The organism is Bacillus sp. lyk4-R2A-2, from assembly GCF_030209735.1.
Taxonomy (GTDB): Bacteria; Bacillota; Bacilli; order Bacillales; family Bacillaceae; genus Bacillus; species Bacillus pumilus.
Window position 1 is genome coordinate 1 of sequence record NZ_JARVRK010000007.1, and the last position, 57671, is coordinate 57671.

The 57671-nt window shown below is 39.9% G+C and carries 61 protein-coding genes and 1 pseudogene (1 of these 62 running past the window's edge); 41 read left to right on the forward strand and 21 right to left on the reverse strand.

What is annotated here, in order from left to right:
• The 3 genes from QRN39_RS15360 to QRN39_RS15370 all read left to right on the forward strand — a co-directional run.
• A partial coding sequence (locus QRN39_RS15360) for a BclA C-terminal domain-containing protein (protein WP_481748868.1) occupies positions 1-614 on the forward strand: 614 nt, incomplete at its 5' end.
• 256 nt (positions 615-870) lie between these two features.
• On the forward strand, positions 871-1983 hold the full coding sequence (locus tag QRN39_RS15365; RefSeq protein ID WP_050944915.1) for a response regulator aspartate phosphatase: 1113 nt from the start codon (positions 871-873) through the stop codon (positions 1981-1983).
• A 458-nt stretch (positions 1984-2441) separates the two neighbouring features.
• A complete protein-coding gene (locus QRN39_RS15370) occupies positions 2442-2660 on the forward strand; it encodes a hypothetical protein (protein WP_003212476.1) in 219 nt (72 codons plus the stop codon).
• 41 nt (positions 2661-2701) lie between these two features.
• On the opposite strand, the gene QRN39_RS15375 is transcribed toward QRN39_RS15370, so the two are convergent.
• Positions 2702-3397, reverse strand: coding sequence for a YoaK family protein (locus QRN39_RS15375; RefSeq protein WP_268458595.1), 696 nt, complete (start codon positions 3395-3397; stop codon positions 2702-2704).
• A gap of 34 nt (positions 3398-3431) precedes the next feature.
• Complete coding sequence (locus QRN39_RS15380; RefSeq protein ID WP_284907590.1) at positions 3432-5297, reverse strand: DNA ligase D; 1866 nt, start codon at positions 5295-5297, stop codon at positions 3432-3434.
• 116 nt (positions 5298-5413) lie between these two features.
• Here QRN39_RS15380 and ku point away from each other — a divergent pair, with 116 nt between their 5' ends.
• Positions 5414-6262 carry a non-homologous end joining protein Ku gene (gene ku / locus QRN39_RS15385; protein ID WP_058015683.1) on the forward strand — a complete coding sequence of 283 codons (849 nt, stop codon included), beginning with the start codon at positions 5414-5416 and terminating at the stop codon, positions 6260-6262.
• 23 nt (positions 6263-6285) lie between these two features.
• Here ku and QRN39_RS15390 read toward each other — a convergent pair whose 3' ends face one another.
• Positions 6286-6729, reverse strand: coding sequence for a DUF2188 domain-containing protein (locus QRN39_RS15390; protein WP_106028908.1), 444 nt, complete (start codon positions 6727-6729; stop codon positions 6286-6288).
• 160 nt (positions 6730-6889) lie between these two features.
• On the opposite strand from QRN39_RS15390, the gene QRN39_RS15395 reads away from it, so the two are divergent.
• From QRN39_RS15395 to QRN39_RS15430, 8 genes are all read left to right on the forward strand, one after another.
• Complete coding sequence (locus tag QRN39_RS15395) at positions 6890-7363, forward strand: VOC family protein (RefSeq protein WP_106028907.1); 474 nt, start codon at positions 6890-6892, stop codon at positions 7361-7363.
• Between the two features lie 48 nt (positions 7364-7411).
• The gene (locus QRN39_RS15400; protein ID WP_251190495.1) at positions 7412-7825 is read left to right on the forward strand and encodes an Rrf2 family transcriptional regulator; all 414 of its coding nucleotides are present in this window, start codon (positions 7412-7414) and stop codon (positions 7823-7825) included.
• Between the two features lie 102 nt (positions 7826-7927).
• Entirely contained in the window at positions 7928-8779 is an 852-nt protein-coding gene (locus QRN39_RS15405) for an SDR family oxidoreductase (RefSeq protein WP_284907591.1), read from the forward strand.
• A gap of 274 nt (positions 8780-9053) precedes the next feature.
• Positions 9054-10649, forward strand: coding sequence for a M48 family metalloprotease (locus QRN39_RS15410; protein ID WP_284907592.1), 1596 nt, complete (start codon positions 9054-9056; stop codon positions 10647-10649).
• A gap of 242 nt (positions 10650-10891) precedes the next feature.
• Positions 10892-11608 carry a (Fe-S)-binding protein gene (locus QRN39_RS15415; RefSeq protein ID WP_113387071.1) on the forward strand — a complete coding sequence of 239 codons (717 nt, stop codon included), beginning with the start codon at positions 10892-10894 and terminating at the stop codon, positions 11606-11608.
• A 21-nt stretch (positions 11609-11629) separates the two neighbouring features.
• Positions 11630-13051 carry a LutB/LldF family L-lactate oxidation iron-sulfur protein gene (locus QRN39_RS15420; protein ID WP_137054587.1) on the forward strand — a complete coding sequence of 474 codons (1422 nt, stop codon included), beginning with the start codon at positions 11630-11632 and terminating at the stop codon, positions 13049-13051.
• A complete protein-coding gene (locus tag QRN39_RS15425) occupies positions 13051-13773 on the forward strand; it encodes a LutC/YkgG family protein (RefSeq protein ID WP_137054586.1) in 723 nt (240 codons plus the stop codon). Before QRN39_RS15420 ends, QRN39_RS15425 begins: the two co-directional genes overlap by 1 nt.
• 143 nt (positions 13774-13916) lie before the next feature.
• A complete protein-coding gene (locus QRN39_RS15430) occupies positions 13917-14825 on the forward strand; it encodes a DMT family transporter (protein ID WP_284907593.1) in 909 nt (302 codons plus the stop codon).
• A gap of 12 nt (positions 14826-14837) precedes the next feature.
• On the opposite strand, the gene QRN39_RS15435 is transcribed toward QRN39_RS15430, so the two are convergent.
• A complete protein-coding gene (locus QRN39_RS15435; protein WP_137054585.1) occupies positions 14838-15029 on the reverse strand; it encodes a TIGR00366 family protein in 192 nt (63 codons plus the stop codon).
• A gap of 110 nt (positions 15030-15139) precedes the next feature.
• Between QRN39_RS15435 and QRN39_RS15440 the strand changes: the two genes are divergently transcribed.
• From QRN39_RS15440 to QRN39_RS15470, 7 genes are all read left to right on the forward strand, one after another.
• Positions 15140-17356 carry an RNA ligase gene (locus QRN39_RS15440; protein WP_284907594.1) on the forward strand — a complete coding sequence of 739 codons (2217 nt, stop codon included), beginning with the start codon at positions 15140-15142 and terminating at the stop codon, positions 17354-17356.
• Between the two features lie 64 nt (positions 17357-17420).
• Positions 17421-18131 carry a DUF421 domain-containing protein gene (locus tag QRN39_RS15445; RefSeq protein WP_113387033.1) on the forward strand — a complete coding sequence of 237 codons (711 nt, stop codon included), beginning with the start codon at positions 17421-17423 and terminating at the stop codon, positions 18129-18131.
• Positions 18132-18387: 256 nt separating this feature from the next.
• Positions 18388-18933 carry a TetR/AcrR family transcriptional regulator gene (locus QRN39_RS15450; protein ID WP_327841048.1) on the forward strand — a complete coding sequence of 182 codons (546 nt, stop codon included), beginning with the start codon at positions 18388-18390 and terminating at the stop codon, positions 18931-18933.
• 21 nt (positions 18934-18954) lie between these two features.
• Positions 18955-22098 carry a bifunctional cytochrome P450/NADPH--P450 reductase gene (locus tag QRN39_RS15455; RefSeq protein WP_284907596.1) on the forward strand — a complete coding sequence of 1048 codons (3144 nt, stop codon included), beginning with the start codon at positions 18955-18957 and terminating at the stop codon, positions 22096-22098.
• 196 nt (positions 22099-22294) lie between these two features.
• Positions 22295-23203: a trypsin-like serine peptidase gene (locus QRN39_RS15460; protein ID WP_113387034.1), complete on the forward strand. Its 909-nt coding sequence runs from the start codon at positions 22295-22297 to the stop codon at positions 23201-23203.
• A 262-nt stretch (positions 23204-23465) separates the two neighbouring features.
• Positions 23466-23846 (forward strand): NucA/NucB deoxyribonuclease domain-containing protein, encoded by a 381-nt coding sequence (locus tag QRN39_RS15465; RefSeq protein ID WP_223251181.1) that lies wholly within the window; start codon positions 23466-23468, stop codon positions 23844-23846.
• A gap of 148 nt (positions 23847-23994) precedes the next feature.
• Positions 23995-24843, forward strand: coding sequence for an STAS domain-containing protein (locus QRN39_RS15470; protein ID WP_137054581.1), 849 nt, complete (start codon positions 23995-23997; stop codon positions 24841-24843).
• Positions 24844-24876: 33 nt separating this feature from the next.
• Here the strand turns inward: QRN39_RS15470 and QRN39_RS15475 are convergent, their stop codons facing one another.
• Positions 24877-25419: an IseA DL-endopeptidase inhibitor family protein gene (locus QRN39_RS15475; protein ID WP_284907597.1), complete on the reverse strand. Its 543-nt coding sequence runs from the start codon at positions 25417-25419 to the stop codon at positions 24877-24879.
• Between the two features lie 294 nt (positions 25420-25713).
• Between QRN39_RS15475 and QRN39_RS15480 the strand changes: the two genes are divergently transcribed.
• Positions 25714-26148, forward strand: a complete 435-nt coding sequence (locus tag QRN39_RS15480) for a hypothetical protein (RefSeq protein ID WP_003212431.1) — start codon at positions 25714-25716, stop codon at positions 26146-26148.
• 45 nt (positions 26149-26193) lie between these two features.
• Here the strand turns inward: QRN39_RS15480 and lexA are convergent, their stop codons facing one another.
• Positions 26194-26814 (reverse strand): transcriptional repressor LexA, encoded by a 621-nt coding sequence (lexA, locus tag QRN39_RS15485; RefSeq protein ID WP_003212311.1) that lies wholly within the window; start codon positions 26812-26814, stop codon positions 26194-26196.
• 159 nt (positions 26815-26973) lie between these two features.
• Between lexA and yneA the strand changes: the two genes are divergently transcribed.
• From yneA to QRN39_RS15515, 6 genes are all read left to right on the forward strand, one after another.
• Positions 26974-27285: a cell division suppressor protein YneA gene (gene yneA, locus QRN39_RS15490; RefSeq protein WP_003211955.1), complete on the forward strand. Its 312-nt coding sequence runs from the start codon at positions 26974-26976 to the stop codon at positions 27283-27285.
• Between the two features lie 17 nt (positions 27286-27302).
• Positions 27303-27950, forward strand: coding sequence for a YneB family resolvase-like protein (locus QRN39_RS15495; RefSeq protein WP_003211322.1), 648 nt, complete (start codon positions 27303-27305; stop codon positions 27948-27950).
• Positions 27951-28019: 69 nt separating this feature from the next.
• A complete protein-coding gene (locus QRN39_RS15500) occupies positions 28020-28250 on the forward strand; it encodes a DUF896 domain-containing protein (protein WP_003211509.1) in 231 nt (76 codons plus the stop codon).
• Between the two features lie 187 nt (positions 28251-28437).
• Positions 28438-30441 carry a transketolase gene (tkt, locus tag QRN39_RS15505; protein ID WP_050944901.1) on the forward strand — a complete coding sequence of 668 codons (2004 nt, stop codon included), beginning with the start codon at positions 28438-28440 and terminating at the stop codon, positions 30439-30441.
• A gap of 198 nt (positions 30442-30639) precedes the next feature.
• Positions 30640-31086, forward strand: coding sequence for a sporulation inhibitor of replication protein SirA (gene sirA, locus QRN39_RS15510; RefSeq protein ID WP_050944900.1), 447 nt, complete (start codon positions 30640-30642; stop codon positions 31084-31086).
• An 84-nt stretch (positions 31087-31170) separates the two neighbouring features.
• Positions 31171-31389, forward strand: coding sequence for a YneF family protein (locus tag QRN39_RS15515; RefSeq protein WP_003212379.1), 219 nt, complete (start codon positions 31171-31173; stop codon positions 31387-31389).
• A gap of 263 nt (positions 31390-31652) precedes the next feature.
• Here QRN39_RS15515 and QRN39_RS15520 read toward each other — a convergent pair whose 3' ends face one another.
• Positions 31653-31826, reverse strand: a complete 174-nt coding sequence (locus tag QRN39_RS15520) for an aspartyl-phosphate phosphatase Spo0E family protein (protein WP_371475009.1) — start codon at positions 31824-31826, stop codon at positions 31653-31655.
• 208 nt (positions 31827-32034) lie between these two features.
• Here QRN39_RS15520 and QRN39_RS15525 point away from each other — a divergent pair, with 208 nt between their 5' ends.
• Together QRN39_RS15525 and QRN39_RS15530 are read left to right on the forward strand one after the other, a co-directional pair.
• The gene (locus QRN39_RS15525; protein ID WP_113387035.1) at positions 32035-32742 is read left to right on the forward strand and encodes a cytochrome c biogenesis CcdA family protein; all 708 of its coding nucleotides are present in this window, start codon (positions 32035-32037) and stop codon (positions 32740-32742) included.
• 94 nt (positions 32743-32836) lie between these two features.
• A complete protein-coding gene (locus QRN39_RS15530) occupies positions 32837-33319 on the forward strand; it encodes a CcdC family protein (protein ID WP_050944898.1) in 483 nt (160 codons plus the stop codon).
• Between the two features lie 171 nt (positions 33320-33490).
• Here QRN39_RS15530 and QRN39_RS15535 read toward each other — a convergent pair whose 3' ends face one another.
• The 4 genes from QRN39_RS15535 to sspO all read right to left on the reverse strand — a co-directional run bounded on the left by QRN39_RS15535 (position 33491) and on the right by sspO (position 34993).
• Positions 33491-33919: a DUF2621 domain-containing protein gene (locus QRN39_RS15535; protein WP_044141405.1), complete on the reverse strand. Its 429-nt coding sequence runs from the start codon at positions 33917-33919 to the stop codon at positions 33491-33493.
• Between the two features lie 260 nt (positions 33920-34179).
• On the reverse strand, positions 34180-34581 hold the full coding sequence (locus tag QRN39_RS15540; RefSeq protein ID WP_106028895.1) for an Hsp20/alpha crystallin family protein: 402 nt from the start codon (positions 34579-34581) through the stop codon (positions 34180-34182).
• A gap of 102 nt (positions 34582-34683) precedes the next feature.
• Positions 34684-34830 carry a small acid-soluble spore protein P gene (locus QRN39_RS15545; RefSeq protein WP_113387036.1) on the reverse strand — a complete coding sequence of 49 codons (147 nt, stop codon included), beginning with the start codon at positions 34828-34830 and terminating at the stop codon, positions 34684-34686.
• A gap of 16 nt (positions 34831-34846) precedes the next feature.
• A complete protein-coding gene (gene sspO, locus QRN39_RS15550) occupies positions 34847-34993 on the reverse strand; it encodes a small acid-soluble spore protein O (RefSeq protein WP_003210995.1) in 147 nt (48 codons plus the stop codon).
• A gap of 220 nt (positions 34994-35213) precedes the next feature.
• On the opposite strand from sspO, the gene acnA reads away from it, so the two are divergent.
• From acnA to QRN39_RS15585, 7 genes are all read left to right on the forward strand, one after another.
• Positions 35214-37943, forward strand: a complete 2730-nt coding sequence (gene acnA, locus QRN39_RS15555; protein ID WP_003212077.1) for an aconitate hydratase AcnA — start codon at positions 35214-35216, stop codon at positions 37941-37943.
• A gap of 72 nt (positions 37944-38015) precedes the next feature.
• Positions 38016-38519 carry a TlpA family protein disulfide reductase gene (locus tag QRN39_RS15560; RefSeq protein WP_268458561.1) on the forward strand — a complete coding sequence of 168 codons (504 nt, stop codon included), beginning with the start codon at positions 38016-38018 and terminating at the stop codon, positions 38517-38519.
• A 71-nt stretch (positions 38520-38590) separates the two neighbouring features.
• On the forward strand, positions 38591-38716 hold the full coding sequence (locus tag QRN39_RS15565; RefSeq protein ID WP_003211002.1) for an FbpB family small basic protein: 126 nt from the start codon (positions 38591-38593) through the stop codon (positions 38714-38716).
• 51 nt (positions 38717-38767) lie between these two features.
• Positions 38768-38911, forward strand: coding sequence for an acid-soluble spore protein N (locus QRN39_RS15570; protein WP_008357830.1), 144 nt, complete (start codon positions 38768-38770; stop codon positions 38909-38911).
• 13 nt (positions 38912-38924) lie between these two features.
• Positions 38925-39167 carry a small acid-soluble spore protein Tlp gene (gene tlp / locus QRN39_RS15575; RefSeq protein ID WP_003211760.1) on the forward strand — a complete coding sequence of 81 codons (243 nt, stop codon included), beginning with the start codon at positions 38925-38927 and terminating at the stop codon, positions 39165-39167.
• A gap of 103 nt (positions 39168-39270) precedes the next feature.
• Positions 39271-39693: an acyl-CoA thioesterase gene (locus tag QRN39_RS15580; RefSeq protein ID WP_003211985.1), complete on the forward strand. Its 423-nt coding sequence runs from the start codon at positions 39271-39273 to the stop codon at positions 39691-39693.
• Between the two features lie 3 nt (positions 39694-39696).
• Positions 39697-40008, forward strand: a complete 312-nt coding sequence (locus QRN39_RS15585) for a hypothetical protein (RefSeq protein WP_050944893.1) — start codon at positions 39697-39699, stop codon at positions 40006-40008.
• 39 nt (positions 40009-40047) lie between these two features.
• Here the strand turns inward: QRN39_RS15585 and QRN39_RS15590 are convergent, their stop codons facing one another.
• Positions 40048-40335, reverse strand: a complete 288-nt coding sequence (locus QRN39_RS15590; RefSeq protein ID WP_003210876.1) for a HesB/YadR/YfhF family protein — start codon at positions 40333-40335, stop codon at positions 40048-40050.
• Between the two features lie 99 nt (positions 40336-40434).
• Complete coding sequence (gene plsY, locus QRN39_RS15595; RefSeq protein ID WP_003212462.1) at positions 40435-41016, reverse strand: glycerol-3-phosphate 1-O-acyltransferase PlsY; 582 nt, start codon at positions 41014-41016, stop codon at positions 40435-40437.
• Positions 41017-41170: 154 nt separating this feature from the next.
• On the opposite strand from plsY, the gene QRN39_RS15600 reads away from it, so the two are divergent.
• The 3 genes from QRN39_RS15600 to parC all read left to right on the forward strand — a co-directional run bounded on the left by QRN39_RS15600 (position 41171) and on the right by parC (position 46409).
• Entirely contained in the window at positions 41171-41584 is a 414-nt protein-coding gene (locus tag QRN39_RS15600; protein ID WP_050944892.1) for a CoA-binding protein, read from the forward strand.
• 416 nt (positions 41585-42000) lie between these two features.
• Positions 42001-43968, forward strand: a complete 1968-nt coding sequence (gene parE, locus QRN39_RS15605; protein ID WP_095117801.1) for a DNA topoisomerase IV subunit B — start codon at positions 42001-42003, stop codon at positions 43966-43968.
• Between the two features lie 2 nt (positions 43969-43970).
• Positions 43971-46409 (forward strand): DNA topoisomerase IV subunit A, encoded by a 2439-nt coding sequence (gene parC / locus QRN39_RS15610; RefSeq protein WP_284907599.1) that lies wholly within the window; start codon positions 43971-43973, stop codon positions 46407-46409.
• 53 nt (positions 46410-46462) lie between these two features.
• Here the strand turns inward: parC and QRN39_RS15615 are convergent, their stop codons facing one another.
• From QRN39_RS15615 to QRN39_RS15625, 3 genes are all read right to left on the reverse strand, one after another.
• On the reverse strand, positions 46463-46588 hold the full coding sequence (locus QRN39_RS15615; RefSeq protein ID WP_003210976.1) for a hypothetical protein: 126 nt from the start codon (positions 46586-46588) through the stop codon (positions 46463-46465).
• A gap of 43 nt (positions 46589-46631) precedes the next feature.
• On the reverse strand, positions 46632-46967 hold the full coding sequence (locus QRN39_RS15620; protein ID WP_003210975.1) for a hypothetical protein: 336 nt from the start codon (positions 46965-46967) through the stop codon (positions 46632-46634).
• Positions 46968-47160: 193 nt separating this feature from the next.
• On the reverse strand, positions 47161-48339 hold the full coding sequence (locus QRN39_RS15625; protein ID WP_284907600.1) for an MFS transporter: 1179 nt from the start codon (positions 48337-48339) through the stop codon (positions 47161-47163).
• Between the two features lie 184 nt (positions 48340-48523).
• Between QRN39_RS15625 and QRN39_RS15630 the strand changes: the two genes are divergently transcribed.
• Positions 48524-48649 carry a maltose acetyltransferase domain-containing protein gene (locus QRN39_RS15630; RefSeq protein WP_284907601.1) on the forward strand — a complete coding sequence of 42 codons (126 nt, stop codon included), beginning with the start codon at positions 48524-48526 and terminating at the stop codon, positions 48647-48649.
• An 899-nt stretch (positions 48650-49548) separates the two neighbouring features.
• Positions 49549-50209 (forward strand): annotated as a pseudogene (locus QRN39_RS15635) (IS3 family transposase); the annotation flags it as partial.
• A gap of 22 nt (positions 50210-50231) precedes the next feature.
• On the opposite strand, the gene QRN39_RS15640 reads toward QRN39_RS15635, so the two are convergent.
• Positions 50232-51149 carry a class I SAM-dependent methyltransferase gene (locus tag QRN39_RS15640; protein ID WP_050944886.1) on the reverse strand — a complete coding sequence of 306 codons (918 nt, stop codon included), beginning with the start codon at positions 51147-51149 and terminating at the stop codon, positions 50232-50234.
• A gap of 169 nt (positions 51150-51318) precedes the next feature.
• The gene (locus tag QRN39_RS15645; RefSeq protein ID WP_050944885.1) at positions 51319-51960 is read right to left on the reverse strand and encodes a TetR/AcrR family transcriptional regulator; all 642 of its coding nucleotides are present in this window, start codon (positions 51958-51960) and stop codon (positions 51319-51321) included.
• A 112-nt stretch (positions 51961-52072) separates the two neighbouring features.
• Here QRN39_RS15645 and helD point away from each other — a divergent pair, with 112 nt between their 5' ends.
• On the forward strand, positions 52073-54418 hold the full coding sequence (helD, locus tag QRN39_RS15650) for an RNA polymerase recycling motor HelD (protein ID WP_284907602.1): 2346 nt from the start codon (positions 52073-52075) through the stop codon (positions 54416-54418).
• Positions 54419-55460: 1042 nt separating this feature from the next.
• Here helD and QRN39_RS15655 read toward each other — a convergent pair.
• The 3 genes from QRN39_RS15655 to QRN39_RS15665 all read right to left on the reverse strand — a co-directional run.
• Positions 55461-56564, reverse strand: a complete 1104-nt coding sequence (locus QRN39_RS15655) for a threonine synthase (protein WP_050944883.1) — start codon at positions 56562-56564, stop codon at positions 55461-55463.
• A gap of 72 nt (positions 56565-56636) precedes the next feature.
• Positions 56637-57011, reverse strand: coding sequence for a RidA family protein (locus QRN39_RS15660; protein ID WP_284907603.1), 375 nt, complete (start codon positions 57009-57011; stop codon positions 56637-56639).
• 11 nt (positions 57012-57022) lie between these two features.
• A protein-coding gene (locus QRN39_RS15665; RefSeq protein WP_284907605.1) for a helix-turn-helix transcriptional regulator crosses the window boundary here: on the reverse strand, positions 57023-57671 show its 3' portion. It continues 2 nt past the right edge of the window; 649 of the gene's 651 nt are visible here — the last part of the coding sequence; the start codon is cut by the window's right edge — 1 of its three bases falls inside, at position 57671; its stop codon occupies positions 57023-57025.

Consider the following 57671-nt stretch of genomic DNA (forward strand, 5'->3'; position numbering starts at 1 on the left):
GAGCAACGGGTTCAACGGGAGTAACTGGCCCGACGGGAGCAACGGGTTCAACGGGTTCAACGGGATCAACTGGTCCAACCGGATCAACGGGTTCAACGGGATCAACTGGTCCAACCGGAACAACGGGTTCAACGGGAGTAACTGGTCCAACCGGATCAACAGGATTAACCGGAGTAACAGGAGCAACAGGTCCAACCGGTACAATTGTAACCGCTAACTCAATGTACGCGTCTAATACGTCGGGAAGTACAGTGCTTGTTGTCCTAGGCGGGACAGCGGTTTCTTTGCCTAATAATCAGAGTTTAGATGGTTTTACGGCAAGTGGTGGAAATACGATTTTTACAGTGCCAGTCTCGGGTCGCTATTTCATCACTTATCAAGTGAACACAAATGCAGCGCTACTTGCTGGAACAAGGCTGGTTAACAGCGGATCTGCCATTCCCGGTTCTATATTAACACCCGTTTTATCGGCATCTACCTACAACGTATCACTCATTACAACACTTGCAGCAGGTAACCAAATTTCTCTCCAAATTTTCGGTTTAGTCGCAACAGTGGTGTTACTTGGGGGAGGTTCTGTTGGAGCGGCACTTACCATCATACGATTGGAATAAGTACAAAAAGCCCCCAAAAAGGGCTTTTTTCATTTCATCCCGAGATGATTGTTTATTTTAAAACCGAAAAAAGGCGGAATTTTTACGCAAACATCATTGGTTAGAAAAAAGAAAAGCTTTTTCAAAGGAAACGGTTATTGAAGATTTAAGTGATTCATATTAAAATGATCTCGAATGGACTAATTAGCAATTGCTAATAGAAGTTCCATATTTAGTGAAATCATGTGATGCAGCTGAAGGTGATTGGGGGTGTAGAATGAGCAAGATTCCTGTTGCGGAATTGGCATCATTATTAAATGACTGGAACATGGAAATTAAAAAAGATCATGCAGATGAGGCAGAACGGCTATTTGCTAAAGCGAAACAAGCAGTAGAGGAAATTGATGATGCGGACATCCTTATGTACTATTCTCTTCTTGAGAAGAGGCATCACATTCTCATGTACAATTTAAGAGGTCAAAAGGGCAGTGTTTCAACGAAAAGTATGGAAGGTCTCCACGGGAAAAAAGAGGATGACTTATCTAACCGCCTTGCCTACTATTTTGATTTTTATGAGGGTGTGTATGAGCAGCATCAAGGGAATTACGAGGTTGCATTGCAAATGTATCAAAGTGCTGAAAAGCTCTTAGATAAAATTCCAAGTGAGATCGAACGTGCTGATTTTGATTTTAAGGTGGCCTGGCTTTACTACCGGCTTAGTCATATCATGCTCTCACTAAGCTATATCAGGAGAGCCCTTCACGTTTATAAACGGCACAAGCATTATGAAAGAAGAACGGCACTTTCATATTCCCTCATAGCGGCGAATCAAACAGAGATCGGCCGGTATGAAGAGGCGCTTGAAAATTATCGTTTGGCGGAAGAGGTTTTGACAAGCGAGCAGGATGATTTTATGCTGGCTCAGCTTCATCACAATGTGGCCATTTTATATTCATTTTGGAATAAACCGAAAGAATCAATACGTCATCTTGAAAAAGCATTGTCCCATCAAGAATATTACGAGTCGGATTTCTTTTTCCATTCTACGTATCTGATGAGCCGGGAACTCTGTGTGATTGGTGAAAAGCAGCGTGCAAGCCACTATATAGAGGCTGCGTATGCGAGAATAAAAGATGCTTCTCATGAAGTGTTTCAGCTGAAAATAGGCATCGTCCATGACCTTTACTTAACGAATGCACCACAAAGATTTCAACAAATTGATGAGAAATTAAGAAAGTTAGAAGAGAAGAATGAATATCATGAAGTAAAAGAGCTTTCACATTTTGCGGCTAAGTATTGTGAAAAGCAAGCACTTTATGAGCAGTCTGTTTTTTATTTGAACAAAAGTTTAGAAGCGGATTTACATATGAAAAGAATGGGGTTGATTTAAGATGAAAACAGGTTTAAAAGTATTATTCGTTGTAGGTTTAGCGATCGCTGCGTCAGTTCTGACTCAAAACGTTGCGGGTTCTTTCGAAGTAGCAGAAAAAATCATTGGTGGTTAATCCACCATTTATCTCTTGCCCTTGTTGATTATCGTCAGCAAGGGTTTTTTGTCTTTTAATAGGCTCTTCTTATTAAACGCTACAAGAACGTTTAATAAGAAGAATTCGCAACAAAGGGGGTGTGCAAATTTGTTACCTGCCTCATTATTCTAAATAAACATAGGGCAGAGCAACAAGTTAAAAAGGTCACCTTTCTTTGCTTAATTTAATTTTTTGCAGGACTTTTCATTCAAATTTTCTCAAATTGGTCTATTGTACATAGAAGTAAAAGAAAAAGCGGGAACACCGCTCCATTTGTCATGCATATGATGAGATGAAGTGTATCTAGAAGGTAGGTGATTGTATGGACCCACGGGTGTATGGAGGATTTCACGGAGGCGGTTTTAGCGGAGGAGCAGTGGGCCCTCATATCGGCTTTGGCGGGTATTATGTGAGCCCAGGTGTGTACTCTGGTCTAGGCGGTTTCCCTGGATACGGAGGATTTGGGACATTTTCTGGATACCCGTACGGCTCCACGTTCATTATGGGGCGTCCTCCTGGTTTTTATGTAAGAAGTTATTAGTGGTTTCATTACAGAGATTGAAATAGCCATCTTTCGATTGGCTATTTCAATTGATGAAAGTGCTTGAATGCAGCAGTGATCACAATGACCCCTAGGATAGAGATAGGCAGCCAAATGATGATAAACGGATCGAATGCATCTGTGTATGCCGCTAATGCAGCACCTAGGCAGTAAAAGACAATAGAGCCTATTCGCATGAAACTGACATGCTGAATGGGAGCTGTTCTTTTTTCCCGATGTGAAATGCGCTGAGCCAAATCCTCAAATAGGTTGGCGAGTGTATTCGTTAGAACCGTTGTGGAAATGCCAGCCACATTTAATTTGCGGGCGGCCGCTGTCTGCAGGCCCATGGCCATGCTTAAAAGGATAATGAGCATAAAATAAGCACCTTGTGTATAAGGGAAAATGGTCATGAGAACAAATAGAAGCAGTATCAGGACTTCTATGATAAAGATACGTGTAACGGCTTTCGGCCAAAATGTTTTCTCATGCTTTCCGCCTATCACAACAGCAAGTAAAATCCCTAATACAAATCCACTCAGTGCGGTGATGGAATGAAGGGCCGTAAGCTGCAAGGAGCTTCCTGCTGCAATGCCAAGTAGCACAATATTACCTGTCATATTGGCTGTAAATACATGCCCTAAGCTCAAATAGCCAATCACATCCACAATACCTGCTGCAAGGCACAAGAAAATAAGTGCTATATTTCGAAATGAATGTGCGGTCAAAATGGTCATCCCTTTCTTACTCTCTAATGAGTAAGTGTAACGCTTAATGACCGCGTATGTCCATCTTATGTGCCGGGATAATGTCCTCAAGCCGGTGCAAAACTTGTCTGAAAGTGTCATCATTTGCAAGGTGCCTCATGCGTCGGAATGGATCGCCTTTTTCCTTTAGACGCTCTATCACAGCTGGCATGGTAAACAAAGAAGGATGAAGTCCATCTTGATGGAGTTCGTCCCATTCAAGCGGTGTTGCTACAAGTCCAAGCTCATTTCCTCTTGGTGAATAGGGCGCAATGATTGTTTTTCCAGCATCGTGCTGAATATAGTCTAAATACAAGCGCTTGCCGCGTTTTTTCTTAAGACGTTCCAAAGTAAATAGCTCAGGGGCTTGTTCACATAAAAATTGGCATATAAACGCGGTAAATGTCCTCGTTTCTTCATATGTGAAGGCATTTTTCTTTAATGGAATATAAACTTGCAGTCCTTTACCACCGCTTGTTTTAATAAAGGCTGTGAGAAAGAGACCGTCTAAAAGCGTTTTGATTCGCTTGGCAGCTTCTATGGCTAGATGAAACTCGTTAACAGACGGCGGGTCTAAATCAAAGACGATTTCGACCGGCCGGTTCGTATCCCTTGTTTCAAAAGGAATATGAAATTCCATTGCAAGCTGGTTGCCGAGCCAAAGAAGCGTCTGAGGGTCATTACAGACCGTGTAAGCAATATCATCAGCTTGATCGGTCAACACATAATCTGGCGCATAATCAGGTGTCGACTTTTGATAAAAGAATTCATCCCCGGCACCATGAGGAAACCGAATTAAAGTCAGCCGTCTTTCACGTAAAAAGGGCAAGAGATAGGGAGCGGCTTGTCTTAAATAAAGTAAGTAATCTGCCTTGTTCAGATGAAGAGCTGGCACAATCGGTTTTTCGGGATGAGTGATGTCAATCACAGCAGGGAGCGGATATAGCTGTTTGAGCATTTGCTGAAACGTACACGTCGTTGGATCAGTATCTAGTAAAAAGGAAGAAAAACGCGGCTCTCTTAAGGCGGATCCATCAAAGGAGATACAAGCAATGCTCGCGACGATAGAAGGTGGGATTTCATATCCTGATGCCCCTGCCTGCTTGCCTTTTGTTTGAAAGAGCGTACGAAGCGTTTGTTCTTCTTCTTTAGAAAATCCATGCTTGAATTGGACAACCTCAGTGAGTTGATGATCTTGATAAATACAGCCTTGAAAGTAGCCATTTTCTTTATCAAAATGAGTCACTATGACAGAGACATATCGCCAGTTTTTGACTTTCAACCATTCTTTTGACCGGGTATTGTCGTGCCATTTACTCGTTCCTTTTTTCGCAACGAGTCCTTCTGCTAAATACGTCGTCATCAGCTTTTTCATATGTTCAGGATTTGTGTCTGTATGAATGAGTTGAAGAAGGGAAGGGTGTTCAAGCTGTACAGATGGCGGAAGTTTTGCTGCTTGGAAAACTTGCTGTAACTGTTTTTTCCTTTCTATCAACGGTAAATCAATTAGAGATTGCCCTTTGCATCTTAATAGATCAAATGCGATCAAATGACATGGAAACCGCTCAGCCTGTTGCTTAATCGCCTCTTTGTTTTTCAGCCTGCCTCTTTGCTGAACCCTCGCAAAATCGCTTTGCTGTTCATCCAGTAAAAAGACCAATTCCCCGTCAAACGTCAGAGGTAAAAAAAGAGCAAACTGATCCCTTAATTGTTCGCACTGTTCAATCACCTCAGGAAACTGTTCATTTAATCGTTTTCCGGCTCTGCTTTCTAAATGAATTTTGTTTTGCTCCCACGTCAGAATGGCTCGAAAGCCGTCATATTTTAATTCATACACCCAGTCTGCACCGGTAGGAACCTCATGTGCAGTCGTTAATCGCATAGGTTTCATTTGTGCATGTCACTTCCTCGTATAATGTGTTCTTAGAGTGGGATGAAATTTTCATTCACATACATAAGTCTAACGAAAACATTGCATAGTAAGGAGAAAAGAACGGAGGCGACGCGATGCATACAGTTTGGAAAGGCGGCATTAGCTTTGGACTAGTCAATATTCCAGTGAAGCTGTTTACCGCTACAGAGAACAAAGACATTAAATTAAGGCAGCTGCATAAAGAGTGTCACACGCCCATTAACTACAAGAAAGTATGTGCCAATTGCGGTGAAGAGGTAGCGCCAGAACAAATTGTGAAGGCGTATGAATATGCGAAAAATAAATTTATTGAATTGGACGAGGAAGAGCTTGAAAAACTGCGAAAAGAAAATGAAGAAAAAGCCGTTGAAATCATTGATTTTGTGAAGATAGAAGAGATTGATCCAATCTATTATGAAAGAAGTTACTTTTTATCACCAGATACCGGCGGAGCGAAGGCTTATTCATTATTAAGAAAAGCTTTAGAGGAATCGGGGAAAATTGGTGTGGCAAAGATTATGATCCGCTCAAAGGAGCAATTAGCAATCGTTAGATGCTATGAACATATTTTACTGATGGAAACCATTCATTTCCCTGATGAAATTAGACAGGTATCAGATGTACCGAATATCCCCCAAGAAGAAAACATTGTAAAAAAGGAGTTAGATACAGCGCTTCTTTTAATCGAGCAATTAACCACAACTTTCGATCCAGCTGCCTATCAGGATGAATACAGAGAACAGCTGATGAATTTAATTGGAGATAAAATATCTGGAGAACATACAGTTCAGCCAGAAACGACAGGCAAAAAAGATCCTGCATCCAATGTGACCGATTTAATGGCAGCTCTACAGGCTTCAATCGACCGATCAAAACCAGCCAAAGCGAAAAAGACAGCACCTAAAAAAAGAAAAGCACCAGCGAAAAAAGAAAAGAATGCATAAAATAAGACCGCTTTTGAGCGGTCTTACTGCGGTTTTAACACATCCTGAATGTTCCCATCTTTTCTATGGATAACAACAGAAGTCCCTTTATTAGATGCAATCTCACTTGCCCGGTCGATGGCTTCTTGTTTCGTTTCTTTGACCTCACTTGCTCGTTTTGCTTTCTCTGTTTGAACCGCCCAGCCTTCTTCGTGTTTGACGACATGCTGCGCATGATCCATAAGCTCTGGTCTTGCGGAACTGCTGTCTTTAGATGGCGTGACAGAACCATGAGCTGAGACATTCTCGATCTCTTTCTCCGTTGCGTTCTTTTTCCATTCTTTCGCTTGACTGATTGCAATTGGGATGGCTCTACTTTCGTCATAGCCTTCCTGCATCATTTTGTTCGCAATCTCAAGCGCTTTTTTTCGAATGACGTTGTCTAATGATTTAAATGAAGCAGGATAATCATTCATCGTCCAAGGCATATAAAGCGCTCCTTTCTTTTATTTGAACAACTTCCCCCATATGTAATCGATCAAACATATCATTCTTCTCAAACCAATGAAGGGGATAAAATACATCGTTTTGCTGAGGCAGAATCTCATCAATTCCCGCAGAATAGAAGGTAGAAAAGGAGTGATTTTGATGATGATAAAAGGTTTGTATGAAGCCCATTTACCTGTGAGTGACTTAAAGACATCTATTGCGTTTTATGAAAAATTGGAATTGACACTTGCTCACGCAAATGAACGAGTTGCTTTTTTATGGATTGAGAAAGGGAAGAGCTGGCTTGGCTTGTGGAAAGTAGATATCAATGACTTCCCATATCATCCCTCGACACGGCACGTTGCTTTTCAAATTACAACCTCTAGTATCGAACAAATCAAGGCTTGGCTGGTTGAAAAAGGCATCAGCATTCACCCAATGTTTGGCTTTTCAGAAGAGAAGCAGCCTTTAGTTCTCGATAATCCGCCGCAATTTCATGCAGCGATCTATTTTCTTGACCCAGATGGAAATCTGCTTGAATGCATTGCCCCGCTTGAGCTTGATACAGAAGAAGACTACGATATCATGACATATGAGGACTGGGATCGAAAGAAAAATCCGTTTATTGATTGACAAAATCACTCGTTGTAACTATATTGATTACAACGGTGGTGAAAGATTGTGAAACAAATTAGCAACAGGTATCCGATTGCTGTTCATATTGTGTCATTTATTGCAGGTGTTCCAAAAGAGTGTACAGGTGATTTTATTGCAGAGAGCGTGAATTCAAATCCAGCCATTGTTCGAAAAATGATGGCAATGCTCAAACGGGCAGGTCTCATTGAGATACGCCGCGGAGTAGGTGGTGCTTACTTAAAAAGGCCGGCAGAGGAAATCACGCTGTTAGATGTGTACCGTGCTGTCGATGTAAGCGAGGATGAAGAATTGTTTAACTTCCATCAGCCAGTCATCGCATGTCCGATTGGTCAAGCGATGGATACAAGACTGCGGCATGAACTAAAAGAAGCACAAGCTGCACTTGAGAATCACCTAAAGCAAGTGACAATTCAGCAATTATTGACAGAGGCGGAATAAAAAAGCTCATACATTGGAGCTTTTTTTACACTTTTGTTGTAACCATTTTGATTATAACGTATGCACATCACCGTGAATCACAAAATGAGGAGGTCAAACATTATGAAGTTATTAGTAACAGGCGCAACAGGACAGCTTGGATCGCTCGTCGTCCAGCATTTACTTAAAAAGGTACCAGCTGAACAAATTGCGGTGAGTGTTCGAGATCCGCAAAAAGCAGCACATTTAAAGGAAGCCGGGGTGGATGTACGCCGCGGAGACTTTACTCAGCCAGACACCCTTAAGGCAGCCTTTCAAGGCATTGACCGCCTTTTGATCATTTCAACTGCGGATGGTGACCGCGTGCAGCAGCATACGGCTGCCATCCAAGCGGCCAAAGCAGCCAGTGTATCCTTTATTGCTTATACAAGCGTTGTGAATGCAAGAGAGAGTCAGCTTGTCCTTGCACACGACCACGCAAAAACTGAAGAAGCCATTGTGGCCTCTGGCATTCCTCATGTGTTTCTAAGAAACAACTGGTATGTAGAAAATGAAAAAGATACGATACTAGCAGCCGTTAGCGGCGCACCATTTTTAAGTCCAATTGGTGATGGCAAGGTTGGCTGGGCAACAAGAAATGACTACGCAGAAGCGGCCGCAAATGCGTTAACACTTTCTAAACATGACAAGGAGATATATGAACTGTCAGGCCCTCTTCGGACACACACTGAACTTGCTCACATTGTCAGTGAGGTGAGCGGAAAAGAGATCAAAGTGGAGCAAATTGATGTCGACACATTTGGGGAATTTTTAGCTTCTAATGGTGTACCAAAAGAAGCTGTGCCATTTGTCAAAGCCATTCAAAGCGGAATTCGCGATGGTGCCTTAGCCGTTGAAAGCCATGATTTCGAAACCTTATTAGGACGGCCGTTAACACCTATCGACGAAAAAATTCGTGAAATGATTACAAAATAAATTTTCTCAAACGTCCTATCAAAAGGGCGTTTTTTTCATTCAAGCTACACGAGCACTTCATTGAAATTGCAGGAAGTTGGGACTAAAATGGAATTTAGGCTTATTATTTGTTTATTCTTCCTGTTTAATTGAGTAGGTGTACCCTAGCATAGGGAAGCTAATAATAAGGTTAGATTTTCAATTAGTTCTTCTGAATAATGGACGTATATAATGGTTATTACTCTTTCTTAACATATGCAACCTTTTAAAATCTACATAAGCAGGATGTGACGAAATGTTACGAAAAGCCTCCCTTTCTTATCTTATTGCAAGCATTATAACAATAATAGTCATTTTGATTGAAGTTGGTATCCGTTCAGCAGTTGTTTCTCCTTTTGTTCTACTTGATTCGAACAAAGCTAACAATCCAAAAGTATTAATCTCCCATTCTCTTTATCAGGGTGATTTTTTATTAACCTATCAAGATGATGACTCCAAAGATCGTTCAGAAGCAGCCTTTCAATTGGGGGGAAAGCAAGTAAATTTCACGGAGATTTCATCTAGGAATAGAGTTAGCACGATTGAAACTAACAAATTAATGAAAGAAAAAGCAATGGTTTTTCTAAGAAGTGGTTTTGTACTTATTCATGATGATAAAATTAAGATGGAGCAGGTAGCGCAAAATCCTTTTTTCTCTAAATACAATCTAACGAATCTAACAGAAAGTACTAAGGTCAAAACAAGTTTTAAGCATAATACCACATATATTATATTAATTACTTTAATAGGAATTGTTTTTCCAGCTATGTTATTTTTATTTTTTAATCTTCATGAATCTATGAAAAACCTATTCACATTATTTATTCCCTTTGTTCTAGCCATTTTTCTTCCCTTGGGATTAAATTATTTTTTCTTAATGGGATATGCGCTATCAATAACAGGCTCTTATGTATTAAGCATCATTCTCTCTATACTTGTACCTAGTTTCCTGTCAGTCTTATTGACAGCTTATTCATTTGAGTATACTACAAAAGATACGCCTGAAGGTTTAGAAGAGAATGAAGGTGCGTCAGGAAATTCGTTTTTAATGAATGTTAGGGAGCAAGTCGTTTTGTTTGGTGCTGCCACATTATCCTTGTTATATTTCGGATCTTATTTATTACTTCCTTTGTCATTTCAAGCGAAGATCATGGATAACCTTTTTCTATTCTGTGGTTGGTACTTCGCCCTAATCATATTATTTATTTTTGGTTACTCAATCATTCAAAAAATAATAAACAAATATGAAGTTTTGAATACAGAAGCATTCATGTATATTCGCAAGGATATTGAGTATAAGACAAACCAAAAGGTGAATATTTGGGTGAAAAAAGACTCAAAACAGGATGTGAATGCCTGGATATATTCATTTAAACTTCCATTTAAAAGAAGAGTTGATGTGTATGTGACAGAAGGGTTGTTAGATAAGTTTGAAAAAGATGAAATTCGTGCCATCTTATACCATGAAATGGGGCATGCGAAGTTAAAACATGCGCATTATACCATGTTTCTAACTTTGATCGTAACATTATTTATGGGCATCAGTATGTATTATGCCAGACAGGTTATGCTTGCTAACGGATGGTGGCAATATGTTCTTATTTTCCCAGTAGGAGTAATTCTCATGATCTTCATTACGGAATGGCTGCCAAAGAAAATCAGCCGGTTATTTGAGATTCAGGCTGATAACTTTGCTGTTTTCCACCTTGGGAATAAAACACTGTATCTCAATACTTTGATTAAATTAAGCAGCCTTATTGAAGAAGAAGATGGAGATTATGGAAAAAAGTCTGAATGGCGTGAAAGTCATCCCTCTTTCGAAAAAAGAATTGAGAACATAAAGAAAAATTAGGCCATCTCACTCCTATCGACGAAAAAATTCGTGAAATGATTACAAAATAAATTTTCTCAAACGTCCTATCAAAAGGGCGTTTTTTTTTCATTCAAGCTACACGAGCCATATGTCCAAATTTAGACAAATCACCTCGTTGAAATTTCAGAAATTTGGGATTAAAATGAAAATAAGGCCTGTTATTTCGTCATCAGATGACCAAATTGATGAATCAAATTGCAGCAAAGAAGGGAAGTTCGCCGATGAAAGTCCATTTATTCGTTACTTGTTTAATTGACACCATGCAGCCAAATGTAGGAAAGGCCACAGTGGAAGTATTAGAAAGGCTCGGTGTAGAAGTGGAATTTCCAGAGGCACAAGTGTGCTGCGGGCAGCCAGCCTTTAACAGCGGCTATACAAAAGAAACCATTAAAGCAGCAAAAAACATGATCAAAGCCTTTGAATCAGCTGAATATGTCGTGACGCCGTCAGGTTCTTGTAAGGCGATGTTTTTAGAATATCCTCATCTTTTAAAAGAAGACCCAGTGTGGTCAGCAAAAGCTAAGGCACTTGCTGAGAAAACATATGAATTAACCGAGTTTATTGTTGATATATTACACGTCACAGATGTCGGAGCGAGCCTGAAAGGAAACGCAACCTATCACACATCCTGTCATATGACGAGACTGCTGCGAATTAAGGAAGCCCCTTTCACACTGTTGTCAAATGTCAAAGATTTGACGATGACACCATTGTCGCGCGCCGAAAATTGCTGCGGATTTGGAGGAACCTTTTCAGTAAAAATGACTCCTATTTCTGAGCAAATGGTCGATGAGAAAGTCCAAAGCATAGAGGAGACACAAGCTGAATACATCATTGGTGCTGACTGCGGCTGCCTGCTGAATATTGGCGGGAGGCTGAATCGTCTTGATAAGCCCATTCAAGTGATGCATATCGCAGAGGTATTAAATAGCCGCTGACTTTAAGAGGGGGAACGGCACATGAGTATGAAAATTGGAGAGAAGGCCTTTAAAGAACGAATCGGGGAAGGGTTAGAAGATAAAGTCATGAGAGGTGCTGTTTCCTCAGCACAGGAACGCCTGTATGAAAGGCGGCTAGCTGCGAGCGAAGAGCTTGGCAATTGGGAAAAGTGGCGTGAGCTTGGCGAGGAAATCCGCCAGCATACGCTGACGCATCTTGATGACTACTTATACCAGTTAAGTGAAAGTGTTAGTGCACGCGGAGGACATGTCTTTTTTGCAAAAACAAAGGAAGAGGCATCGGCGTATATTCAACATGTGGCACAGAAAAAGGCGGCCCAAAAGATCGTTAAATCAAAATCAATGGTCACAGAAGAAATTGAAATGAATCAAGCCCTTGAAGAGATCGGCTGTGAGGTGGTGGAAAGCGATCTTGGCGAGTATATTCTGCAAGTAGATGATCATGAACCTCCTTCACATATTGTGGCACCTGCTCTTCATATGACGAAAGAACAAATACGAGAAGTCTTTCACGAAAAGCTCGGATATGAGATGTCAGAGACACCTGAAGATATGACGAGTTTTGTGAGAGCCATCTTACGTGAAAAGTTCCTCGAAGCAGATATTGGTGTCACCGGCTGTAATTTTGCTGTCGCCAATACAGGTTCCATTTGCCTTGTGACAAATGAAGGGAATGCGGATCTTGTCACGGCTATCCCGAAGACACATATCGCCGTTATGGGCATGGAACGGATTGTTCCAACGATGGAGGAGCTGGATGTCCTCGTTGGTCTTTTGTGCAGAAGTGCAGTCGGTCAGAAATTAACGAGTTACATTTCTGTCGTTGGACCAAAAGGAGAAGAAGAAGTGGATGGACCAGAAGAATTTCACTTGGTCATTGTGGACAATGGGCGGTCCAATATATTAGGTACTGCCTTTCAGCCTGTTCTCCAATGTATCAGGTGCGCAGCCTGCATCAATGTGTGCCCAGTTTACCGGCATGTGGGCGGACATTCATACGGATCGATTTATCCGGGGCCAATTGGTGCTGTTTTATCGCCGCTTCTTGGCGGCTATGATGACTACCAAGAGCTCCCCTTTGCATCCAGCCTTTGCGCGGCCTGCACAGATGCTTGTCCAGTAAAGATCCCGCTTCACGAGTTATTAATAAAACATCGTCAAGTCATCGTGGAAAAAGAGGGGAGAGCGTCTAAAGCTGAAATGATGGCGATGAAAATGTTCGGAATGGGCGCTTCGACTCCCGGGATGTATCAATTCGGAACAAAAGCAGCTCCTGTATTGATGAATCGTATGGCTTCAAACGGACAGATTTCAAAAGGAATAGGTCCTTTAAAGAATTGGACAGATATTCGTGACCTGCCAGCTCCAAGTAAAGAAAGATTCAGGGATTGGTTTAAAAAGAGACAGAAGGAGGAACAGTGATGAAGGGAACCATTTCTCACCGAGAATCGTTTTTAGCTCATATCCGTAAGCAATTAGGGAAAGATTCCTCCTCGTCTGCATCTATTCAGCGTCCAGTTTGGAAGCATCAAGTTCAGTGGGAAACAAACGGACTTTTGTCTAAAGAAGAGCTAGTCGAGCAATTGAAGGTGCAATGTCAACGAATTCATACAAGAGTGGTCGAAACAACACCAGAGGAAGCGCCCTCTGTATTACGATCATTGATGACAGAGTATGGAGAGGGTTCTGTGATGACATCGGGCGATCATCGTTTTGAACAATATGGATTTTATCCGATGTTTGACACCTTGCAGCACGAAGGATTCGCAGTCACCAGTTGGAATGCTGAGGCTTCAAGGGAAGAAAATATCAGGCTGGCAGAGCAAGCGGCGTATTCGGTTGTATTCAGTGATTACACCTTAGCAGAATCAGGTACAGTCGTCCTTTCATCCCATCAGGGCCAAGGAAGAGCGCTCCATTTTTTACCGATGATGTATATCGTGTGTATCGAAAAAAGCACGGTGGTTCCGCGGATGATTCAAGCTGTTTCGGCTCTTAATCGCTCAGTAGAGGAGGGAGAGCAGGCGAAAGGTGCTATTCATTTCATATCAGGTCCGAGTAACTCTGCGGATATCGAGATGAATTTAGTAGTAGGGGTTCATGGTCCAGTTCGGGCGGTTTATCTATTGATAGATGATGAATAGGGCTTTCGAGAAGAAAGCCTTTTTTCATGCAAAAAAGCGTACATAAGTTTTAAAATCATCTTGCCTCTAGCGGATTGGACATAGTAAGATGACGACATACAAGATGAACTTCTCATCTACTGCTGATGTAAAGGAAGCTGCTTATGGACATGAAGTCAACTGCTCAAAAGAAATCAATTGCACTACCGCTTGTGATTTCAATTATTGCCATTTCGTTTTCTGCTATCATTGTGAAATGGTCAAATGCACCTGCTGCTATTTTAAGCATGTATCGAATGATCTTTGCCGCGATTTTTATGCTGCCGTTTATTCTGCCACGAAAAAAAGAATTTCTCTCGATTCAGCGAAGAGATTGGTTTTTCTTATGTATGTCAGGCTTCTTTTTAGGACTCCATTTTGTGTTGTGGTTTGGCTCACTGAAGCTGACGACTGTGGCAAGCTCTACTATTATCATCGCCCTTCAGCCGATGGTCTCCTTATTAGGCGGCTTTCTCTTTTTCCGTGAACGAACCACGCTTCCTGCACTCTTGACGATGTGTGCCGCAATTGTTGGTGCACTTATGATTGGGTGGGGAGACATAGGTCATAGCCAGGAAGCCATCCTAGGAGACTTTTTATCCTTTTTAAGTGTGATCGCGGTTGTTTGTTATTTATTAATAGGTCAACAGGCTGTCAGAAAGATATCTCATTGGATTTATAGTTTTTGTGTGTTTGGTTTTGCCGGTCTTTTTTTAATTTTATTCAATTTGATTCAGCAAACGCCTTTTACAGGCTATCCGGGTAAAGAGTGGGGAATCTTTTTATTGCTTGCGATCATTCCCACCATGTCTCATGTCATTAATAATTGGCTTTTAACCTATGTCAATGCCACAACCATTTCAATGAGTATCCTTGGCGAACCTGTTGGAGCCACGATTCTTGCTGTATGGCTGCTTGGAGAGAAAGTCACGCTGCTCCAAATGTGTGGCGGTTTTCTTGTCCTTTTAGGCGTCTTTTTCTTTTTGATGCAGCAGCGGCAAGGGATTGTGATGAAACAAAAAAAATCCGGTTAAATTCCGGATTTTTTACTCTTTTAAATCGTTTTTTTCAATCACTTTGTTCAATCTTTCCTCAACCTTCTTCAATTCCATTCGTTTTCTTCTGATCATTCGAAAAGCGATGACAATGATCGTCACGATAGCAGCAATGAATAGAAGAGAGAACACTTGAAATAGAAGATCACCAATATTAAATGCCATATTCTCCCCATTAGACATACGTAAAACCTCCCTTTCTATCTATATATTACCATAATCGATAAAAGATTGAGATTTATCCATCATTTATCTATAATAGGTAAAATATCACTTGTTAAAGGAGAACCAATATGAGAACTTTAGTCCTTTTACGAGGTCTCCCAGGCGTAGGGAAATCAACTTGGATCAAAGCCCAAGGCTTAGAGCCTTACACATTATCAGCGGATCAGATTCGTCTTTTGACCCAGCCTCCGCAGTTATCTGTCAATGGGAAACCAGAAATTTCAAGCAAGCATGACCACAAAGTCTGGTCTTTATTATTTGAATTGCTTACAGCACGTATGGAACGCGGAGACTTTACTGTGATTGATGCCACGCATATTTCAAGCAAATCGATATCTCAATATAAATCGCTGACCACATCGTATCGTTACAGGGTGTATGTCGTCGATTTCACGCAGGTGCCGCTTGAAACAGCTCTATTGCAAAATCGCTCACGGGAAGCTCACAAAGTTGTGCGGGAGTCTGTTTTATATCAAATGAATGAGCGGTTAAAAACAGAAAAGGTCCCATCATGGGTGACTGTCTTGCAGCCTGAGGAATATCCGCAAGTGATGACCTATCAGCCTCGATCCTTCGATCAATATGAGGCCATTCATGTTTTTGGAGATATTCACGGCTGTCATACCGCTCTGACCACCTATTTGCAAGGAGATATTAAAGAAAATGAACTTTATATCTTTGCAGGTGATTTGCTTGATAGAGGTATAGAAAACAAGGAAGTATTAGAATGGATGCTCGCACATAGAGAATGCCGGAATGTCATCGTGATTGAGGGAAATCATGATCAGCATTTATACCGGTTTGCACATGGTGAAAAAGTAAGAAGTAATATGTTTAACCGGCATACTGCACCTGAGATTGAAGCAGCAGACTTTGATTTAAAAGAAGTACGAAAGTTTGTTAGGACATTTCATCAGCTTACTTATTTTACGTACCATGGCAAGACATTTCTTGTTACCCACGGGGGGCTTGCTCATTTGCCAGAAGAGCTATTGCATGTCTCAACACAGCAACTCATCCACGGTGTAGGTGAATATTCAGATGACATTGATCATTTGTTTGTTCAAAATACTGCTGGATTAGATGTCATTCAAATTCACGGGCATCGCAATTTATACAGGCTGCCTATTCAAGCAGCGGAAAGGTCTTATAATCTAGAAGGCCAGGTTGAATTCGGGGGACAGCTGAGAGTGTTGAAAATCACAGCTGACGGGATTGAGACTCATGAAATTGACAACCCAATCTATAGAGCTTCTGAGAAAAAACCATCAGCCACTATTCAACCAGATATCTCACTAGATGACTTTTTAGCTCACTTAGATCAGCATGAGTATGTACAGGAATTAAAGCTTCCGCACCATATTTCATCTTTTAATTTTACGAAAAAAGCGTTTAGTGAACGGCAGTGGGATGATGTGAATGTGAAGGCAAGAGGTTTGTTTGTCAATATGGTGTCAAAGCAGATTGTTTCAAGAAGCTACAACAAATTTTTTAACATTGATGAGCGTCCGGAGACAAAAATGCATCATCTAGTGAACCACCTTCAATTTCCTGTCACCGTCTACGATAAAGCAAATGGATATTTAGGGACGGTTGGGTATAACGAAATGGAAGATGAATTGGTGTTTACGTCCAAATCGTATACATCTCATGTGAAACAAAATCAGCATGCTTCCTGGGTCGAGGAGTTATTCTATCAGACCTTCGGAGACGTGCAGGTCGACTACATCAAATCATACGTACGTGACCACAATGCATCTCTTGTGTTTGAAGTCATTTTGCCAGAGAAAGACCCACATATTATCACATATGATCATGATCAACTCATTTTGCTTGATATAGTGAAGCGTCAGCTAAGCTATGAAAAGGCACCATTTACTGAAGTGAAAAGAGTAAGCGAACAGCTTGGAATATCCAGCAAGCAGGAAGTGGCTGTGTTCCATGATTGGACGTCTTTTTATAAATGGTATCAGGCCGTTTCTCATGACGACTCGATCAAAGAAGAGGGATATGTCATTGAGGATGATCGCGGCTTGATGACCAAGCTCAAGCTTCCTTATTATCAATTCTGGAAGCAGATGCGCGCGATCAAACAGCGCGTTGCAGAGAAGCGTTCCACGCATAAATATATGCAGGCATTGCAAACAGCGGAGCAAGCTAGATTTTATACGTGGCTTCTTGAGCAAGATGCCAATGCTGTCAGAAATAGCTCCATTATTGAGCTGCGCTCACATTTTGAGCAAAGCGATGCAGCCCAATTGAATAATGATGGAATAAATGCATAGTCTAAAAAGGAGTCTTTTCTAAGGAAAAGGCTTTTTTTGATGCAATTGAAAGGTGGACCCTTACATGCCTGACCATATTGAAGTCATTTTACGGACGATGTTTGCTTTTGCGATTTTATTTGGTGGAGCACGTCTTCTTGGAAAGCAAACCATAGCACAAATGAATATTTTTGATTTTATAGCAGCCATTAGCTTAGGTTCAATTGCGGCGAGTCTCGCGTTTAATACAACGCTTCCGTTTCATCACACGACGATTTCCTTTGTCACGCTTGTCATGATCATTTATGTGATTTCGCTCATTGCTTTAAGGAGCCGAAAATTGAGAGGATTTATGGCCGGTAAACCAACCCTTGTCATACAAAATGGCAAAATTCTTGAAGAGAATATGAAGGGAATGAGATATACCCTTGATTATTTAAATCAGCAGCTGAGAGAAAAAGACATTTTTGATATTAGCGAAGTTGAATTTGCCATAATTGAAACAGATGGACATATGTCAGTGAAAAAATATCCTTCGTTTGAAAATGTCACTCGAAAGGATCTTCAATTGTATATGAAGGCAGAGGGCTACATGCCTATTGAAGTGATCATGGACGGAAAGCTCATTTTGAAAAACATTCATGAAAATCAATTAACGGTGGAGTGGATAGATGAAGAGCTTAAGAAAAGGCAGCTCTCCTTAAAGGACATTGTATACGCAGTCCGTTCAAGTAATGGCAGCTTATATATTGATACATATGACGACCACATTCACTCTCCGATTGATCAAGAATGAAGGTATAGTGCGGAGGTCATCCGCATGACACATATCCGTCAATGTTTATAAGTCGTTTGGATGCTGTCTGACTAGGCATCATTTCTCAATTATTATTATTTTCAGAAAATGTGATGACGGAAAAAAATAAATGTGTTTAAGTGTATATAGAACAAATTAAAATATTAATATAATATACCGTTTGCGGAATGAACGTTCATTCCTGTGGCGAGGAGGGGATGAAGTGCAAGCAGTGACTGATAAACAAGAACAGATCATGAAGGCTTCACTAGACTTATTTATTGAACGGGGCTTTGATGGGACCACGATGCCAATGATTTCAAAAAGAGCAAGCGTCGGAGCGGGAACCATTTACCGTTATTTCGACAGTAAAGAGGCACTCGTCAATATTTTGTACCAGCGCAGCCTTTCTGCATTTATCGAAAAAATGAACACAAACAGTCCAGATCCAAAGGCGAGTATTCGGGCGTACTTTAAGCATGTATTTTATTGCTTGGTTTTATTTACAAAGGAGAATCCAAGCGGGCTATATTTCTTAGAAATTGATAAACGATCCCATTACTTAGACGAGACGAGCAAAGAGAAAATGCAGCATTTGTTACATGAGCTATTCCTTATCTTTGAAGAAGGGAAAAAGGATGGGATTCATCCAAATCTTTCAGGTAGAACCATTTTATCGATTGTATTTGGTGCCTTTGTACAGCTGCATAAACAAATTCTTGCAGAAGAAATAGAGCCAACGATTGAATTTCTAGAGGACATTGAGCAAAGTTTATGGCGCGCTATCAGCGTCGCATCTTAATGAATGAAAAGGAGTGGGCACATGCAACAAACATCAATCATTCCAAAACCAAAAACATACGGACCTTTTAAAAATATTCCCCATATCAAAAAGGGGGAGCTTTCTCAAACCTTTTGGCGGCTGGCAGATGAATTAGGACCGATCTTTCAGTTTGAATTTTCAAAAGCAACAAGTATTTTTGTTTCTAATCATGAACTTTTCCAAGAAATATGTGATGAGAGCCGTTTTGATAAATACATTGGGACTAGTCTCAATAAAGTAAGAGCATTTGCAGGGGATGGGTTATTTACGAGCTGGACAGAAGAACCGAACTGGAGAAAGGCTCACCACATCTTGATGCCGGCGTTTAGTCAGCAGGCCATGAAGGGCTATCATGAAATGATGCTCGATATTGCCACACAGCTTGTACAAAAATGGCAAAGAACAGGCCGTGATGAAGAAATTGAAGTAGCAGAGGATATGACAAAGCTTACTTTAGATACGATCGGACTTTGTGGTTTTGATTTCAGGTTTAACAGTTTTTATAAAGAAAATCAGCATCCATTCATCGAAAGTATGGTGAATGGTTTAAGCGAAGCGATGGATCAGGCGAGCCGGTTGCCGGTTGCAGATAAGCTAATGATCAAAAGAAGAAAAAAATTTGAAGAAAATGTCGATTTTATGAAGCAATTAGTAGATGACATTATTCAAGAACGGAAAAAACAAGATAAAACGGGCGATGATTTACTGTCCCTCATGCTGCATGCAAAGGACCCTGAAACAGGAGAGCGCCTGTCAGATGAAAATATTCGCTATCAAATCATTACCTTCTTAATAGCTGGGCACGAAACAACAAGCGGGCTGCTATCCTTTGCGATTTATTTCTTATTAAAGAATCCTGAAAAATTAAAGAAAGCTGTCCAAGAAGCAGATGATGTGCTGCAAGGCGGACTGCCAACATTTAAGCAGGTACAAAAACTAAATTACACACGTATGGTTTTAAATGAATCTCTTCGCCTCTGGCCAACAGCGCCTACGTTCTCTTTTTATGCGAAAGAGGACACCGTCATCGGAGGGAAATATTCGATTAAAAAGAACCAAAGTGTCTCCGTGCTGCTACCTAAGTTACATCGTGATCAAGCGGTATGGGGAGAGGATGCGGAAGAATTTAAACCAGAGCGGTTTCTACACCCTGAAAAGATCCCGCAGCATGCCTACAAGCCTTTTGGGAATGGACAGCGTGCATGTATCGGCATGCAATTCGCCCTTCATGAAGCCACAATGGTACTGGCAATGGTCCTGCACAACCTGGAATTGATTGATCACACATCATATGAACTTGATTTAAAAGAATCTCTGACGATTAAGCCAAACGATTTTAAAATCAAAGTGCGGCCAAGAAAGCAGCAACTCTTTATGGCACCACCGAAAGAAGAGGCGAAAAAAAGCACAAAATCTGATGAGTCAAAAGTGGAGAGTCATGGTACACCATTGCTTGTTTTATATGGATCAAATCTTGGCACAGCGCAGCAAATCGCAAACGAATTGGCTGAAGAAGGAAAAGCAAAAGGGTTTGATGTGACCACTGCTCCGCTTGATGACTATACACGTCAATTACCAGATAAGGGTGCAGTCTTCATCGTGACCGCTTCATATAATGGACATCCGCCTGACCATGCGAAAAAATTTGTGGATTGGGTCACGCAGGATAAAGAGCAGGATTTAACAAACGTGACGTTTGCTGTGTTTGGATGCGGAGATCGAAATTGGGCGAGTACGTACCAGCGTATTCCTCGTCTCATTGATGAAGCACTTGAAAGAAAAGGTGCGAAGCGTGCAGCTGATTTAGGAGAAGGTGATGCAGGCGGAGATATGGATGAGGATAAAGAAGCATTTCAGAAAACGGTCTTCAAGCAGCTCGCAAAAGAATTTAAGCTCACCTTCCAAGAAAAAGGTAAAGAAAACCCAAAGCTATCAGTTGCTTATACCAATGAGCTAGTAGAACGTCCTGTGGCGAAAACATATGGTGCCTTTTCAGCTGTTGTACTGAAAAATGAAGAATTACAATCTGAAAAAAGTGAGCGGCAAACAAGACATATAGAGCTGCAATTGCCTGAAGGGAAAAAGTACAAAGAAGGGGATCATATCGGAATTGTTCCGAAAAATAGTGATGCACTCGTTCAGCGGGTGATCAATCGCTTCAATCTAGATCCTAAGCAGCACATCAAGCTTTCTTCTGAGAAAAAAGCAAATCATTTACCTTTAGATCAGCCGATTCAAATGAGAGAATTACTTGCGTCGCATGTTGAGCTTCAAGAGCCTGCAACACGTACGCAGCTAAGAGAGCTCGCCGCATATACAGTTTGTCCGCCTCACCGCGTGGAGCTTGAGCAAATGGCTGGTGAAGCGTATCAAGAAGCTATTTTAAAGAAACGAGTAACCATGCTTGACTTACTAGATCAATATGAAGCATGTGAGCTGTCATTTGTGCACTTTTTAGCACTTTTACCAGGTTTGAAGCCGCGCTATTATTCTATTTCTAGCTCACCAAAGGTCGATGAAAAAAGAGTCAGTATCACAGTGGCGGTTGTGAAAGGGAAAGCGTGGAGCGGCCGCGGAGAATATGCCGGAGTCGCATCAAACTATTTATGCGGTCTGCAGGAAGGAGAAGAAGTCGCCTGCTTCCTCCACGAAGCGCAGGCAGGATTCCAGCTGCCGCCTTCATCTGAAGTACCGATGATCATGATCGGACCGGGTACAGGAATCGCTCCATTTAGAGGGTTTGTTCAGGCAAGAGAAGTATGGCAGAAGGAAGGCAAGCCACTAGGCGAAGCTCACCTATATTTTGGCTGCCGTCACCCTCATGAAGATGATCTGTATTTTGAAGAAATGCAGCTTGCAGCGCAAAAAGGAGTTGTCCACATCCACCGGGCTTATTCTCGTCACAAAGAGCAAAAAGTATATGTCCAGCATTTGTTGAAAGAAAACGGCGACATGCTGATCAAGTTACTTGACCAAGGTGCGTATCTTTACGTGTGCGGGGACGGAAAAGTCATGGCACCAGATGTAGAGGCTACACTGATCGACCTCTATCAACACGAGAAACAATGTTCGAAGGAAGCAGCTGAAAATTGGCTGACAACCCTTGCGAATAATAATAGATATGTAAAAGATGTATGGAGCTGACAAGAGGGAAGACCGCCAATTAGGCGGTTTTTTCTGTTTCATCAAGAGAGGTGAGATCGATAGAATGAAAGTTTGAAAGATACAAAACACCTAATTTGAAAATGAAATATTTTGTAAAAAATAAGAATATTCTCTCATTTACTCCAATATGGAACAATCGTATCATTTTTGATATAGGACATAAAGGAGGAATATGATGAAAAAGGTGAAAATGTTACTCCCTTCTCTACTCGTTTTTGGTGCTTTAAGTGTGCCTAGTTTTGCCCATGCCGCATCGGATTCAGTACTAACATCTGATTATGACATGGTGACTTCTGATGGAAAGGTGATCTCTTCAAGTGATTTCCACAATGATTCGAAATCCCCCTCATCCTTTGATAAAGTGGATGATCTATCTTCAACTGTTGGTGAAAAAGTAAAACCACTATCAAAATATGTAAAAGACTTTCAAACTAAAGTCGTCATTGGAGACGATGGTAGAACAAAAGTAGCAAATACAAGAGTAGCACCATATAATTCAATTGCTTATATTACATTTGGCGGCTCCAGCTGCACGGGGACACTCATTGCCCCTAACAAAATTTTGACAAACGGACACTGCGTGTACAATACAGCATCGAGAAGTTATAGTGCAAAAGGATCGGTGTATCCAGGGATGAATGATAGCACTGCGGTAAATGGGTCAGCAAGTATGACAGAGTTCTATGTACCAAGCGGATATATCAATACAGGTGCGAGCCAATATGATTTTGCCGTGATCAAAACAGATACGAACATTGGCAATACAGTCGGTTACCGCTCCATCCGTCAAGTGTCAAACTTAACTGGAACAACGATTAAAATTTCTGGATATCCAGGTGATAAAATGAGATCGACTGGCAAGGTGTCGCAGTGGGAGATGTCAGGTCCTGTGACAAGAGAAGATACGAATCTCGCATACTATACGATTGATACATTTAGCGGAAATTCAGGCTCAGCGATGCTAGATCAAAATCAGCAAATCGTTGGGGTTCATAACGCAGGGTATTCAAACGGAACGATTAATGGCGGTCCAAAAGCGACAGCTGCCTTTGTTGAATTTATCAACTATGCAAAAGCGCAATAAAAGCTAGAACATAAAGCTTGTTTCCTTCATAGGGGACAAGCTTTTTTATGTGGATACAAGTGTCTATCTGTCTATGCTTGAAAGATTCATTGAGTTTTCAGCCTCTTCATTTTTTTCACATGTCATTCGTGAACGACTCATACATTAAAATGACACATTTCCTTTAAGTCAAGATTCTACTTGAGAAAAATGAGGAGGTCACGCATTTTTGAAGATGAGAAGAGGCTGGATTACTGCTGTCGCCTTATGCTTTGTGATATGGATGGGCACGCTGCTAGGTGGATTTGGGGAGGAACATGCGGCAAAAGGTGCGGATCGATATGATCATGTTATTCAATTTCCAAAGGAACGGTACCCTGAAACAGGCAGTCATATTCAAGAAGCCATTCGAAAAGGGCATTCAGATGTGTGTACGATAGACCGAAATGGAGCAGATGCCCGCAGGCAAGAATCATTAAAAGGCATTCCGACTAAGCCTGGATTCGACCGAGATGAGTGGCCGATGGCAGTTTGTCTTGAAGGAGGAAAAGGGGCGAGTGTTCAATATGTCAGTCCGTCTGATAATAGGGGAGCGGGCTCATGGGTCGGACACCAGATGAGCGGGTATCCTGATGGGAAAAGAATTTTATTTATTGTGAAATAAAACTAAAAGAGAGGCGCCTGTGAGTAGGTGCCTTTTTTGATGATGATCAGAGCGTATTGGAGCTAGCAGGGGCAAAAGATTCAGTGGTACAATGGATGCTATAAGGTACAAAGACAGACAAGAAGAAAATGTGAAGGGACATATGCTTATGGATAAGAACCGTGCATTATACGATTATTTCATGCAACATGCAGAGAAACTGACTGAAACTTGGTATGATTCAATTGAAGATGATGATCCAGAATCAATATATCGTTCAACAGATTCCAGCATCATATCAGAGCTAAAACGGCAAAATCAAGATTATTACCAGCATTTTATACGTGCTCTTATTGAAGACAAGACGTATTTACATACTGAGTTTAAAAAGTGGTCTGAAGACTTAGCCAGTGACCCAAAGCATTTAAACACACCATTAGATTATGTTGTGAGAGAATACATGTCCAATCAAAGAGTGGTCCTTCATTACTTAAAAGAATTTATTAAACAGCGTCAAGAAGAAATTGATATTGACCGAATTTTTTATTGGTATGATTTAATTTCAGAGGCGTTTAATATTTCCATTCATATGTTCATCCAGCAATATGTGAAAAATACAACGAGGAAGCTCGTGGCACAAAGAGACATGATTTACGAGCTGAGCTCACCTGTCATTGTCTTAAAAAGTTATATTGCGTTATTGCCGTTAGTAGGTGATATTGATACAGCGAGAGCAAAGATTATTTTAGAAAATACGCTAAAACAGTGCTCACAAAAAGGTGTACAGCATTTATGTATTGATTTATCGGGCGTTGTCATTATTGATACAATGGTGGCTCATCAAATCTTTGATCTTGTCACATCACTTCGGTTAATTGGAGTAGAGACAACTATTTCAGGAATCAGACCAGAAATTGCCCAAACCGCTGTGCAGCTCGGGCTTCCTTTTAATGAATTTCGCACGGCATCATCACTTGCTCACGCCTTAGACCGCATGACTGAATTTACTTCAATATAAAAACCAGGCCGATTGAATGGCCTGGTTTTTTATTTAGATAACAGCGTCAATTTTTGTGACTTTCCAATCTTTTTGTCCTTTTTCGAACGTAACCGTTCTTTGTACTTTGCGTCCATCAAGTGTTGGGACAGTGAATTCATATGTGCGGACTGTTTGCTTTTTAGAGACAAGTTTAGGTGTCGCTTTATCCCAATTAAGCATATTGTCTCCGTCGCCGACTGGAACAGCCATTTTGCCTTTATGAACAATGAACTGGTAGTCTTTTAAACCTTGATTGATGGCTTCTTTTGTGAAAACTTGAGATAGGTAGCTGTTTAGTTTTTTCTTTGTATCAAATGTTTTAGAAAGATAGTTGTAAGTCATGTCTTTATAGCTAAATGATTTTAATTTGTAATCAGAATGTTCATTAATTTTGTAGCCTGACATCGCACTCCAAAAGTGTTCCCGTGCATCAAGGGCAATATGTAACGCTTCTTTATTTGTCAAAGTGGCTGGTTTTTTAGAAGCGGCCAATGTTGTAGATTGTAATGAGACCATAAGCATAATAGCAGTTAATAAAACGAATAATTTTTTCAAGGCGATTGCCTCCTTTTCTCAATGAAAACTTCTTATGTTACAAATGTTACAATAATTACAATGATATTACAAGTATTAAATTGAAATGTTTTTTATTTCTTTTCTTTCTATATATATAACGTTTGAGGGTGGCAAAAAGTTTTCATTTTTTTATTTTTTCTTTATATCTACTATTTAACCGTTCTAAAGAAGAACAAAACGTTTTTTGGAAAAGTTTCTGTTTGGACGTTCAACACGCTTTTTCATTTATGACATATACTATCGTGATGAATGTCTAAGAAAGTGGTGTTGAATATGTATTATCCGTATGAAGGTATGTGGAATGGGTACTCATATGATAGGCAGATGCAAGGTTGGCCGTCGCTCCCTTCTCAAGTTGGAGGATTTCCAGGGTTTCCAATCGGAGGAGGAGGCACTGGGCCCGGATCTAGTGGATCAGCCCCGCCAGCCCCACCACAGCATATCGTTTCGCAATATCAGCAAGCATTATCACAGCCTCAAAGCATGCAGTCACTTATTTCAGGGCAAACAGGTGGAGGTCAGCAATCGGTTCAATTTGCCGCGGGATGTAATAGAAGGTGGACGATTGTGTTTATGAGAAACGGTCAAGTATTTTTAATGTATGTTCTATCTTCACAGCCTTTCGGGAGAACAACTGGCTTTATTTGGCCGAACTTTACATTTGGTTCCTTCCCAAGCTCGAGTATTCTTGCCTATTCTTGTTCATAAAAAAAAGCCGGTTCTCATCATTAACTGATGAAATACCGGCTTTTTTTAGTGAATATTTCTAAAGACGCCAATCACTTTACCTAGTATACTTACATTCTGTAAAATAATCGGTTCCATAGATGGATTTTCTGGCTGTAATCTAAAGTGTGTATCTTCTTTATAGAAACGTTTCACTGTCGCTTCATCTTCCTCTGTCATGGCGACGACAATATCTCCATTGTTAGCAGTGCTTTGCTGACGCACAATGACATAGTCCTTGTCCAAAATTCCTGCGTCAATCATACTTTCTCCCATAATTTCAAGCATAAATACTTGTTCATCTGGTGCTGCAAAAGTCTCTGGAAGAGGGAAGTACTCTTCTACATTCTCAACAGCCGTAATAGGCAGGCCTGCTGTTACTTTTCCGATGACTGGTACGTTCATTACAGCACTCTTTGGAATATTCATTTCCTCTTCATCTAGTACTTCGATCGCTCTAGGTTTTGTCGGGTCTCTTCTAATTAAGCCCTTCGTTTCTAGTCTAGCTAAATGTCCATGAACCGTTGAACTGGATGCTAGACCGACAGCTTCTCCAATTTCACGAACGGATGGGGGATAGCCCTTGCTTTTTACTTCTTCTTTGATGAATGTCAGGATATCGAGTTGTCTTTTTGATAGCTTCGTCATCTTTTGCACCTCAAAACGTCAATTTTAAAGAAATTATAGCATGTTTTTCCTAACAGTACAAACATAGGTTCGAAAAAAACGTTTGACAGAAACGTTTGTTCGTATTTATAATAAGTGTCAGAAAGAACGAACACACATTCTATTAGGAGAGATGACATTATGAGGTTAAAAGAATCTATTATTTTTATTGGGGTATTCTCATTCATCGTTGGCATATTTCTCTCACTTATTGCAGTCACAAGCCATAATGATCCAAATCAGTATGTTAAAATAGAAGTTCAATCAGGGGATACTCTTTGGGGGTTAGCTGATCAAGTAAACGACAGCAAATCAATCGATAAAAATGCGTTTATTGACTGGGTCACTCAGCACAACGATCTTGCTTCAACAGAAATCCAGCCTGGTGACATCCTTGTCATACCAGTCAAAAAAGAGCATCCAGTCGTATATCAACTTGCAACAGTACAGTAGAAAGGTCGATTGAAGACATGAATGCAATCATCTATGCGAGAGTAAGCACTGTCAAAGAAGAGCAGGAAACCTCACTGAAGAGACAAGAAGAAGAATTGCTAGCTTTAGCTGCTATGCACAAGATGAATGTGGTTAAAGTCATTAAAGAAAAAGCAAGCGGGTATGATCTAGATCGCGATGGTGTGTTTGATATGCTAGCTACACTAAAAGAAGAGTCAATTGATGCTGTTCTTATCCAGGATGAAACACGTCTCGGAAGAGGGCAAGCAAAAATTGCGCTTCTTCATTGTCTTTTTAAAGAGAATGTGAAGGTGTACAGTACGTTTCATAGAGGCGAACTTGAGCTTTCAGAAGCAGATGAAATGGTGATTGAGATCGTAGGAGTCGTTGAAGAGTATCAACGAAAAATTCATAACCTGAAAATCAAGCGGGGAATGAGAAGAGCCGTTGAACGAGGGTATCAGCCCGAACTGAATTTAAAACAGCAGGATCATGCGCCTGGTCGTGAGCGTATTGAAGTGCCGATTTCAGAAATTGTTCGATTAAGAAAAAATAACATGACCTTCGCAGAAATCGCAGCAACTCTTCAGGCACTAGGTTTCGACATTTCAAAAGCAACGGTCCATAGAAGGTATCAAGAATATGAAAAAGGTCTGACCACCTAAAGCTTGATTTGTTGTCAAAATGATTGATATTTAGTAGTATGTAGAGAAAATGCTTTAAAGGAGTTAGTCATGATTTCTAAAAATCAGCTTGCAAGAATCAATGAGCTTTCAAAAAAGTCAAAAGAGACCGGTTTGTCAGACGCTGAAAAAACAGAACAAAAGCAATTAAGAGAAGAGTATTTAAAAGCTTTTCGTTCTTCTATGAAAAATACACTTAAAACCGTGAAAATCGTTGACCCTGAAGGAAACGATGTCACACCAGAAAAATTAAAAAGAGAAAGAGATCAAAACCTTCATTAAGTTTTCGGTTTCTTGAATTTTGAAAAGATGGGAAGGATATTCTCATCTTTTTTCATATTTGCATAACTTTTTAGGTGATCGATAAACTAAATGTGACAAAATCACTCTTTTTCAGCGTGAAATAGTTGTGAAAAAAGGACAGTAGATTTATGATAATGGTGTACACAAGATACGGAAGGGGATTTATATGGAAACGATTGAATTGAAATCTATTGCAACAATACGTACTCTCTCCATAGACGCAATTGAAAAAGCGAATTCCGGCCACCCTGGAATGCCGATGGGTGCTGCGCCAATGGCATACGCTTTATGGACGAATCACTTAAACGTAAGTCCGCAAAACCCAAATTGGTTTAACAGAGACCGTTTTGTATTATCTGCGGGACATGGTTCTATGCTTCTATATAGCATGCTTCATTTAAGCGGATACAACCTGAGCATCGATGATCTAAAACAATTCCGCCAATGGGGTAGCAAAACACCTGGACATCCTGAATTTGGACATACAGATGGCGTCGATGCTACAACAGGTCCTTTAGGACAGGGGATTGCCATGGCAGTTGGTATGGCACTTGCAGAAAGACATCTTGCGGAAACGTATAACAAAGACAACTTTAATGTTGTAGATCACTATACATACAGCATTTGCGGAGATGGAGACTTAATGGAGGGAATTTCCTCTGAAGCTGCTTCCCTTGCTGGTCATTTAGGCTTAGGCCGTTTAATTGTCCTTTATGATTCAAATGATATTTCTTTAGATGGCGACCTAGATCGTTCATTCTCTGAAAATGTGAAGAACCGTTTTGAAGCGATGAACTGGGAAGTTCTTTATGTGAAAGACGGCAACAACATTGAAGAAGTGACGGCTGCTATCGAAAAGGCAAAACAAAGCACAGACAGACCTACACTGATTGAAGTGAAAACAACAATCGGTTTCGGATCGCCAAACCGTGCAGGAACTTCTGGTGTGCATGGTGCACCACTTGGCAGCGACGAAGCTAAGCTGACGAAGGAAGCTTACTCTTGGACGTTTGAAGAAGATTTCCATGTACCTTCTGAAGTGTACGATCATTTCAAAGAAGCTGTAAAAGACGCTGGTCAGAAAAAAGAAGCAGCTTGGAATGAATTATTTGCGCAATATGAAAAAGAATACCCTGAGCTTGCAGCTCAATTGCAGCTTGCGATTGAAGGAAAGCTTCCTGAAAATTGGGATCAAGAGGTTCCTGTTTATGAAGCAGGTTCAAGTCTTGCCTCACGCGCTTCTTCAGGCGAAGTATTAAATGGCATTGCGAAGCAAGTACCTTTCTTCATTGGCGGGTCTGCTGACCTTGCAGGTTCAAACAAAACAACGATTAAAAACACAGACGATTTTGGTAAAGATCATTATGCTGGTAAGAACATTTGGTTCGGCGTCAGAGAATTTGCAATGGGTGCCGCGTTAAACGGTATGGCGCTTCACGGCGGCCTTCGTGTATTCGGCGGAACGTTCTTTGTTTTCTCAGATTACTTAAGACCAGCGATTCGTCTTGCTGCCTTAATGGGACTTCCAGTCACTTATGTCTTTACTCATGACAGTATCGCTGTTGGTGAAGATGGTCCGACGCATGAGCCGGTTGAACAGCTTGCTTCATTACGTGCGATGCCGAACCTTTCTGTCATTCGCCCTGCGGATGGAAACGAAACAGCTGCAGCGTGGAAACTTGCTGTGTCTTCAACGGATAAACCGACAGCACTAGTTCTGACTCGTCAAAACCTTCCAACGATTGACCAAGCACCTGAGAAGGCGTATGAGGGAGTAGAAAAGGGTGGATACGTCGTCGTTGAAGCTGCTGATGCGCAGCCAGAAGCACTTCTACTCGCATCTGGATCTGAAGTCGGTTTAGCGATTGAAGCGCAAAAAGCACTTGAAAAAGAAGGAATCCGCGCGTCTGTTGTCAGTCTTCCTGCATGGGATCGTTTCGATCAGCAGTCAGACGAATACAAAGAATCAGTCCTTCCTACAGCAGTGCGGGCTCGTATTGCGATTGAAATGGGGGCTTCACTTGGCTGGGAGCGTTACACTGGTCTTGATGGTGACGTAATTGCCATTGATAAATTTGGCGCTTCTGCACCTGGTGAAACCATTATTGAGAAATACGGCTTCACGGTCAGCAATGTCGTCAGCCGTGTGAAAGCGAAGCTGAACAAATAACGAAGTCTCCAAGCATCATGCTTTTTTTCATCTGTTTGCAGAGCATTTTCATCCGCTCTGCAAACTTTTTTCTTTTTTCTTGTTTTTTTGACAAAACTAGTTTCTTCTTGCTTCATATATAGACAATTCTTTCTTTCACATTTTTGTATAATACAAGCAATATACGAGATTGACGAAATGTGAAAGGAAGGGATAGACATGGAACGCCATTATTATATTTATTGGATTGAGGATGAATTTGCGCATCATTATTTTGGCAGAGAATCAATTTTGTTTCATTTGTTTGAGTCGTTACACTGGACGAACCGCACGGAAGATGAATTGGTGATGCTTGTGAAACAAGTGGATTACGTGACGAAACGAATCCCTGCTTTTCATATGCATCAGCGATTAATGAACAACTTAACGAACGTTCACTATACACAAATTGGCTCGATATACAGCGCTTCCTTACCTAATGGAAAAGGAACGGCTGCATTTATCATAAAAGATCGTTATATCCAAATGTCTGCCACCGGTAGTTATGAAGCAGAAGCAGTGTTTTTTGAAGTGCTGAGAAAAATTAGTCCTTGCTTCCTTGCGATGGACTTCGGTTCAAAGAAGCACGGGTGGCTCAATCCGGTAAAAGTGAGGAATTTTGTTTAAAAAAATAAAATTGAACGTGAAATGTTGTATAATAGCCTTTTGTTTAGTACACTTTATACGAGACAACATGAAGGAGGAAGAATTATGGATTTATGGGTTGTCATCCTTGTAGGCGTTGTTGCACTGCTTGCAGGAGTTGCACTCGGATTCTTTATTGCTCGTAAGTATATGATGAGCTACTTGAAAAAGAATCCACCAATTAATGAACAAATGCTTCGAATGATGATGATGCAAATGGGCATGAAACCGTCCCAGAAGAAAATCAATCAAATGATGAAAGCCATGAACAACCAAGCGAAATAATACGTACGATATTATGATCATAGATGGAACATGGTTATAAAGAATGGACAAGCGTTGTCCTTTCTTTATTGAATTCACCTTCATCAGACGCTTTAAAACCACTGTACTTGCCTAAATGAAGCAGGGAAGGTGGTTTTTATTTTGGCGTCAGCTTCCTGTAAAAAAACAAAAACCCCTGTTATCAGAGGTTTTTGTTTCGTTTATGGTCACACATATCAACTGTTCTAAAAATCGTGCAGCATGATAAATATCATGAGATATGATTAATTGGCTGAGTTTGAGTGTAAGTGTCGTTGATATTGTAAGAGGAGATGATCTAGCTGCTGGCTATGTTCGATGGTCACTGTTGATGTCATCCCATTGTGCATCACAACTTTCATCAGCTCTTCTCTTTTTTCTTCGATTTGAGTTAATAATGATGTTTTTACCAAAGTCATGTTCCTTTCATGCAAATCTTGATAAAAAGAATCGATTCTATTATATCCATTTTCAGGTTTATTTTCAAATTTAAAGGATTCGTTATCTCGATGTCAAATTAAATTATATAAGGTTTTAAGAGAATAGACCATCTTTATTGAGAGGATGTAAAAAAAATGAAATGATTTTGTCATCTCTTATTGTATATTGTAAGAAGGGGGTGTTCTTTTGACAGATTTGAATTACTTTTTAGCTTTCGGAGCAGGATTCCTTTCTTTTATCTCACCGTGCTGTCTGCCGCTTTATCCAGCGTTTTTATCTTATATTACGGGCGTTAGTATGGATGAAGTGAAATCTGAGAAGGTGATGCTGAGAAGAAGAAGTCTGCTTCATACCTTATTCTTTTTAATTGGTTTCTCTATTATCTTTATTGCGATAGGCTTTGGGACATCGTTTGTTGGGAAGTTTTTTGATGATTACCATCAAGCGATTCGCCAGGTTGGAGCTATCCTCATTATTTTCTTTGGTTTTATGACGCTTGGTGTATTTCAGCCTTCTTTCCTCATGGGCGAAAAGAGAATGCAGTTCAAAAACCGACCTGCTGGTTTTTTTGGATCGATTCTCATTGGAATGGGCTTTGCCGCTGGTTGGACACCTTGTACAGGACCTATTTTATCTGCTGTTATCGCACTGGCGAGTAACAATCCTGAGTCGGCTGTGCCTTATATGATTGCGTATGTATTTGGATTTGGCGTTCCCTTTTTTGTTCTCTCCTTTTTCATTACGAAAATGGCGTGGATCAGAAAGCGTCAGCAACTCATCATGAAAATTGGCGGGATCATTATGATTGTGGTAGGGATATTGCTGTTCTTTGATCTCCTCACATGGATTATCATCATGTTCTCATCCTTGTTTGGCGGATTTACAGGCTTTTGAAATCGTTTTCTACAGTCGCGGCGAATGGTTTTTTTTCGTCAATTGGAGTATATTATACATAGGCTGACCTTAAAGAATAAAGGAATGATTTGATATGATGGTCTTAATCTCTTCTATAATTGCAATATGTATGGCGGTAGCCGTCATGTTTATTCGCATTAAGTCATCTGCAAAACCGGCAACCGCGAAAAAAATTATATTACCTCCTATTTTCATGAGCACTGGAGCTTTGATGTTTTTTGTTCCTATGTTTCGAGTAACTGGAGCTGAATTTCTTGAAGCGATCACAGTGGGGATGTTTTTCTCCATCTTTTTAATCAAAACATCGAAGTTTGAAATTAGAGGGAACGAGATTTACTTAAAGCGGTCAAAAGCATTTGTATTTATTCTCATTGGACTTCTTGTTCTTCGTATCGGGATGAAGACGATCCTGAGTTCTTCTATTGATTATGGCTCTCTAAGCGGAATGTTTTGGATACTTGCCTTTGGTATGATTGTACCTTGGCGCGTTGCCATGTATTTGTCGTTTAGAAAGCTGTCTAAGCAATTAGATCCGCAGCAGGTTCAAATGAATTAAACCCAGATTGTTGACAAAAGGCTAAAATGATCTTTATTTTAGCCCTTTGTCTTCTTTCTTTTCAGCGTGATAGAAAACCTTTGAAGTCTAGGATGGGTGAGCACCAGCGCACAGACTGACAAAGAATGCGAGGGTTTGTCTACACGCTGAACCTCCTTTTTATAAAGGAGGTTATTTTAATAACGCCTCATATGGCGTATGATCGATGTTTTTTTCTTGAAGGCGCTTCAATAAAAACTTATGATCACGCTTTGGTGTAGCGATAATATAGCCGCGAATGATTAAGTCTAAATTAATGCTGGCAGCTTGTTCTTTTAAAGCCAGCTCGCCAATTTTTCCTGCAATTTTTTCTTTGGCGACATCTCTAAACAGCTCTGGAACAGGTAATACAAGCTCATTTAAAAGCTGTTTGTCTTCTTCCCGCCATAGGTGGAGGCTCTTTTGAATATATTCATCCTGCCAATCAAGCTCTGATTTCCCATCTTCCTTCGGCAATCGTTTTAAAAATTTGCGAAACATAAAAAAGCCACCGATTGCGAGTAATCCGATCATCACCGTACCCCAAAATAAAATGAACCACAAAAACCAGCCGCTTAACATGTTCTCACTCCTTATACCCCTCGTCTCTCTATCTTATTTTACATGAAGCGATGATAGAAGAAAATAACAAAAATGTATGTCTCTCATCTCTATGAACGCCTTTTTTCATTCATAACTGCCCATTTACTAGAAAGACCCAAACCATCTAGTAGAAAAAGAATACCTTATCATATAGCGACTCTACTATTTGGCCATGGTGGTTCGCAAAAGGTATTGACTTGACACGAACGGAAGAGAGCCCACCAAATGAAGGTGGGCTCTTAATGTTTGAAGTGCGGGATTTGAAAGGAAAATGCCTCGCGTGGATGGTCGGAACTTTTTTTAATTCTTATCGAAATGATTCGGTTTTCGTATTCTGTTTCAATCTCTTTGTCGTTCAAATAAAAAGGGAGCATGACACTTTTTTCAATTGGCTGTTCGCCTTCAACATTTGGCTTTTGTACCGTGCAACAGAGAGTCAGCTCATGTCCAGCGAAGGTCAGCTTTACATCGGTGATCGATAGGGTGGAGACATCAATCTCAATAATATAATCACGGCTTGTTTCATAAAGGTCAATTGGGAGGTGTTCATCATACCAGGCAAATGGATCATCCATTAAAACATTGAGCCAATCATCTATTTCTAGAAAATCAGAGGAATTCGATTGCTTTTCATTCTCCATAAACACTCCTCCATCACATCTCATAATAAATGATATGTTGAGAACTGAAATGTGTGAAAGACCTAAAACATCCCGTTTTGCCACGGGATGAGAGGAGAATGTTTACATATCGTGATGAGAATTGTGCTTTTGTCTTGTATGGTTGCGGTTTTTTACTTTTTTACTGCCTGATAATGGCTCAGGCTGTCCGCCCCGATGCTCCTTAGGCGAGTTTTGACGGATGTCTTTTCCTGTGTTTTTATTCGTCATGATGCTTGCTCCTTTCCTATTGGTTTTTTTTACGTTTTTTATTGTTTTGTCTTTGTTCTTCTGTTAAAACGAGTTGGTCATTTTCAATATAGCCTGCACCATTACCTTGGCTTTTGGCTGCATTCATGCCGTCAATCACATGATTTGCTTTACGTTTTGTCATGTTCTATCACCTCATTTGTAGTATGAGCCCGCCCCGCTTCGTTTATGAAGAGTAATCATTTCCTGATGATAAGTTAAACTTATTGAATTTAATAAAAGCATTGTTATTTACTTATGTATGAATTTGTTTTAAGATGAAATTGTGAGAAAATTGTGGTGAAATACGACGATTTTTCTGAGAATTGAAATTGATCTTGATCATCAAAAGGGGGATTTTGGATATGTCGAAACAGCAGCAAGTCGCTAAACAAGACGCTTTTCAATCTAGAAAAACGTTTTCGACAAATGGGAAAACGTATCACTATTATTCGTTAGAAGCACTAGAGAAACAAGGAATCGGAAATGTTTCTAAGCTGCCTTATTCCATTAAGGTACTTTTAGAATCAGTGCTTCGCCAAGTAGACGGTAGAGTGATCAAAAAGGAACACGTTGAAAACTTGGCAAAATGGGGAACTGCCGAGGTCAAAGAAATTGATGTTCCATTTAAACCTTCTCGTGTTATTTTACAAGACTTCACGGGTGTACCAGCTGTCGTTGACCTTGCTTCATTAAGAAAAGCAATGGCAGATGTAGGTGGGGATCCGGATAAAATCAACCCTGAAATTCCAGTTGACCTTGTTATTGATCACTCAGTACAAGTTGATAAAGCTGGAACTGAAGATGCATTAAACATTAACATGGATTTAGAATTCGAACGTAACGCAGAGCGTTATAACTTCCTTAGCTGGGCAAAGAAAGCGTTTAATAACTATCAAGCTGTTCCGCCTGCAACAGGGATTGTTCACCAAGTAAACTTAGAGTACCTTGCAAGTGTTGTTCATGCGATTGAAGAAGATGGCGAGATCATCACTTACCCAGATACATTGGTTGGTACTGACTCTCATACAACCATGATCAACGGGATCGGCGTACTTGGATGGGGCGTTGGCGGTATTGAAGCGGAAGCTGGTATGCTCGGTCAGCCTTCATACTTCCCAGTACCAGAAGTCATTGGTGCTAAATTAGTTGGAGAACTTCCAAACGGAACGACTGCAACTGACCTTGCATTAAAAGTGACACAAGTTCTGCGTGAAAAAGGCGTAGTGAACAAGTTCGTTGAGTTCTTCGGACCAGGTGTTGCACAGCTGCCGCTAGCAGATCGTGCAACGATTGCGAATATGGCGCCTGAATACGGGGCTACTTGCGGATTCTTCCCAGTAGATGAGGAAGCTCTTGCTTACCTTCGCCTTACTGGACGTGATGAAGAGCAAATTAATATCGTTGAAGAATATTCTCGCGCAAATGGCTTATTCTATACGCCAGATGTAGAGGACCCAATTTTTACGGATGTTGTGGAAATTGATCTTTCTAAAATTGAATCAAACTTATCTGGTCCAAAGCGTCCACAAGATTTGATTCCACTTTCAGAAATGAAAGAGACGTTCCATCAGCACATCGAAAGCCCAGCCGGTAACCAAGGGTTTGGATTAGAAAAATCAGAGCTGGATAAACAAATTGAATTTGATCTAGCAAATGGTGAAAAAGCTGTGATGAAGACAGGTGCGATTGCGATTGCAGCGATTACGAGCTGTACGAATACATCAAACCCTTACGTCTTAATCGGAGCAGGTCTTGTTGCGAAGAAAGCAAGTGAGCTTGGCATGAAGGTGCCAAACTACGTGAAAACGTCACTAGCGCCAGGTTCTAAGGTTGTGACAGGATACCTCGTGAACTCAGGACTTCTTCCATACTTAAGAGACCTTGGATTTAACATCGTTGGGTATGGCTGTACAACATGTATCGGTAACTCAGGACCGCTTGCGCAAGAAATTGAGGATGCTGTCTCTGAAAATGATCTGCTGATCACTTCTGTTTTATCAGGTAACCGTAACTTTGAAGGACGTATCCATCCGCTTGTGAAAGGAAACTACCTTGCATCTCCACCATTAGTTGTGGCGTATGCACTTGCTGGTACGGTCAATATCGATTTAACAAAAGACCCTATCGGTGTGGATAAAAACGGTGAGAACGTTTATTTCAATGACATTTGGCCATCAATGGACGAAATCAACAGTGTCGTGAAAAGCACAGTCACACCTGAACTCTTCCGTTCAGAGTATGAAACTGTATTTGACAGCAATGACCGCTGGAATGAAATTAAAACGACAGATGATGCTTTGTATAAATGGGATGAAAATTCCACATACATTGACAACCCGCCATTCTTTGAAAACCTATCAGTGGAACCTGGTAAAGTTGAACCGCTTAAAGGCTTGCGCGTCGTTGCGAAGTTCGGTGACTCTGTGACAACTGACCATATTTCTCCTGCTGGAGCGATTGGTAAAGACACACCTGCGGGCAAATACTTGCAAGAAAGAGGCGTATCGCCTAGAGACTTTAACTCATATGGATCTCGCCGTGGTAACCACCATGTCATGATGAGAGGTACTTTTGCAAACATCCGTATTAAGAACCAAATCGCACCAGGAACAGAAGGCGGATATACAACGTACTGGCCAACTGGTGAAGTGACATCCATCTATGATGCATGCATGCGTTATAAAGAAGATGGCACAGGTCTTGCGATTTTAGCAGGTAAAGACTACGGAATGGGTTCTTCCCGTGACTGGGCTGCAAAAGGAACAAACCTTCTTGGAATTAAATTCGTTCTTGCTGAAAGCTTTGAGCGTATCCACAGAAGTAACCTTGTCTTCATGGGTGTACTTCCGTTACAGTTTAAAGACGGAGAAAGTGCAGAAACTTATGGACTAACAGGAACAGAAACATTTGAAGTTGAAGTTGATGAAACAGTTCGTCCACGTGATCTTGTCACTGTGAAAGCAATTGATACAGATGGCAATGAGAAAACATTTGAAGTGGTTGTTCGCTTTGACAGTGAAGTCGAAATTGACTACTATCGTCATGGTGGTATCCTTCAAATGGTACTTCGTGAAAAATTGGCAAGCAACTAATACTCATACAGCAAAGAAGAGAAGGCGCCTAGACAGCTTTCTCTTCTTTTTTAAAATAGTGGAGGATCAATCATGTGGAAAAAAGGAATAGCAAGCGCTGTTTTACTTGTATTGATTGGTTTACTTGTGTGGAATTTACTTGAACCAAAAGAGCCCGCAATCGGTCTTGAAAAAGGGGATCAAGCCCCTGATTTTGAACTTAAAACCCTTGATGGTCAAACGGCCTCGTTATCTGATTACAAAGGGAAAAAGGTGCTCGTCAATTTTTGGGCGACATGGTGTAAGCCATGCAGGACAGAAATGCCGGATCTAGACGCGGTTAGAAGCGAATATGATCAGGTCGAAGTACTTGCAGTGAATTTAACGACCACTGAAAAAAGTGAAGATCATGTTGCAGCATTTGCAGATGAATTAAAGCTGAGCTTTCCTATTTTATTGGATCAAAAAGGCATTCAAGCACGATATCAGGTGCTTTCATACCCCACGACATACATATTAGATGAAAAAGGACGCATCATGTCTGTGAAGCATCAAATGCTGACAAAAAAAGAAATTGAGCAAGAGCTGGATCTATAATGATTCAGCTTTTTTGCTTATTTTCTAAATGTTTTGGCGAAAATGAAATACAAACACTGGAGGTGAGTACAATGAGAAGAAGAAAACGCCGTACATTTGAAGAGCTTGTACTTGAAAATAAAAAAGAATTATTAAGCAATGAGGAATTTTTAAACCAGCTTGAAGAAAAGTTGGAAGAGCGATTTAGACAGAAATAAGTTATGAATTATCCTTTTTCGTTCATCCTAAAGAGGAGGGAGGGATGAATGATGGGTAGAGAGCATGATAAACAAGCGCAGTTTACACCAGACCATTTAGGGACAAAACCTGTAGCATACAAACGCAATAAAGGTAAAAAGATGCATAATAAATCAAATGAACAGCCTGATGTGATCCAGACGAAGGGCGAATAAGGAGGGAATCAAGATGAATGGAAAGTCATATCAATCCAATCCAGATGATCGTTCTGATAATGTTGAAAAGCTGCAAGATATGATTGAAAACACCCTTGACAATATCGATGAATCTGAAGCAGCGATGGCCCTTTCGACAGATCAAGAAAAACAGATGATCAAGCAAAAAAATGAAAACCGAAAAATGAGCATAGATGCGATGCGTTCTGAAATCAAGGACGAAGAAGCAGCAAGAAAAAATGGCTATACTGAATAAACCAGGGATCCCTGGTTTATTTTATTGCCTCCTTTTAGAAGAACCATTTCGATTGTGGTAAAATGGCAGAGATCTTAGGTTTTGATAGGAGAGCGATGAAAACGTGTATGTATCTAAAAAAGAAATAGAAGTCCGTTATGCAGAAACAGATCAAATGGGCATTGTGTATCATGCCAATTATTTAATCTGGATGGAAGTCGGCAGAACAGCACTGATTAAAGAATTAGGATTTTCCTATGCGCAGCTAGAAGCAGACGGCGCTCTTGCACCCGTTATAGATTTGCAGGTGAAATATAAAAAACCACTCCTGTACGGTGAAACAGCGACCGTTCATACTTGGATTGAAGAATACAATGGACTCAAAACGGTGTATGGCTACGAAATTCAAAAGCCTGATGGACAAACAGCGATTACAGGGACAACCTCGCATATTTGTGTAGACAAAGACACCTTTAGACCTATTCAATTTAGAAAAGCATTTCCTGCCTGGCACAAAGTATATGAACAGTCGAAGAAGCAGGTTTAACTTATGGCGTTTGGTCTTAAAAGAAGCGATCTAAATGCGTGGAAATCAGCTGTTCAGCAGGGAAAAATGGCCTTTTTAACTCATTATTGGCTTGATGACCGTTTCCCGCATGCTAATACCGTCACTAAAGCAGCCTGTCAGGATATGAAGCAGTTAATTGAATGGGGAGAAAAGCATGGACTTAAAAAAGAATGGATTCATGACCGCGCAGGGTTTCCTCACTTTGACTTGATCGGTGAACCACAAAAAAGAATCCTGCAAAAGGAGCGGTCTTTAGGAAACATTCAGGAGTATGGGCTATATATTGAAGGATAAAACAAAAAAGATACCCGAGGGATGAGGTATCTTTTTTGTTTATTCATAATGGAATTCTGGTTCTTTTACAGACTCGTTATAATCAATATGCAGATCATGGTTGTCAAAATACCAAATATCACTTTCTTCTACAAAGAAAGTAATACCTTCTATTTCAGCGGTTGCGCCGGCATTTTGAGGTTCATCTTTTGCGACGCCGAGAGAAAAGCCTTTTTGTACATTACTGCACCCGCCATATCTCACAAAAAAGCGAACTTGATCACCTTTTTCTAAATCTAATTCATCCTTGTACCAATTAAGTGCATCTTCTTTTATCGTTAATTTCAATGTGATCGCCCCTTTTTGAAGTCATGCTGTTTTTTAAAATGCAGGATGCAAAAAACAGCTTTTCTTTACTTTTACCACAGAATGAAACTTATGAAACGGCTAGAGCCATTTGATTTTCGGTTCAGTTTTGTTGAGGATTCGTTTGAGGTTGGCGATGTGTCTGTAGATCACAAAACCAGCAAGAACGGCAACAACAATGATTAAGAATACGTCTTTGGTGAATATGCTGTAAATGAATGTATAGATGCCGGTCAGCATAGATGATAATGAAACATATTTACTAATGTATAAAAATAAGAAAAAAGCAGCGATCATCGTGATAAATAAGAATGGGGCATAAAATAATAACACGCCGCCAGATGTAGCGACTGCTTTTCCCCCTTTAAATTTTGCAAAGATAGGAAAGCTGTGACCAATAACAGCAGCAACCCCTACTAATAAGGGATGAATGTCCAGTTGCATGAAAAACGGTAAAGCAGAAGCGAGAGTCCCCTTTAAAATATCAGCAGAAATAACGATAGACCCTGCTTTTACGCCAAGCGTACGAAATGCATTCGTCGCACCTAGGTTGCCGCTGCCATGTTCACGGATATCAATACCCTTTGCAGCTTTCCCGACAATGAGACCGGATGGAATACTGCCGAGAAGATAAGCCAAAATAAACATCAAAGCAATTAACATCTGCATAACTCCTTTATATTCTCCCTCTTGTCTTACATTTTAACATGATCTTATGAAAAACATGGGGATCTTTTTTTGAAAAAATCAAAAGCAGATGGATTCAGCTTTGTTTTTAAGCAGAAGTTCGCTAAAATAGAGGAAAAGGGGTGTTTGGATGAATCATCCTTCGAAACAAGAAATTGGCCGCATATTAAAAAGCAGTAAACGAATTGCTGTTGTTGGTTTATCAGATCAACCGCACCGAACGTCATATATGGTGTCTAAAGCGATGCAGGATGCCGGTTATGAGATCATTCCGGTGAATCCAACAATCGATGAAGCACTTGGTGTGAAAGCAGTCGCTTCACTAAAAGATATCAAAGAGCCTGTTGATATCGTGAATGTTTTTAGACGTTCAGAGTTTTTGCCCGAGGTAGCAGAAGAATTTCTTGAAATAGACGCACCTGTTTTTTGGGCGCAGCAAGGCATCTATCACGAAGAAGCGAAAAGGCTGATTGAGGAAAATGGCAAGGTCGCCATCATGGATGTATGTATCAAGGTGGCTCATGCAATGACAAAAACTCATTAAATCGTCAAAAATCCTTGGTTTTCAAGGATTTTTGCTTTTTTGTTACAGAAATATATTTGCGATTCTAGAAGAAAGCGATAAAATAAGGCGACAGGGACATATCGGTGATCTTGCATAACAAACAAAAGAGCGATAAGATAAAAAATAGAACATTTGTTCCGTTTTGTAAAAATCATCATATGATTGCATTTGGCTTATCAAACAGTCTTGTTTATAATGGACTTCTAGTTCTCATTGCAGAATGTAGAACATTCTCATAGCCGTGCAAAGGAGCATGTTTTGTTGAACCATACATGCATGGTGATGATGCAGCTTATTAAAGTGGACAGTAATGAGCAGCATGATCATCATTAAAATCTAGAGAGATCATTTGATGGTTTGCCGGTTATGTTTGTTAGTGAAAGGGGATTAAGCATTTGGTTAAAAAGCAGCAAGTAGATTATAACGATGATTCTATTCAGGTGCTAGAGGGGCTTGAAGCGGTCCGTAAACGTCCAGGAATGTATATTGGGTCAACGGATTCACGCGGTCTTCATCACCTTGTCTATGAGATTGTAGACAACTCTGTCGATGAAGTACTCGCTGGCCATGGAGATCATATCGTTGTCAAAATACATAAAGATAATAGCATTTCCGTCCAGGATAAAGGACGCGGGATGCCTACTGGTATGCATAAGCTTGGAAAACCGACACCTGAGATCATTTTAACGGTCCTTCATGCAGGCGGAAAATTTGGTCAAGGCGGATATAAAACAAGTGGTGGGCTTCACGGAGTTGGGGCATCTGTTGTAAACGCGCTGTCAGAGTGGCTTACTGTCACAATTGAACGTGATGGCTTTATTTATCATCAGCGCTTTGAAAACGGTGGAAAGCCTGCCACATCACTTGAGAAAGTCGGAAAAACGAAAAAAACCGGAACACTGATTCATTTTAAACCAGATCGATCGATGTTCAGCGTTACAACCTATAATTTCGATACATTATCAGAACGTTTAAGAGAATCTGCCTTTTTATTGAAAGGATTAAAAATAGAGCTGATTGATGAACGACATGATGTACAAGAAACCTTTTATTATGAGACGGGCATTGAAGCCTTCGTTGCTTATTTAAATGAAGAAAAAGATGTTCTGAGTGAAGTGGTCTCATTTGAAGGAGAGCATCAATCAATCGAAGTAGACTTTGCATTTCAATTCAATGACGGCTACTCGGAAAATATTCTTTCTTTCGTCAATAACGTGAGAACAAAAGATGGCGGTACGCATGAGTCTGGTGCCAAAACGGCGATGACGAGAGCCTTTAATGAATATGCGCGCAAAGTAGCCCTTTTAAAAGAAAAAGACAAAAATTTAGAGGGCACTGATATTCGCGAAGGGCTGTCAGCTATTATTTCTGTTAGAATTCCTGAAGAACTGCTTCAATTTGAAGGCCAGACAAAAGGAAAGCTTGGGACAAGTGAGGCTCGCTCAGCTGTTGATGCTGTTATTTCTGAAAAGCTGGCTTATTTCCTTGAAGAAAACCGTGAAACAGCGACTCTTCTTGTGAGAAAAGCGATTAAAGCGCAGCAGGCAAGAGAAGCTGCTAGAAGAGCACGTGAAGAAGCAAGGAGCGGCAAGAAACGGAAAAAGTCCGAAGCAACACTGAGCGGTAAATTAACACCTGCTCAATCTAGAAACCCAGCAAGAAACGAATTGTACCTTGTAGAGGGCGACTCAGCGGGCGGGTCAGCAAAACAAGGACGTGACCGTAAATTCCAAGCGGTGCTGCCGCTTCGTGGAAAGGTCATTAACACAGAAAAAGCGAAACTTGCTGATATTTTCAAAAATGAAGAAATCAACACCATTATTCATGCGATCGGTGGAGGCGTCGGTGTCGATTTTAATGTAGAAGACATCAATTATGACAAAATCGTGATCATGACAGATGCTGATACGGATGGAGCGCATATTCAAGTGCTTCTGCTCACGTTCTTCTACCGCTATATGAAGCCGCTGATTGAGCATGGCAAAGTGTTTATTGCACTACCACCTTTATATAAAGTCAGCAAAGGCTCAGGAAAAAAAGAAGTTATTGAGTACGCATGGTCTGATGAAGAAATGGACGACGTACTGAAGAAAGTTGGAAAAGGGTACACGATTCAGCGCTATAAAGGTTTAGGTGAAATGAACGCCGACCAGCTATGGGAAACGACAATGAATCCAGAATCGAGAACACTTGTCAGGGTTAAAATCGACGATGCTGCACGTGTGGAACGCCGCGTCACGACATTGATGGGTGACAAAGTAGAACCACGTCGTAAATGGATTGAAAAGAATGTCGCCTTTGGACTTGATGAGGAAAGCAACATTCTTGAAAATGAAAACTTGTCGCTAGCTGAGGAGGTTTAAACATGGCACAACAAGAACGATTTCATGATTTACCATTAGAAGAAGTAATCGGAGACCGGTTTGGTCGCTATAGTAAATATATTATCCAAGACCGCGCGCTTCCAGATGCGCGAGATGGACTAAAGCCTGTACAACGAAGAATCTTATATGCGATGTACGCAGAAGGAAACACGCAAGATAAAAACTTCCGTAAAGCCGCGAAAACAGTCGGTAACGTGATTGGTAACTATCATCCGCACGGTGACTCATCTGTTTATGAAGCGATGGTGAGAATGAGTCAGGATTGGAAAGTACGGAATGTGCTCATTGAGATGCATGGAAATAACGGGAGTATCGATGGTGATCCGCCTGCTGCCATGCGTTATACGGAAGCAAGGCTATCTGCGATTGCTTCAGAGCTATTAAAGGACTTAGACAAGGAAACGGTCGAGTTTGTCGCAAACTTTGATGATACAAGCAAGGAGCCTGTTGTTTTACCAGCAATGTTTCCAAACCTTCTCGTGAATGGATCAACAGGGATTTCTGCTGGTTATGCCACTGATATCCCGCCGCATCATCTAGGAGAAGTGATTGATGGTGTCATTAAACGAATCGAACAGCCGCATTGTACGGTTGAGGACTTAATGACGGTCATCAAAGGTCCAGATTTCCCAACAGGCGGTATCATTCAAGGGATAGACGGCATTAAGAAGGCCTATGAAACAGGCAAAGGAAAGATCATGATTCGCGGAAAAGCGGAGATTGAAACTATCCGCGGCGGGCGCCAGCAAATTGTGATCACAGAGATTCCTTATGAAGTGAATAAAGCCAACCTTGTCAAAAAGATGGACGAGTTCCGAATTGAAAGAAAAGTGGAAGGAATTTCAGAGGTTCGAGACGAGACTGACCGGACTGGACTTCGAATCGTAGTAGAGCTGAAAAAAGAAGCAGATGCAAATGGTGTTTTGAATTTCTTATATAAAAACTCAGATCTGCAAATCCCGTATAACTTTAATATGGTGGCGATACATAATCGTAGACCAACCTTAATGACGCTGACAACTATACTTGATGCATATATTGCTCATCAAAAAGAAGTGGTGACGAATCGCTCAGCATATGAGCTTCGAAAAGCGAAGGAACGCCACCATATTGTAGACGGATTAATTAAGGCGCTATCCATCTTAGATGAAGTCATTGCCACAATCCGCTCTTCTAATGATAAGCGAGATGCGAAAAACAACTTGATGGATAAATATGACTTTACAGAAGCACAATCAGAAGCAATTGTTTCCCTCCAGTTATATCGTTTAACGAATACGGATATTACGCAATTAAGAGACGAAGCAAGTGAGCTTGATGTGCGTATAGCAGAACTTGAAGACATTTTAGGTAACGAGAAAAAGCTGCTAAAGGTCATTACAAACAGTTTGAAAAAGCTCAAAAAGACATATGCTGATGAGAGACGATCTGTCATTGAGGAAAAAATCGAAGAAATTAAGATTAACCTAGAAGTGATGATTGCCTCAGAGGATGTTTACGTCACGGTGACGAAGGATGGGTACATCAAACGGACAAGCCAGCGCTCCTATGCTGCATCTAACGGTAAGGACTTTGGCATGAAGGATACAGACCGCCTGATTCATCAGTTTGAAATGAACACAACAGATGTCCTTCTATTGTTTACGAATAAAGGGAGCTACATTTATTGTCCTGTGCATCAGCTGCCAGACATACGATGGAAAGACATGGGGCAGCATATTACGAATATCATTTCTATTGATCGTGATGAATCCATCCAAAAAGCCATTCCAATTAAAGAATTTGATGAAACATCGTATCTGCTGTTTTTTACAAAGGGCGGAATGGTGAAAAAAACAGAACTTCTTCAATATAAAGCGCAGCGCTATTCAAAACCACTTGTCGCCTTGAACCTAAAAGGGGACGATGAACTCGTGGATGTCCATGTGACAACAGGACAGCAGGAATTGTTTATTGCGACGAAAAATGGCTACGGATTGTGGTTTGATGAAGAAGAAGTAAGTGTTGTTGGTCCGAGAGCGGCTGGTGTTAAAGGCATCAACTTGAAGGACGGGGACGAAGTAGTCTCTGGCCAGATCATTGATCCGAAAAACGATGTTCTTGTGTTGACGACACAAAGAGGGGCTGTGAAGCGAATGAACCTCTCTGAATTTGATAAAACATCTAGAGCCAAACGCGGAGTTCTGATGCTAAGAGAATTAAAGAAAAACCCGCATCGTATTGTGGCTGTCATTGCTGCATCACTGCACGACACACTTGAAATGGATACAGAGAAGGGTGCAACGATTCCGCTTGATATCTCTACTCTCAGAGCGAATGACCGTTATAGCAATGGATCATTTATTGTAGATGAGGAAGAGCAGGGAGAAGTAACGCATGTCCTTGTCACACCTCAACCTGCACCAGATGACAATAAATAAGCAAACGAAAACCCCCTGCGATAAACAGGGGGTTTCTTTTATATACGGGTCATTTAGCTCTCGTGGCTGCCAAACATGTTTGTAATGGCGTGCACTACTTCAATTCCTTGGTAGACGAAAAGAGAAAGTGAAGTGACAGAGAATAGACCTAGAATGAATACTCTTAAGAAAAATAACATCGTGTAAAACCTCCCAATTTTTGTTTTGATTTAGATGGTTGGGTTAAACACGAGATAGTCGGAAATAAGAAGATTGATAGAACACTGCAAGTAAATGCTTCTTTTTCCGGTCATATTGATCAGTATGAGTGATGCGTGCAAATCCAGCTGTCATACTGCCAATCATCAGCAGTACTGTAAATGCGGCAAATACTGCGCTCACATGTTTTTGTTTCTTTTCATCGCCCATGGTCTGAGCGATTTTCATCTCATGTGATTCTTGATCGGCAACCACCTTTGCATGATGGTATACCTGAACGGAATGAGGCATTGAGAACAAATGAAAACTTGCGAGTGCTATGAATAAGACAGCTAATTTTAGCAGCATATTTTTTTTCATTTATCTCACCCCTTCCTGTTTATTTTCATGATCTTACCACGTTTTCTGTTATTTGAAAAGTCTTATTTTTTTACTTTCCCTCTTTAAAAAAGCGATAAACATCAGGACATTTATAGGACTGTTTCACTTCATGAAAGGTTTCAATTTTATTTTTTAATTTAAAAAAAGTGCCATGATCGAGGATCAGACACTTTTAGTGAACTTGTGATGTACGCGGTTTTGCGACAGCTTTTGTAAAGATTCCTGCAATACATATGGCGAATAACACAAAAATAAAGGCATGAAGCAATCCTACTTGATTGGCAAGCAGCCCTAATATAGGCGGTCCAGAAAGAGAGGCGGTGTAACCTGATAAGGTCACAATGCTGACGCGTTTCACGGCGTACCGGCTATCATCACCAGCTGCAGAAATGGTTAGCGGGAAGCCTAAAGAAGCGCCAAGTCCCCATAAAAAGATCGATATCATACATACCACAAGTGAAATCTTTAAAATGACCAAGAATAGTCCAGCAGCAGCTGATACAATCGCAACTCTTAGCAATAACACCCTGCCGAAACGGTCGATCAAACGTCCGCTGATTAATCTGCCGCTAATCATCCCGCATAAAAATAATGCATAGATGACGGTACTCATGGAATGTGAAACCTGGTATCCATCCACCATTGCAAGTGGAATCCAATCATTAGCAGACCCTTCGACAAACGCAAGACATAAGGCGATCATCGCAAGAGAGACCGTACGTTTATTCAGCCATGGCGTTTGAGTATCATCTATTGTATCTGACTGCGACTGCTTCTCATGCTGATCCATTCCAGTCCCATGCGGAATATACCGGGTACAAATTAGGATGCTGAGAAAGAAGAGAAGGGCAATGACAAGTAAATGAATCAACACAGAGACCCCTAGATGAATAAAAAGAATGCCAGCACCTGCTCCAATTAAAGTGCCAATGCTAAAGGAAGCGTGCAATATAGGCAAAATGGTTTTCTTAATCCTGTATTCAATTTCTGTCCCTTCTAGGTTCATCGCCACATTGCACATCCCTGAGCCTGCTCCAAAAAGAAATAGCCCGGCCGTGACGACAAAGATAGAAGAGAGGGTCGAACCAATAGCAAGAGTGGTGAATCCAAGAAACATCAAAAAAGCACTAATCACAATCGCCAATCGTCCGCCTTTTTTTCGAACAAATACATTTGAAAGAACAAGCCCAACAATTGAACCAACGGATAATCCGAGTAAAATGAGTCCCATCGTTCCTGTATTGGCTTGTAATAAATCTCTCACTTCTGGTGTCCGTGAAAACCATGTGGAAATGGAAATACCAGACATCGTGAAAATGATGATGATTGCTTTATACCACTTTAATTCCATGTAATCCCTCACATTTAAAGATGTATCTGTTACTGAACAAATCTACTCGATTATAAATGAGACGGGTCGATTCGTAAATAACTTATGGCAGGAACATGGCCAATTCTATTCAAAAGAAATCATGCCTTCACAAATTCTTCTGAAGAGAAGGTAAAATAAAGAAAAAGGGGAGGAGAGGATCAATATGAAAAGTGAGAAGGAAAAAATGGTCCAAGGAAAACATTATGTATCTAGTGACCAAACCTTGATCGCAGATCGTGAAAGAGCGAGACAATTGACCTTTGCATACCAGCAAACCAATCAGCCATAAAAAAGAACAGCCATTTTATTAAAGGAATTATTAGGCGCTTGCGGAAATGATGTCGTTTTGAACCAATAGAACGTGCAAAAGGCATTAAATTTGGCAAGTTGGCGGAAATCCTGCGAAAATCATGAAATATCTAGATGAATCAAAATCTGGCGAATAAGCGAAGGATTTTGATTTTTCCTTTTTTGTCTCAATAAGATAAGTATACTTAGATTTGAGACATGAAAAATGTATTCGTTGTTTAACTTCCTAGAATATATATTATGTAAACTAAGAAATGAAAATAAACAGACGCAATGCAATTGTTCTGTACTAGAAGGTAAATGTGAATCCATTGTTGTACACTCCCTCTTATCCATCTCCAACTGCCCTTTTGTATGTAATATCAAAAACCTCTATGTCCAATAAATTATTTTGAATTTAATTATTGTTACCTAATTGCCATCCCTCGACTTCACCCACATATTAAAAAATGTTTTTAAAACCTTGTTATCTTTATTGAAATACTTAACTTCAAAAGGCCTTTCGCAAAGGGTGGATCGCCAGTTAAACAAGCCCTTTCTGTCTCAAAAATCTCTGTTAAAGCCTCTTTCCTAGTATTGGGCTTATTATCACCAAATAACTCAAGACCAAAATCAATTTGTGATCTTTTAGTCGAATTAAAGAACTCTCGATTTTCTTCAATACCGATAAATTGGAGTAGTGAATTATCTGAAATAAATACAGCGCAGTGGTCACTTCCGGACCTAACTGCCCTTCCCACCCCCTGTAATCGTTTGAGCAGTTTGTGCACATCCCTCTCGCACAATAGAATTATATTGTTCTCTTGCTGTGTATGAGTTAGGCTTACCATCAAGCACGAGGATTCTGCAAGAATCCCCTGCCAGATCTACTCCATGTCATATACAAATTATCCAGTCCAATATAAACTAGACGTACTTCACATGGGACGTCTATCATGGAAACAGCTGCACTCTTTAATTTGCCTTCTGATACTACGCTTTGGGACTGGCAGCGTATCATGGAAACACAAGGAGAAGACGCCCCCAAATCAATGAAAAAGGGGCGTCCGTCTATGAAAAAAACAGGAAAGCAAGCACCAGCTAAAGGATCGATGGAACTTTGATTTAAGGCATAAATACCCGGTGAAAGCACTGCTTAAGATCGCAGGTATTCCGTGTAGTACCTACTACTATTTGGTGAAACATTGGAATCTTCATAACCGAGATGTCCATCTGAAAAAATGATTCAAAATATTTACTAAGAACATCATGGCCGATACGGATACCGCCGTATTCGTGATGAACTAGTCAATCAGGGGAAAATAGTCAATCACAAAAAAGTACAACGCATCATGAAATCACTAGGTCTAAACGCATGGTTCGAATGAAGAAATATCGTTCATACAAAGGCTTAGTTGGCAAAGTAGCGCCTAATATTTTAGCTCGTCACCTTCAAGCTGATAAGCCAAATGAGAAATGGGTCACAGATATGACTGAGTTCAAATTATTTGGGCAAAAGCTCTACCTTTCGCTCATATTAGATCTATTTAATGGAGAAGTGTATTAAGTATCTTTAATATGTTTTATTTTTTTATCGCATGAATGTAATGAATCGTTTCAAAAGCAGATAAGTAATCATTACGATTCTTAAAATAAAGTTCATGAATTTGAGCCGGTGATAGGTGTTCGTAAATTAATAAACCGGATTTCTCTAACATCTTCTCAATTTCAAAGTAAGAAAAACATGATTTCATTGGTTCCCCGCCTATTGAAGCCATTTTCAACATATTTTCAACTCTATTAGAGGTTCCTTTTTCTTCGAATAGTTTCTCGTCTGCATAATCAAAAACGATTGAACTTCCTGATGGAACCTTGGTGAATAAATAATCTATTAAGCTTGAAACTTCCTCTTTAGTTAAATAGTATGAAACACCTAAAAGACTAAAGAACGTCTTTTTGTTATCAAATCCTTTACCTGTTAGGTTTTGATAGGACAATTTTTTTGTGAAGTCCATAGAAACAAAATGAAGATTACTTGGGATTTTTAAATTAGCCTCGTCCAGTTTTTTCTTTTTAAATTCCTGTGTAGTAGGATAATCAATTTCGAATATTTCTAAGATGTTTTCCAATTCTGGATGTCGAAAACTAAAAGTATCTAATCCAGCGCCAAGTATGACATATTGTCTTAAACCTAAAGCTACCTCATTAAGTAATACTTTTTCGCAATACGCAGCACGTGATAAGGTTATTGGAGAAAGTTGTACTTGTGTAATCCATTTTAATATTTCTTCTGTATTCCCCTCGAATTTTTGTGCGATATCTTTGTTGAAGAAATGTATGCCTTGAACCATATTCTCTTTGATGTCATTAAATTCTTTTTCGGAAATTAAGTCTTTAGCTAAATAATCATTAAAGATTTTAGGGGTATCATCAAATTGACTATGATAGGATCTGCCAAAAGCTGATATTAACGAAGTTACACTTGACTCATCTTTCTTCATACAAACACTCTCCTTTATTATAGAACAAAAAAATAGGGTTCCCCTGGCCAGGAGAACCCTATTATATAACCGAAAAAAACAAAAGTAAATTATAGCACAAATAAAAATTTTGTCAAGCGTAAATCGAATTTTTTTGTTTTATTTCGTAACCTTAAATGCTTTAACAAGGTCAATACAACTTTTCGAAATATTGTTTTATTGAAGGGAAGCTACCTTTTGGAGCACCTAATAGTTTTTCATAAATCTCGTCAATCGCATCTAGTTTGGCAATGAGCTGTTCGTGAGTCAATGAGAAAAGGCTGGGATCAAGCATAAAATGGAGTCCGACTAATAAGAATTCCGTAATTTCATCTGGAAAATCCGTGTGAAATACACCTTCTTCTACTCCTTGCTTCAAAACAGATGAAATAATTGGTACATATTCTTTTATCATGCAAACTTTCATTTTCTGATGTAGAAGAACGTTATCTTTGTGATGTAAATGAGTCATTAATCCATCACTGAAATGATTTGATGTTTCCTGTGAAAAAAACTGAATAATATTTATAAACTTCTCTATTGCTTTTAAATCGGAGTTATTATTAATTTGTTTAAACACTTGAACACTTGAATCAATAGAGTCTTGAATTACTGCGTCCGCAATTTCATCTTTTGACTTGAAATAATGATAAAAAGTGCCTTTTGCAACTCCAATTTTTTTAATAATATCGCTAATCGTAGTATTCTCGTACCCATTAGATGAAAACAAATCTTTTGCGACGGAAATAATCTCGCTTCTTCTTTCTTCGGGTTTTTTGACAATTCTTTTCATGGAACTCCCCCCTCGAGACTTATAATTGTCTTTTAAAGATACATCATTGACCGACCGACGGTCAATGATGTATTATTTATTTACTTTTAACATCTTTAAGGAGTGTGAAGAGGTGAAGAATGGAAACCAAGTGCGAAAGTATGAAGAGGAGCGCATTCGTATTGTTTTAAGAGAAATTGAAAAAAAAGTCGTTAAGTTGGATCATGATTCTGGTGGATTAAAGAAAGATGTCATTCATCTAAAGAAAACCTTTTGGGATGATGTAAAAATAAATCTAGATAATCCTGAAGATGCTGGTGAAACCTTATCAAGCATTAGACAGCAGGCGGAGATGCTGTCCGAGAGAGAAAGAACGCACCGTCAGCTAGATAAGCAGAGGAAGACCTTATCTCGATTAAAAGATTCTCCATATTTCGCCCGTGTTGATTTTCTCGAAAATGGTAAGGAGACAACAAATAACGTGTACCTTGGAGTTTCGAGTTTAATGGATGAAAATGAAGAAACATTTCTTATTTATGATTGGAGAGCCCCTATTTCCAGTATTTATTATGATTACTCTCCAGGATCAGCCCAATACGAAACAGTAGAAGGGATAATTCAAGGAGAAATAGAGTTAAAGCGTCAGTTTATCACGAGAGATGGGCAAATCAAAACGATGTTTGATACGGATGTTACCATTGGCGATGAACTTTTGAAAGAAGTACTTGGCAATAATGCGAGTACCAATATGAAAAGTATTGTTGCTACCATTCAGAAAGAGCAAAATCAGATTATTCGTAACGTGAAAAGCAAGTATTTAGTTGTACAAGGGGTTGCTGGAAGTGGGAAAACCTCTGCAGCTCTTCAAAGAGTTGCTTATTTGCTATATCACTACCAGAATGAGATCACGGCTGAAAATATTATGCTTTTTTCACCTAATTCTTTATTTAATCGCTACATTGCTTCTGTCCTCCCTGATTTAGGGGAGGACAATATGCAGCAGCTCACATTCCAAGAATATGTGGAGAAGCGTCTTGGAAAACAATTTGATGTTGAACATCCGTTTACGCAAATGGAATATATGCTTACATGTCAGGACCATAAAAAGTATCCTGCAAGAAGAAAAGGAATACGGTATAAAGCGAGTAGCGATTTTAAAGCTTTGATTGATTCCTATGTTGTTATTCTCTCGAGTGAAGAGCTTATCTTTAAAAATATTTCTTTCCGAGGAGAAATGTTGATTAGAGCTGAACAAATTAAAAACTATTTTTATTCACTAGATGCATCTATCTCCATTCCAAATCGTATGCAGTTAGTAAAGGAATGGCTTCTAAAAGAGTTAGGAAAGAAAGAAAAATTGGAAAGAACCAAAGATTGGGTAATAGAAGAAAGTGATCTGTTAGAACTTGAAGAGTATACAAAAGTTTATAGTGAGCTACTGAAGGAAGGAAGATTTTCTGAGAATACGTTCGACGATTTTGAACAGGAGCAAAAGAAAATAGCTAAAATGATTGTCAAAAAACACTTTAAACCAATACGAACAGCTGTAAAGAAACTAAAGTTTATTAATGTAGCGGCGATTTACTGTCAACTGTTTAAACAGAAAGACAACATCCTTCAAAAGCTTAAAGATACACTTCCTGAAAGTTGGGAAGAAATTTGTTCGTATACATTAAAAAAGCTGCAAAGAAAAGAAATGACGTATGAAGATGCAGCGCCTTATTTGTATCTCCAAGATAAACTTGAGGGAAAAAGAATAAACACAAGAATACGCCATTTATTAATTGATGAAGCACAGGATTATTCACCCTTTCAGTTTTTTGTTCTTAAGCAGCTTTTTCCTTATTGCCGAATGACGATTCTAGGTGATTTTAATCAGGCGATATATGCCCATACTCTAAATGCACCAACCTTACTATCAAGCGAATTATATGTAAAAGAAAATTTTGAGAGAGTAGAGTTAACGAAAAGCTACCGTTCAACTCGTCAAATCGTTGAATTCACAAAGGGAATTATAGAAGAAGGAGAAACTATTGAAGCTTTTAACAGAGATGGTCAGAAGCCTACTTTTACGAAGGTTGAGGATCTTGACACCCTTCAATCTCGAATAACACAGAAGATTCGTCAACTGCAGTCAGCAAACCATGAAACAATCGCTGTGATATGTAAAACGGGAAAAGAATGCAAGGAATCCTATGAGCAATTGAGTAAGCAAATGGATCTCAAGATGATTGAACAAAGTGCGATTTCCTATCAAAAAGGTATCTTAATTCTCCCTGCTTATTTAGCAAAGGGAATCGAATTTGATGCTGTGATCATATACGATGCTTCTAATATAAAATATGGAAGAGAATTTGAAAGGAAACTCTTTTACACTGCATGTACGAGGGCTATGCACGAGCTTCATCTTTTCTCCGTAGGGGAAATGAGCACGTTTATGAATAAGATTCCTGAAAATTCGTATGAGATTACAGTTTGAGTATAATTTCAATGAGGAATTGCTAAGCGTTTAAAAGCCGCCCTATCACTTCAATTCCTGCCAGATTTGCGGATGCTTCTTTTTCTTTGACATTAAATATGAAAGCCGATGAATCCTTAGCGTAGGAAAAATCGGCTTTATCCATCTAGAAATTGTCTTAGCGTATGTTTTCCGCGTTTGGCTGGTAGGACCCCAAAAAGAGCTGGCTCTTTTTTAAGTCATCAACTATCTGTAACTGTACGAAGTCTACATTTCTTTACTAATTTCGGAGTCAAATGATGAAATAATCTTGGAGGAATGTGTAGGTGCCGAATAGCTAACAATTTTCACCTTATAATTCCATGGTGTTTACACTTGGTTTGCTAGGAGAAGAAAACTTTGCTACTTCTTATCTTTATTTTGATTTATTAGTCGTTTATTATGGATCCACTTTTAACTTCTATGAAAAGAGTATAAAAATTGGATCCATTAAATTATAGAATCCTTATTTCACTAGTGTCAATGAAGCATTCAATGGATCTATATTTACCTTCTTGTACATCTTCCCTTCTGTGCATCATCTCAAAAACCTCTACGTCCTCAATTAATTAAACCAGTCATAGAGGTTTTTGAGTTAAATGAGCTGTCATATGACAATTCTTAATTTTAAATAAAGCTTATTGGCTCATTTTGTTGATGAGCTGACTCCATTCCTTCTGCCAGATAGAGAGCGTTCTTTTTATCTATATCATCATCAGGCCAATTGTGGATCAGTTGACGTAATCTAACTGCAACGGTCCTACAAACATCTGGCATTAAGTAACTATCAGAATCCGAAAGTTCCAGCAAAGGAATGATGTCATCTGCAAAGTTCTCAATCGGTGTAAGACCAATGTGCTTCGCAATGAGTAAAATCCAATCCCACGAATCATTCCTCCGTTTTCAAATTGTAATGATCAATGTTTTCAACACTCGCAAACGTCACTCCTGATTGATCATATAATAGGTCACGAGGCACGCAACTCTCTGTTCTACCTGAGTTCTGCGTGATTTTCCCCTAAGGTTATTTTGATTTAATCCCTGCACCACAAAGAGGTATGACAATGGTTTCTTCTGGTTCCTTTTGATATTTCATGTAGCCAGCAAAATTGACTGCAGATGTCACTTCGACATAAAATCCTTTTTCACTCAGTTTAGATCGTGCATTTAAGATCTCATCTTCTTCAATATCAATAAATGTACCATTCGTATCTAGTACAGCTTCTAAAATTTGTTTGGAGCGCGCCGGGGCAGCAATGGCGATCCCTTCTGCTAAGGTCCCTTTATTCGTCACAGGTGCTGCTGATTTTTCTTCATTTTGATAAGCTTTCACAAGGGGTGCACAGTTTTTCGCTTGTACGGCAACGATTTTCGGTATGTTATGAATGAGACCATTTTCAAATAACTCTTTAAAACCATAATACGCACCTAGGAGGAGAGTACCATTTCCAACCGGAATGATTAAAGCATCAGGTGCTCCTTTTAGTTGCTCATAGATTTCATAGGCGTATGTTTTTGTTCCTTCAAAAAAATAAGGGTTATAGACATGGCTTGCATAAAAAACGTCTTCGTCGTCTACTGCTTTTTGGGCTGCGGCTGCAATATCCTCTCGAGTACCACGAATTTCTTTAATCGTTGCTCCATGGGCTTTTATTTGAGCGACCTTTTTAGGAGAAGTGTCATCGCTTAGATAGATGTCACAGGCAATCTCGCAGCGTGCTGCATAAGCTGCAATCGCCGTTCCTGCATTCCCACTACTATCAGCAATCACTTTTGATACCCCGAGTTCCTTAGCCTTTGTCATCAAAACAGCGGCTCCTCGGTCTTTAAAGGATAAGGTCGGCATCATATAATCAACTTTGACATAGGTGTTTGGCTCATTAGGATCTAGAACGATTAAAGGGGTTTGACCCTCCCCCATTGTGACAGTTTCCCAAGTCTTAGAATCTTTTGAAAATGGCATGGTTTCAACATAACGCCATAATGAGTTTGGATAGTGATCCCAAGCTGCGATATCTATGTTCGGGGTATCTTTCACTAGGTTTAATACTCCATCACAATCACATCTCCATAGAGTTGGTGTCATCTCATACTTTTTCCCGCAATGGTTACAAATCAATTGATTCATCAATCATCAACCCCTTCAAATATTTTTTTATACGAAATATATTTTTTTATATAGAGTAGGCAAAAAAAGATCTTAAATATATGCAATGGCATCAATTTCAATTTTGAAACCAAAATGTAATTCATTCGTTGGTACAATAGTACGTGCTGGTTTATGTTCACCAAAAAAGTCAGTATAAACAGCATCAACTTTGTCCCATAAGTGAATATCCGAAATGTATAATGTCATGCGCAAAATCTTCTCTTTGTTACTTCCAGAAGCCTCTACAATCATCTCTACATTCTTAAGCGCTTGTAATGTCTCTTCTTCAATGGGGCCGAACTCTTTTTCTCTCGTTTCGGGATTGATGGCAAATTGTCCTGAAACATAGACCATGTTTTGATGAATGGTTGCGAATGCATAGTGTCCGTTTGATTTTAGATTTCCTACCTCGAGTATGCTTTCCATTTTGACTCTCCTTACCTCGATTTATTTTTGATTTCATCCAAATAGCTATAGACGGTTACTTTGGAAATGCCTAACATAGATGCGACCTTCTCAACAGATCCTTTCATTAAAAAAATGCCCTTTTCATCCATGAATTTAATTAGTTCAATTTTTTCATGACGTTTCATGACTGGATGAACACTGTTTTGAATGATTTGTTGAATCAATTGATCTACTATTTCTTCCACATTTTCAAGATCATCATTTGATGTTGTTTCTTTCTCTGGAGCTTCCACTTGTGTAGAAAGAAAAGTATCCATAAATTGCTGCATTTGATTCAGTGCTTCAACATCAAAGTTGATACAGAAAGCACCAATCACTTTTTGCTTTGAATCACGTATTAATGAAGTCGAAGAACGAATCGTACGCTTATCTTCTGTAACAAATGTATAGCCAGCCAGATAATCTTCTTTAAAATCTTCTGATTGTAATACAGTCTTTACTAGATGATCAAATGATTGGCCGATTTCTCTTCCTGTCACATGGTTATTTACTGTAAACATGACAGATGCTTGAGGGTTCGTTAAATCATGAATAACCACTTCACAATTTGGTCCAAACATTTTTGCAGTAGATTTTGCTAAAGGAATATAACTCTCTAATAAGTTTTTAATATGTTCC

What these genes read in the sequence shown, in the direction of transcription:
- QRN39_RS15380 (WP_284907590.1), bottom strand. Translation starts at nt 5,297, where the DNA reads ATGAAACCTATGCGATTAACGACTGCACATGAGGTTCCTACCGGTGCA.
- QRN39_RS15445 (WP_113387033.1), top strand. Translation starts at nt 17,421, where the DNA reads ATGCCTGACCATATTGAAGTCATTTTACGGACGATGTTTGCTTTTGCG.
- yneA (WP_003211955.1), top strand. Translation starts at nt 26,974, where the DNA reads ATGAGGTTAAAAGAATCTATTATTTTTATTGGGGTATTCTCATTCATC.
- QRN39_RS15420 (WP_137054587.1), top strand. Translation starts at nt 11,630, where the DNA reads ATGAGTATGAAAATTGGAGAGAAGGCCTTTAAAGAACGAATCGGGGAA.
- QRN39_RS15470 (WP_137054581.1), top strand. Translation starts at nt 23,995, where the DNA reads ATGGATAAGAACCGTGCATTATACGATTATTTCATGCAACATGCAGAG.
- QRN39_RS15440 (WP_284907594.1), top strand. Translation starts at nt 15,140, where the DNA reads ATGAGAACTTTAGTCCTTTTACGAGGTCTCCCAGGCGTAGGGAAATCA.
- QRN39_RS15405 (WP_284907591.1), top strand. Translation starts at nt 7,928, where the DNA reads ATGAAGTTATTAGTAACAGGCGCAACAGGACAGCTTGGATCGCTCGTC.
- QRN39_RS15500 (WP_003211509.1), top strand. Translation starts at nt 28,020, where the DNA reads ATGATTTCTAAAAATCAGCTTGCAAGAATCAATGAGCTTTCAAAAAAG.
- plsY (WP_003212462.1), bottom strand. Translation starts at nt 41,016, where the DNA reads ATGTTAATTGCTTTGATGTTTATTTTGGCTTATCTTCTCGGCAGTATT.
- QRN39_RS15545 (WP_113387036.1), bottom strand. Translation starts at nt 34,830, where the DNA reads ATGACGAATAAAAACACAGGAAAAGACATCCGTCAAAACTCGCCTAAG.
- sirA (WP_050944900.1), top strand. Translation starts at nt 30,640, where the DNA reads ATGGAACGCCATTATTATATTTATTGGATTGAGGATGAATTTGCGCAT.
- QRN39_RS15395 (WP_106028907.1), top strand. Translation starts at nt 6,890, where the DNA reads ATGATGATAAAAGGTTTGTATGAAGCCCATTTACCTGTGAGTGACTTA.
- QRN39_RS15450 (WP_327841048.1), top strand. Translation starts at nt 18,388, where the DNA reads ATGAAGGCTTCACTAGACTTATTTATTGAACGGGGCTTTGATGGGACC.
- sspO (WP_003210995.1), bottom strand. Translation starts at nt 34,993, where the DNA reads ATGACAAAACGTAAAGCAAATCATGTGATTGACGGCATGAATGCAGCC.
- QRN39_RS15620 (WP_003210975.1), bottom strand. Translation starts at nt 46,967, where the DNA reads ATGAAAAAAAATATGCTGCTAAAATTAGCTGTCTTATTCATAGCACTC.
- QRN39_RS15415 (WP_113387071.1), top strand. Translation starts at nt 10,892, where the DNA reads ATGAAAGTCCATTTATTCGTTACTTGTTTAATTGACACCATGCAGCCA.
- QRN39_RS15660 (WP_284907603.1), bottom strand. Translation starts at nt 57,011, where the DNA reads ATGGAAAGCATACTCGAGGTAGGAAATCTAAAATCAAACGGACACTAT.
- QRN39_RS15630 (WP_284907601.1), top strand. Translation starts at nt 48,524, where the DNA reads ATGAAAAGTGAGAAGGAAAAAATGGTCCAAGGAAAACATTATGTATCT.
- QRN39_RS15480 (WP_003212431.1), top strand. Translation starts at nt 25,714, where the DNA reads ATGTATTATCCGTATGAAGGTATGTGGAATGGGTACTCATATGATAGG.
- QRN39_RS15640 (WP_050944886.1), bottom strand. Translation starts at nt 51,149, where the DNA reads ATGAAGAAAGATGAGTCAAGTGTAACTTCGTTAATATCAGCTTTTGGC.
- QRN39_RS15570 (WP_008357830.1), top strand. Translation starts at nt 38,768, where the DNA reads ATGGGTAGAGAGCATGATAAACAAGCGCAGTTTACACCAGACCATTTA.
- QRN39_RS15425 (WP_137054586.1), top strand. Translation starts at nt 13,051, where the DNA reads ATGAAGGGAACCATTTCTCACCGAGAATCGTTTTTAGCTCATATCCGT.
- QRN39_RS15430 (WP_284907593.1), top strand. Translation starts at nt 13,917, where the DNA reads ATGGACATGAAGTCAACTGCTCAAAAGAAATCAATTGCACTACCGCTT.
- QRN39_RS15600 (WP_050944892.1), top strand. Translation starts at nt 41,171, where the DNA reads ATGAATCATCCTTCGAAACAAGAAATTGGCCGCATATTAAAAAGCAGT.
- QRN39_RS15530 (WP_050944898.1), top strand. Translation starts at nt 32,837, where the DNA reads ATGATGGTCTTAATCTCTTCTATAATTGCAATATGTATGGCGGTAGCC.
- QRN39_RS15455 (WP_284907596.1), top strand. Translation starts at nt 18,955, where the DNA reads ATGCAACAAACATCAATCATTCCAAAACCAAAAACATACGGACCTTTT.
- QRN39_RS15655 (WP_050944883.1), bottom strand. Translation starts at nt 56,564, where the DNA reads ATGAATCAATTGATTTGTAACCATTGCGGGAAAAAGTATGAGATGACA.
- QRN39_RS15625 (WP_284907600.1), bottom strand. Translation starts at nt 48,339, where the DNA reads ATGGAATTAAAGTGGTATAAAGCAATCATCATCATTTTCACGATGTCT.
- lexA (WP_003212311.1), bottom strand. Translation starts at nt 26,814, where the DNA reads ATGACGAAGCTATCAAAAAGACAACTCGATATCCTGACATTCATCAAA.
- QRN39_RS15515 (WP_003212379.1), top strand. Translation starts at nt 31,171, where the DNA reads ATGGATTTATGGGTTGTCATCCTTGTAGGCGTTGTTGCACTGCTTGCA.
- QRN39_RS15495 (WP_003211322.1), top strand. Translation starts at nt 27,303, where the DNA reads ATGAATGCAATCATCTATGCGAGAGTAAGCACTGTCAAAGAAGAGCAG.
- QRN39_RS15460 (WP_113387034.1), top strand. Translation starts at nt 22,295, where the DNA reads ATGAAAAAGGTGAAAATGTTACTCCCTTCTCTACTCGTTTTTGGTGCT.
- QRN39_RS15370 (WP_003212476.1), top strand. Translation starts at nt 2,442, where the DNA reads ATGGACCCACGGGTGTATGGAGGATTTCACGGAGGCGGTTTTAGCGGA.
- QRN39_RS15365 (WP_050944915.1), top strand. Translation starts at nt 871, where the DNA reads ATGAGCAAGATTCCTGTTGCGGAATTGGCATCATTATTAAATGACTGG.
- QRN39_RS15615 (WP_003210976.1), bottom strand. Translation starts at nt 46,588, where the DNA reads ATGTTATTTTTCTTAAGAGTATTCATTCTAGGTCTATTCTCTGTCACT.
- QRN39_RS15565 (WP_003211002.1), top strand. Translation starts at nt 38,591, where the DNA reads ATGAGAAGAAGAAAACGCCGTACATTTGAAGAGCTTGTACTTGAAAAT.
- QRN39_RS15390 (WP_106028908.1), bottom strand. Translation starts at nt 6,729, where the DNA reads ATGCCTTGGACGATGAATGATTATCCTGCTTCATTTAAATCATTAGAC.
- QRN39_RS15560 (WP_268458561.1), top strand. Translation starts at nt 38,016, where the DNA reads ATGTGGAAAAAAGGAATAGCAAGCGCTGTTTTACTTGTATTGATTGGT.
- QRN39_RS15375 (WP_268458595.1), bottom strand. Translation starts at nt 3,397, where the DNA reads ATGACCATTTTGACCGCACATTCATTTCGAAATATAGCACTTATTTTC.
- QRN39_RS15535 (WP_044141405.1), bottom strand. Translation starts at nt 33,919, where the DNA reads ATGTTAAGCGGCTGGTTTTTGTGGTTCATTTTATTTTGGGGTACGGTG.
- QRN39_RS15465 (WP_223251181.1), top strand. Translation starts at nt 23,466, where the DNA reads ATGGGCACGCTGCTAGGTGGATTTGGGGAGGAACATGCGGCAAAAGGT.
- tlp (WP_003211760.1), top strand. Translation starts at nt 38,925, where the DNA reads ATGAATGGAAAGTCATATCAATCCAATCCAGATGATCGTTCTGATAAT.
- tkt (WP_050944901.1), top strand. Translation starts at nt 28,438, where the DNA reads ATGGAAACGATTGAATTGAAATCTATTGCAACAATACGTACTCTCTCC.
- QRN39_RS15540 (WP_106028895.1), bottom strand. Translation starts at nt 34,581, where the DNA reads ATGGAGAATGAAAAGCAATCGAATTCCTCTGATTTTCTAGAAATAGAT.
- QRN39_RS15585 (WP_050944893.1), top strand. Translation starts at nt 39,697, where the DNA reads ATGGCGTTTGGTCTTAAAAGAAGCGATCTAAATGCGTGGAAATCAGCT.
- QRN39_RS15410 (WP_284907592.1), top strand. Translation starts at nt 9,054, where the DNA reads ATGTTACGAAAAGCCTCCCTTTCTTATCTTATTGCAAGCATTATAACA.
- QRN39_RS15520 (WP_371475009.1), bottom strand. Translation starts at nt 31,826, where the DNA reads ATGACTTTGGTAAAAACATCATTATTAACTCAAATCGAAGAAAAAAGA.
- parC (WP_284907599.1), top strand. Translation starts at nt 43,971, where the DNA reads ATGGCACAACAAGAACGATTTCATGATTTACCATTAGAAGAAGTAATC.
- ku (WP_058015683.1), top strand. Translation starts at nt 5,414, where the DNA reads ATGCATACAGTTTGGAAAGGCGGCATTAGCTTTGGACTAGTCAATATT.
- acnA (WP_003212077.1), top strand. Translation starts at nt 35,214, where the DNA reads ATGTCGAAACAGCAGCAAGTCGCTAAACAAGACGCTTTTCAATCTAGA.
- QRN39_RS15645 (WP_050944885.1), bottom strand. Translation starts at nt 51,960, where the DNA reads ATGAAAAGAATTGTCAAAAAACCCGAAGAAAGAAGAAGCGAGATTATT.
- QRN39_RS15435 (WP_137054585.1), bottom strand. Translation starts at nt 15,029, where the DNA reads ATGTCTAATGGGGAGAATATGGCATTTAATATTGGTGATCTTCTATTT.